This is a genomic window from Streptomyces regalis (assembly GCF_001509475.1).
GTDB lineage: Bacteria > Actinomycetota > Actinomycetes > Streptomycetales > Streptomycetaceae > Streptomyces > Streptomyces regalis.
In genome coordinates this window covers 1-52,115 of sequence record NZ_LLZG01000372.1, presented here as the reverse complement: position 1 = coordinate 52,115, position 52,115 = coordinate 1, and the positions used below count along the sequence as shown (strand labels likewise).

Genomic DNA, 52,115 nt, shown 5'->3' with positions numbered 1-52,115 from the left:
CCGCTCCCCCGGCCCCGCCCGCGCCTCCCGCCCCCGGCGCCGGAAAGATCAACCTCGACAAGGGCCGCGTCAGCCTCCAGAAGAACCAGACCGTCTCCCTGGTCAAGGGCGGCCGCCCGCTGCTCTCCCAGGTCAAGATGGGCCTCGGCTGGGAGCCGGCGTACCGGGGCAAGGACATCGACCTGGACGCCTCGGTCATCGCGTACGGCCCGCAGCGCAACCACATCGACAGCTGCTACTTCGGCAAGCTCCAGATCGTGCAGGGCGCGATCCGCCACTCCGGCGACAACCTCACGGGTGAGGGCGGCGGGGACGACGAGGTCATCACCGTCGACCTCGGGCGCCTCCCGCAAGAGGTCACCGGACTCGTCTTCACCGTCAACTCCTTCTCCGGCCAGAAGTTCACCGAGGTCGCCAAGGCCTACTGCCGACTGATTGACGCCGCCTCCGGCGAGGAACTCGTCCGCTTCGACCTCACCAACGCCGAGGCGCAGACGGGCGTGATGATGGCGAAGTTGATCAAGCAGTTCTCCGGCGAGTGGGAGATGACGGCCATGGGCGACTTCGTGAAGTCCCGCACGGTGAGGGGGATGGTGAAGCCGGCAGCCCAGGCACTGTAGACAGCCGTACGACGCCCAGGGCGCCCCTGGCCGCAGGGGGGCGCCCGGCGCGACTGCAAGCCGGGGTGGGGGTCCCCGGCCCCAGGCCCTCTGGCCCCGGTCACATCTTCGGGATGATGCTCATCAACGCACCTGCCCTCACAAGCGCCTAGTCGGCGTCGTGCAGGACGTTGAGGCTCGGTGTGCCGGGGGTGCCGAGGGGCAGGCCTGCGAACGTTCAGGCGCGGATCAGGCGGAGGCCCGCACCACCAGTTCGGGGATGATCCACGCGTCCGGGCCGCTCATCGGTTCCTCACCCGCTCGCAGCCGGGCCACCTGCTCCACGGCCAGCCGTCCCAGCCGCCGTTTGTCGATGTGCAGGGTGGTCAGGGCGGGCTCCACCAGCTCGCCCAGCGACAGTCCGTCGAAGCCGAGGACGGCCAGGTCGTCCGGCACCCGCCGGCCGCGGCGCCGGGCGGCGCGCATGGCGCCGACCGCCATCAGGTCGTTGAAGCCGAAGACGGCGGTGATCTCGGGCCGTGCGTCGAGCAGTCGCTCCATTCCGGCCTCGCCACCGGCCACACTGTGCTCGTCGCACAGCTCTGTCCAGCCCTCGTCGACCGGCAGGCCGTGCCGCCGGGCCTCCTCCAGGAAGGCCTGTCGGCGAGGGCCGGGGCCGTGCACCCCGTCGAGCATGCCGATCCTGCGGTGGCCGGCGGCCACCAGGTGTGCCATACCCCGTTCGAGACCGGCGGCGGCGTCGATGCCCACGGCCGCGAAACGGGTCTGCTGCGGGCCGCGCTCCAGCAGCACCAGCGGTACGCCCCCGAGGTGCCGGGCGAGCACGTCGTCCGGGCTCCTGAAGTAGCCGATGACCGCGTCCGCCTGGTGGGACAGCACATCGAGCGCCTCCCGCTCCCGGGCCTCGTCGATACGGGAGTCCCATACGACGACCTGCCAGCCGCGCTGCTCGGCAGCCTCCAGCACGCCGGCGGCCACCTCGGGGAAGAAGGGGTTCATCAGGTCCGGGATCACCAGCCCCGCCGTCACGGCGCCCTTCTGCACCATGCCGCGCGCGAACCGGCTCGGCCGGTAGTCCAGCAGCCGCGCCGCCTCCAGCACCCGTTCCTTCGTGGCCGGGTCGATCTCACCCTTGTCGTTGACCGCGCGGGAGACCGTCTGCCGTGACACTCCGGCCAGCTTCGCGACATCGTGGATCGTGGCCCGCCGGCGGGTGCCGTCAGGCCGCTCGACACTCGGCTCCCACTGCTGATCGTCCGCCCGCACGCTGTGCACTGTAGCGCTCCGCGGGAGTCCCGGGATTCGCCGTCGGGCGTCTGCGGCGCCGTCGTGGCTGGTCGCGCCCACGCGGTGGGGCCGCATATCGATACAGCCCCGCGCCCCTGGGGGATCGGCGCTTCGCGCCTGATCCCCTGCCCAGCCCGCTCAGAACAGCGCGCTGTACGCGTTCAGCGCCGGCTGCCCGCCGAGGTGGGCGTAGAGCACGGTCGACTCCCGCCCGATCTCCCCCCGCCGCACCAGATCGATCATCGCGGCCATCGACTTGCCCTCGTAGACGGGGTCCGTGACCATGCCCTCGGTCCGCGCCGCGAGCCGCATCGCGTCCAGCGTCGTCTCGTCCGGGATGCCGTACGTGCCCGCGTGGTACCGCTCGTCGAGCTCGACGTCGGCTTCCGTCAACTCGCGCTTGACGCCGATGAGTTGCCCGGTGCCGTGGGCGATCCGGGCGATCTGCGCCCGGGTGGCGCCGGGCTTGGCGGAGGCGTCGACACCGATGACGCGGCGCGGCCGGCCGCCCGCCTCCTCCAGGGCGGCGAAGCCGGCGACCATGCCGGCCTGGGTGGAGCCCGTCACCGAACACACCACCACGGTGTCGAAGAAGACACCCAACTCCCGCTCCTGATCGACGACTTCATGGGCCCACCCGGCGAACCCCAGCCCACCGAGCGGGTGGTCGGAAGCCCCGGCCGGAATGGCGTACGGCTTGCCGCCCGACTCCTCGACCTCCCTGAGCGCCTGCTCCCAGCTCTCCTTGAAGCCGATCCCGAACCCGGCCTTGATCAGCCGCACGTCGGCTCCGGCGAGCCGGCTGACGAGGATGTTGCCGACCTTGTCGTAGACGGAGTCGGGCCAGTCCACCCAACTCTCCTGCACCAGCACGCACTTGAGACCGGCACGGGCGGCGCAGGCGGCGACCTGGCGGGTGTGGTTGGACTGCACGCCGCCGATCGACACGAGGGTGTCGCAGCCCTGGGCGAGCGCGTCGGCGACCAGGTACTCCAGCTTGCGGGTCTTGTTGCCGCCGTACGCGATACCGGAGTTGCAGTCCTCGCGCTTGGCCCAGAGGGTGGCGCCGCCGAGGAATTCGGTCAGGCGCTGGAGGGGGTGCACGGGGGACGGGCCGAAGAGAAGGGGATAACGCTCGTACGAGGAAAGGGACATGGGGATCCTCCAGAGTGTTCCGGGATGCGGGGGCTGTCAGGGAATGTCGTCGGCGAGTTCCTCCAGGCCCCGCCAGATCTCCGCCGTGACACGGACCGCCTCGCCCGTGTCGCCGTGTGCGCAGGCGTCGATCAGCCGCTCGTGCAGCCCGGCCGAGCGGCAGTTGCCGCCCTCGCCGAAGCGGCGTCGCTCCAGTCGGCGGATGAGCGGGGTGTAGCGGGTGATGGTGGCGGCGGCCGCGCGGTTGCCGCTGACGCGCACCAGGACGTCGTGCAGTTCGTCGTCGGCGCGCAGGGCCGCGTCCACGTCACCGGAGTGCACGGCCGCGGCGAAGCGCTCGTTGGCCGTGCACATGATCTCCACGTCCGCGGCCATCAGCCGGGGCACGGCGACCCGCGTCACCAGTTCGTGCATGGCCCCGACCACGGCCGCGGCATCCCGTACGTCGGCGGCCACGACCGGCGTCACCCGCGTGTAGCTCTGCGGCTTGCTCTCCAGCAGCCCCTCGTCCACGAGCCGCGAGAAAGCCTCCCGCACCGGCCCCCGGGACAGCCCGAGCCGCTCGGCGAGATCGGCATCCCGCACCACCGCGCCGGGCTCGATCTCCCCGGCCACGATGGCGTCCCGGATCGCTTCGTACGCCCGGTCCCTGAGCAGGGTCCGGCCAACGGGTCGTATCGCCTCCACGAACTGAAATGTTAGATGTCAATCCTGGAGACGGACAAGGGTTAGGGAGACGCGGACATGAGAGTGGCCCGCACTCCCCACGCGGTGCGGGCCACTCTCGCCCAGGGCGGCGCAGGTTCAGGCAACCCAGGGCCAGTCGGCGTCACGAGCGGCTTCGAGCAAGGGCACCATCCGGAAGGCCGCGTCCGACAGGCCGCCAAAGGTGTGCCGGTTGCCCTTCCCCGACGGGCCGTGGCCCGCCCGGTACCCGGCGAGGTTCCAGGTGTACACCGGCACGTCGGCCGGGACCTGCTCGGTCGGGTCGCCGTGGTGGCTGGGCGCGTACTGCTCGTCGGTGACGATCAGCACCCGGTCGTGCTTCCGGTAGTGCCGGCGCACCGCCTCGGTGGTGTTCGTGCCACCGAGGTCACCGAAGCGCTCCAGCACCTTCAGCACCGACTCGCCGCGCCGGAAGGAGATCTCACGGCTGTCCGTGCCGAACTGGACGAGATCCGCGTCCGCCGCCCGCAGCGCGAGCGCCGTGCCGAAGATCGCCGCCGCGTCGGCCCGGTTGAGCTCCGAGCGGTCGGACAGCCGCGACCAGAACATCGAACCCGAACGGTCGACGAGCACCAGCGTGCGGCCGGGCAACGCGGGCACATTGGCCAGCGAGTGACCGAGCGCCTGCTCCAGCGGGTACGCCCAGCGCAGCGACGGCGCGTGCTGGTACGCGGCGAGGTACCGGAAGGGGAGCTGCCGCGAGCGCGCGACCTCCGCCGGGTCACTGATCCGGGCCGCGACCCTGGCGGCGACCTCGTCGGAGACACCGGCCTCGTCGAAGTTCCGCAGGTTGCGGACCAGCGCCATGGTGCCCATGGACGGAACGACGGCCTCCCAGGCCTCCTTGTCCATCGGCCCCTGCAGCCAGCCCGCGAGCGCCTCCCAAGTCATCCCGGCCGCCGCGAGCCGCTCGGCACCGCCGTCCGACGTGACCACCGCACGCCGCTCCGCCAACGGCAGCGCCATCAGCTCGCGGTGCGCGACCAGCGTCCGGTTGGACGCGGGCGGCACGGCGGTGTCCGGGTTGTGCCGGCGGTCGAGGGCGTACCGGAACAGCTCGCCCTGCCACGGCTTGCCCGGGTCCGGGGCCGCGTGCACCAGGTTGAGCACGTCACCGAAGCGGTAGCCCTTGGACGCGGTGTCGTACTTCAGCAGCGACTTGCCGCTGTAGAGACGCTGTACGGCGTCGGCGATGCCGCGCTTGACGGGCTTCGGGACGTTGCGCCCGTACGTCGCGGTCCAGTACGCGAGCAGTTCACCGGGCTCGTCGGGCCGCTGGAGTACGGAGGCGACGACCTGCCGGTTCGACGGACCGTCGGTCACCCCGGCATCCAGGCGCGCCTTGACGTACTCGGCGGCGCCCACGATCGAGGCCGTACGCAGGTTGCCCTCGCCGCGCAGCCAGCCGAGCAGGCCGGCAGTCCAGGTCGAGTCGGTGACGGCGAGTTCGCCGACGAGACGTGCGAACCGGTCGTCGCGGGCGGCGCCGGTCTCGTAGAAGGTCCGCTGAGTGACGAAGTTGGCGACTGCGAGCAGGAAGAGCTCGGAGCGTGCGTCACGCTCGCGGCCCCGGCCGCCCTCGTAGGTACGGAGCACCCGTCCCGTCGACGTCACCCGCGAGGTGGGCCGCGGCTTGGCAGCCCGGGTGTTGAAACGCGCCATGATGAATTCCCCCCGAATTCGTTCGTGTTTCGGAGGGAGGCGCAGCAAAAGGTGGATGCCCGAGATCAGGAGTCGGCGACGGACTTTAGCCTGGTGCTCTACCGAATTGAGCTACACCGACCCGAAGTCGATGACGGGACTCGAACCCGCAACCGCCAGATCCAATGAAGTAACCGTTGCCTGCGCACCGGGCACCCACCATGAGCTGCGCCTCCCGAGATCAAGTCGGCGGCGGCATCTGATTCTTTGAAGAGAAGAAGTAGCCGCTGCCATCGCACCGGGAGGTGCGTGACGTTGTGATCTCACTGTAGGAGGCGCAACTCGAACCGGGCGAGCGAATTAATTACCGCCGCTGCCGCTTCCAGGGCCCGCTGATGGCGAGCATGATTCCCGGCGACTGGATGTTGGCGTACAGGGTCCTGCCGTCGCACGAGAAGGTGACGCCGGCGAACTCGCTGTATTCCGGCTCCTCTTCGGTGCCGATGTTGAGTTCGTTGCGAGCGATGGGATAGGTACGGCCGCTGTCGGTGGCGCCGAACAGGTGCTGGATGCCCTCTCCGTCCTCGGCGAGGATCAGGCCGCCGTACGGGGAAACGGTGATGTTGTCGGGGCCGTCGAAGGCGCCAACCGCCGAGGAATCAGCGGGGTCGGGGTTGACGCCGAGGAGGACCTTGAGGGTGAGGGTGCGGCGCTTGGGGTCGTAGAACCAGACCTGACCGTCGTGCGCGGCGCCGGGGCTCTCGGCACGGGCGTAGGAGGAGACGATGTAGGCGCCGCCGTCGCCCCACCACATGCCCTCCAGCTTGCGCGCGCGGGTGATCTCGCCGTCGGCGAACTGCTTGCGTACGGGCGTGGTCTTCGCGTCGCGGTCGGGGACGTCCACCCAGTCGACGCCGTAGACCGTGCCGATCTTCGTGGCGCGGGAGAGGTCGTCGACGAACTTGCCGCCGGAGTCGAAGCACTTGGGCGCCTGGAGGACACCGGCGTCGTCGGCGAGCGTGCGGAACTTGCCGCGGCCGTACTCGAAGCCCTTCGGCGGGGTCCAGCGGAAGAAGAGGCCGTTGGGCGAGGCGGCGTCCTCGGTGAGGTAGGCGTGGCCGCGCTTGGGGTCGATGACGACGGCTTCGTGGTCGTAGCGGCCGAAGAACTTCAGCGGCTTGGGGTCGCGGTTGGCGCGCCGGTCGATGGGGTCGACCTCGAAGACGTAGCCGTGGTCCTTGGTCATGCCGTTGGTGCCGGCCTTGTCGGAGTTCTCCTCGCAGGTGAGCCAGGTGCCCCAAGGAGTGCGGCCGCCCGCGCAGTTGGTGGAGGTGCCGGCGATGCCGACCCATTCGGCGACCTGCCCGTCGGGACGGACCTCGACGACCGTGCAGCCGCCGGATGCGGCGGGGTCGTAGACGAGGCCCTCGGTGAGCGGGACCGGGTACTGCCACTTGGCGCGCGGGCCCTTCAGCTCGTGGTTGTTGACGAGGAGGGTGGTGCCGCGCGGCCCGTCGAAGGCGGCCGTGCCGTCGTGGTTGGAGGGGGTGAACTCACCCGACTCCAGCTTCGTCTTCCCGCTGTAGGTGATGACGCGGTACTTGAACCCGGCGGGCAGCGCGAGGATGCCCTTGGGGTCCGGGATCAGCGGCCCGTATCCGACACCACCACCATAGGCGTCCGCCGCCTCCTCGCTCGCGGCCTCGGCCTCCGTGGACGCGAGCGCGTTCGGCGCGGTACCGAGAACGCCGGCGCTGCCCGCCAGCGCGACCCCGGCCCCGGTGATCGCGGAATTTCTGGCGAAGTCCCTGCGGGTGAGCGACATGGTGTCTCCTGTGACAGTGGGTGTGCCGTGGGAGGTGGCGGACTCCGGGACGGCGCCACGGTCCCGCCCATGCCTGAACGCAGATTGAACACCAGGCGTCCTCAGCACACCCGCTTCCATGAATCAACGCCGGGCGCGGCAACGCACTTAGGAGCGCGGGACTGTACCGATTTGCGGCTCCGCCGCGTGGGCGCGCTCAGCCCCCACACACCCGCACCCGCATAACAAGCTCAGCCACCCTGCTGCGACCGAGCCTTGAACGCGGCCTTCCGCGCTTCCTTCGCGATCTTCTTGTCCGGATGCAACCGCCCCATAGCCTCCAGCACATCCGCCGTAGCCGGATGATCCACCCGCCAAGCCGCCGCAAAGAACCCACTGTGCTGTGCGGCCAACCCCTGCACCAGCGCCCGCAGCTCGTCGGAGTTCCCCTCGGCCGCCAGCTGCGCAGCAACCGTGTCGACGGTCAGCCAGAACACCAGCTCCTGGGACGGCGCGGGAACGTCGGAGAACCCCGCCTCGGTCAGCCAGACCCGGGCCAGCCCGCCCAGCTCCGGATCGTCGAGGACCTCCCGCAGCGCGGGCTCGGCCTCCGCGCCCACCAGGGACAGCGCCTGCTGGCAGCGCAGCCGCCGCAGCGGCGCCCCGGCGTCCAGCCCCCGTGCCGCAGCCAGCAACTCCCGTGCCGCGGCGAGGGATTCGCGCCGGGCCAGCCACTGCTCGGTCTCGGCCTGCGCGGCGCTCTGCGGGAACGTGGCCGTCCCGTCGAGCAGCGCGTCGGCGCCCTTGTCCGCGAGGTCTCCGACCGCGGGTGCCTCGAACCCGGCCTCCAGCAGGCGGGCCCGCAGCCCGTACAGTCCGAGCGGGGTCAGCCGCACCATGCCGTAGCGCGACACGTCGGTGTCGTCGACGGCGGCCGACGGCTCCTCGGCGGCGCTTTCGACGTCCGCCATCAGCGCCTCGTCCACCGGCTGGTACTCCACCAGGCCGACCGGCTCCAGCAGCCGGAACTGGTCGTCCAGGCGCATCATCGCGTCGGACACCTGCTCCAACACGTCGTTCGTGGGCTCGCCCATGTCGCTGGGCACGATCATCGACGCGGCGAGGGCCGGCAGCGGCACGGGCCCGTCGCCCGGCCCGTCCCCGCTGACCGTGAGCAGGTAGAGGTTGCCGAGCACCCCGTCGAGGAACTCGGCCTCGGCCTCGGGGTCCCAGTCCAGCGAGGAGAGGTCGACCGGGCCGCCCCCGTCCATGGCGTCGACCAGGTCGTCGAGGTCGGGCACGCTCGCATCCGCGAGCACCGTCTCCAGCGCCCCCGTCCACACGCCGAGTACGTCCTGCGGCGAACCGCCGGTCAGCAGGTCCAGTTCCGCGCCGGCGGCGACCGTGCCCTCCTCCTCGTCCACGACCTCGACCAGCCCGGTGTCGACGGCCACCCGCCAGGCCTCGTCGGCGTACGCGGTGGCGTCGTCCCCGCTCAGCCCCAGCAGTTCGGCGGCGGCCGGGAGTTGCTCGTCGACGAGCCCGCCGCCGGCGTCGACCCGGGTGTCGGGCCCGGCCCAGCGGGCCAGCCGCACGGCCCGGGAGAGCAACGGCGTGGACAGCGCGTCCCGCGCCAGCTCCGCTTCGGGATGCAGCCGCACGGGCGGCAGGGGGGAGCTGTCTGACATCGGCTGGTTCTCCTAGGGCGTTCTGCAGGGCCGTACGCATCACGGCTCAGCCGCTACACATCACGGCTCAACCGCTCAGCCTAGACGGATTTCCACCCATGCCGCCCGGTTCATCTCTCGGTCAGGATGCGTACATGGCCGAAACCTTGACAAGTGGCCTGACCAGGCAGGAGATTGACGCGCGTAGAAACCGGGCGGACATCTGTTCACTGTATTTTCTACGCGCGTCGCCGCCGCCCCACCGGTCGCGCCTGCACCCACCGTTCCACGCACCACCCTCGTCCCGGCGCTCATTCACGTCCCCGGAGGGATTCCGTTGCCGAGCAAGAAGTCCGCGCGTCTCGCCGCGCTCACCGTCGCCGCCGTCTGTTCCGCGGCCTCCACCGTTGTCCTGACCGCGCCCGCGCACGCGGACTCCGTGCGCATCCATGACATCCAGGGCAGCACGCGCATATCCGCGTACTCCGGCAAGGAGGTCACGGACGTGGCCGGAATTGTCACCGGCGTGCGCACCTACGGCTCCTCCAGAGGCTTCTGGATCCAGGACCCGCAGGCGGACGACAACCCGGCCACCAGCGAGGCCATATTCGTCTACACCAACTCCACGCCGAAGGGCGTCGCCGTCGGCGACGCGGTCACGGTGTCGGGCACGGTGCAGGAGTACGTCCCGGGCGGCGCCGCCACCGGCAACCAGTCGATCACCGAGATCACCAAGCCGACGTTCACCGTCGTCTCCAGCGGCAACGCCGTCCCGGCAGCCGTGGTCATCTCCGCCAAGTCCGTGCCGGACGCGTACGCCCCCGCCGGCGACACCGCCGCGAACGGCTCGGTCAACGGCCTGACGCTCAGGCCCTCGGCCTACGCCCTGGACTACTACGAGTCCCTGGAGCACATGAATGTCCGGGTCGCCGACGCGCGAGTGGTGACCGGCACCGACGCCTTCAACGAACTGTGGGTCACGGTGAAGCCACACGAGAACGCCAACCGGCGTGGCGGCACGGTCTACGGCTCCTACGAGTCCCAGAACACCGGCCGCCTGCAGATCCAGTCCCTTGGCGCGGCCGCCGACTTCCCGAAGGCGAACGTCGGCGACAAGCTCGCCGGCACCACCACCGGCCCGCTGGACTACACCCAGTTCGGCGGCTACACCCTCGTCGCGAGCGAACTCGGCACGCTCAAGAGCGGTGGCATCAAGCGGGAGACGACCCAGAAGCAGGGGCGCGGCGAGCTGGCGGTCGCGACGTACAACGTCGAGAACCTCGACCCCTCCGACGCCACCTTCGCCGAGCACGCCTCCGCGATCGTGAACAATCTCCAGTCGCCCGACATCGTGTCCCTGGAGGAGATCCAGGACAACAACGGCGCGAAGAACGACGGTACGGTCGCCGCCGACCAGACGATGCAGAAGCTGATCGACGCGATCGCCGCCGCGGGCGGCCCGACGTACGACTGGCGCTCCATCGACCCGGTGGACAAGGCCGATGGTGGCCAGCCGGGCGGCAACATCCGCCAGGTGTTCCTGTTCAACCCGGAGCGGGTCTCCTTCACGGACCGCGCGGGCGGCGACGCCACGACCGCCGTCGGCGTGACCGAGGCGAAGGGGAAGGCGGCGCTGACGGTCTCCCCCGGCCGCATCGACCCGGCGAACGCCGCCTGGACGAACAGCCGCAAGCCGCTGGCCGGCGAGTTCGTCTTCCGCGGCCGCACGGTCTTCGTGATCGCCAACCACTTCGGCTCCAAGGGCGGCGACCAGTCGCTGCACGCGCAGTACCAGCCGCCGACCCGTAGCTCGGAGACCCAGCGCCACCTCCAGGCGGCCGCCGTCAACGCCTTCGTCAAGGACATCCTGGCCGTCCAGAAGAACGCGGACGTCGTCACGCTCGGCGACATCAACGACTTCGAGTTCTCCGGCACCGCCAAGCTGCTGGAGGACGACGGCGCGCTGTGGTCGGCGATCAAGTCGCTGCCCAAGAGCGAGCGCTACTCGTACGTCTACCAGGGCAACGCCCAGACGCTGGACCAGATCCTGATCAGCCCGTCGATCCGGCGCTCCTGCGACTTCGAGTACGACAGCGTGCACGTCAACTCGGAGTTCAACGACCAGATCAGCGACCACGACCCGCAGGTGCTGCGGTTCCGCCCGTAGGGCCGGAGCCTCCGGTGGGTCTCAGGGCTGGCTGAACACTCCGTTCAGCCAGCCCTGCCAGGCGGCTTCGCACTCCTTGATGTCGGCGCCCGGCGTGAAGTCGTGCAGGGAGATGCCGACCGGGTAGCCCCAGTGGTTGCGCCCGAAGAAGCGGGTGAGGCCCCGGTCCGTGCGCAGCCCGATGAAGTACGGGTTGCGGAAGTCGACCACGGCCTCGAACTCGTCCGGCCCGTGGACCGTCACCCGAGTCCCGGCGGCCACGTCCTCCCCGACGCCGAGCACCCGCCCGACGGCGGCGAGGGCGTCGGCGTTCTTCGACGCCTCGGGCCCGTCGAACGTGGCGAAGGCGGCCGGCCGGGGCGCGAAGTGGACCAGGTACTCGCGCAGGGTGTGCAGGTAGAAGTCGGTGTGCTTGGCGGCACCGTCGTACTGGTTGTCCCAGTCGTCGACGAAGATCCCGCTGTGCACGTACCGCACCCAGGCGCGCCGGCCCTCGTCGCGCGGTTCGATGGTGTAGTCGAGCTGGTTGGCGGTCTGCTCGGCGATGCCCTCGACGTCCTCGACGCGGTTGGTGTAGCGGTGCGGCGGGTCCCAGGCGGTGACGGTGGACCCGAACGGCCCCCGGCCGCCGACCTTGGGCTCCGGCGGCTCCATCGGCCACAGATAGCCTCCGGTCCCGGTGGTGATCGCCTCCCACACCTCCTGAGGGGTGGCGTCGACCTCGAACTCGCGGGCGATCTCGAATTCCTTGGACATGGCGGGCTCCTGTACTCCTACTGCTCGATTTCCTGGGCGGGTTCCTGGGCGGGTTCCTGGGCGGGCTGGTCCTCGACCGCGGGATCGGCCGTGGGTTTGACCGTAGGGTGTACGGCGACCACGATCCGGTGATCCCGGCCGCCCTCGGCGTCGGGCGCGTCGTACTTGCGGATCAGCGCGCTCACCCCGGCCGTCAACTCCTGGATGAACGCGGCCCGTTCGGCGGCCGAGGCGAAACGGACCTCGCCGTCCAGCGCGTACGTCGCGAGCCGCTTGCGGGCCTTCGCCGCGCCGGTGATCAGCGAACCGACGTCCCGGACGAGCCGGGCGCCGAGGGCGAGCAGCCAGCGGGCGGAGAGCTGGTCCCGGAAGCGGTCCGGGTCCGGCTGCACGGAGGCGAGCGCGAGCGGCGAGATCACGTACGACGCGGCGGTCGCCTGCATCAGCCGCTCGGTGACGTTGCCCTTGCGCCGCTCACCGGCCAGCTCGACCAGGCCGTGCCGCTCCAGAGCCTTGAGGTGGTAGTTCACCTTCTGCCGGGGCAGCCCGACCTTCCCGGCCAGCATGGCGGCCGACGCGGGCCCGGCCGCCAGCTCGGCGAGCAGCCGGGCCCTTATGGGGTCCAGGGAGACGGCTGCGGCCTCGGGGTCCTCGATCACGGTGACGTCCAGCATGGGTCCACCGTCTCACCGAAAACTTTTTTTGTCCAGACAGGCCGAGTGTTCGGTGAGTTTTCGGCGCAGGACCGGACGGACGAACTTGGACGAAGACGGACTCGACGTCAGTCGGGCACGAGGCCGAGGACGTAGTCGTACCGGCTGACCGTGCTGCTCTTGAGTCCCGGCCAGGTCTGCACTCGGTGCCACAGCTCGTTCGCCGACCCGATGCCGTCGCCCGGGGCGGCGAGGGCCTCGATGTGGGCCCGGGCGCTCTCCCACTCGGCGTAGTTGAGGACGCGGGTGCCGTCGGTGCTGAGGTGGAAGTGGCCGGAGATGCCGCCGGGGTGGGGGTTCGGCTCGCTCTCCAGCGCCTCGAAGACGGCGTCGACCCAGGCGCGCTGCCGGTCGGGGTCGGGGCCCTCGAACTCGACGTCGACGATCACGATGCAGCCGGGGACGCGCGGGTCGCCGTCGCGGCGGGCGCTGCGGTAGTGCCGGTACCGGCCGAGCCACAGCCGCTCGATGCCCGGTACGGCGGTGTCGATCTCGTCGTTGCGCTCTTGCCGGTGGACCTTCACGAAGGACTCGTACGCCTGCTCGCTCGCCCATTGCGAGTAGTGGAGGAGGGTGGCGGCATCCTGGCCGGCGTAGACGTAGTAGCCGAGCAAGTCGTCCGCGGGCCAGGGGCGGCGCTCCCAGGTATCGGCGATCGCCTCGACGCTCTGCTTCTGCCGACGGGGGGTGCCCACCCGCCAGGTGCTGAAGAAGGGGGCGCCGATCTCGGGGCTGGTGAGGTCGGGGTGGGTGGCGGTGCGACGGGTCTTGGTCATGGAGACCCTCCTGGATGGGGTGGTCGATGCGTGCACCGATCACCTTTCGACCTCAACCGGACTTGAGGTCAAGTGGCCCATGGGGGGCGCGAGTTCGTGCGATCGCACAGCGCGGCGCGGCGCGGGCGTCTCCGCTCCGATGAGTTCCGGACAGGTCGGGAGTCTCTTCTGGTGACCGTCATAGACCGTCGTACGACACCGCCCGGCACGAGACACCACGGAGGACACCATGACGACCACCCCGGACGACCCGAACACCGCGCTGCCCGACCACCGCCCGCCCGTGGTCGACCTGGCCGCCTGGCAGACCGCCCGTGACGAGCTCCTGGTCCGCGAGAAGGCCCACACCCGCGAGGGCGATGCCATCGCCGCGGCCCGCCGCCGACTGCCGATGGTGGAGTGCGACGGCACGGTCGAGGTCGTCGGACCCGACGGCCCGGTCCCGTTCCTGGACCTGTTCCAGGGCCGCGACGAGCTCGTGGTCTACAAGCACATGTGGTACGACGGCGCGCCGCACCAGGGGCAGTGCGAGGGCTGCACCACCACGGCCTGGCACCTGAAGGACACCGTCTACCTCAACGCCCGCGGCGTGTCGTTCGCCATCCTCACCACGGGCCGTTGGGACGAGGTGGCCTCCTACGTCGAGTTCATGGGCTACACCCAGCCCTGGTACTCGGTGCGCGACGTGGACGCGCCGGTCGGCGGCGACATGGGCTACCTCACCTGCTTCCTGCGCGACGGCGACCGCGTGTTCCTCACCTACTCCACGACGGGCCGTGGCAATGAGCGGGTCAACGGTTCCCTCGGCCTGCTCGACATGACGCCCTACGGCCGCGGCGAGGCATGGGAGGACAACCCCAAGGGCTGGCCCGAGGGGCGCAACGCGTGCTGGTCCTGGCGCTCGGACGCGGACGGGAACGCCACGTGGGGGCCGACCAGTCGGCCCGTTCCCCAGTGGACCCGCCCCGGCGCGACCCCCGTGGAGACGCTCGGCCGGCAGGGCCACCACCACTGACTCCACCTGGCCCGCGGCGGAATCGCGTGGTCCGCGGCGGGATCGCCTGGCCGGGGCGATAATCGAACGCTCCGACCAGGCCTGGGGCCCGCTGACCCGGTTCAAAGACCTCTCTCAGTGATGCCCGCTGTGCCGCCGTCGCAGTATCTCGGCCGCGACCGCCGCTCCCACCACCGCCCCGGCGATCAGTACCGGCCGCGGGTGTCGCAGCCCGGTCTGAACGACGGTTCGGACGGGGCGCGGCAGGCCGTGCTCCACGGCGTGGCCCGCGTGCGTCGCCTTGTCGTGGACGGTGTGTCCGGCGTGGGTCGCCTTGTCCTGGACGGTGTGTCCCGCGTGGGTCGCCCGCTCCTGCGCCGCGTGCCCCGCGTGGGTCGCCCGGTCCTGCACGACATGCCCCGCTCGCGTCGCCCGGTCCTGCAGCACATGGCCCGCCTGGACCGCGCTGCTGCGCAGCTGCACGGTCATCGCCCCCGCCTTGTCCTTGAGGTCGGCGGCACGCGCCTGGGCCCGGCCCCTCACGTCCGTCTTGCCCGCCAACTCGGCCACGGTGTCGCCGAGTTCGCCGCGCGTCTGCTCGATCTGCCGCCGCAGCTCCTCGGGCCCCTTGGCCCCGCCGGCCCCCTTCGCGGCGCCCGCCTTCGCGGCCTCGCCACCCGTGCCCCCCGCTGCCTTGTCCGTCATCGGTGCGCCCTTCCCTTGATCTCCTCGACATCGGCCCTGACACTGCCGAGGGCCTCCTCCGGTGTGGGAGGGGCAGCGCGCCGCAGCTGGGCGCGGCCGGTCGCGGCAAGCAGACCCGCGACGGCGAACAGCACCGCCGTCACGATCAGTGCCGCGGCCCACACGGACAGCGTCAGCGAGAGCGCGGCAGTGGCCGTTGCCGCCAGGAACAGCAGGCCGGCGTACGCGAAAGCGCCCGCCGCACCCAGCAGCCCGCCGCCACGGCCGGCGCGCCGGCCCTTCTCAGCCAGTTCCTCCTTGGCGAGGGCGACTTCCTGCCGTACGAGGCGGGAGAGCTGTTCACTGGCCTGTCCGACGAGTTCGCCCACCGAGTGGTGCTCGTGCCGCACCCGCTCGGGGGCCATGGTCCCGGTCACCGTGTTCCGCCTCCTCTCGGTTCGGAACACCCGGGTACCCGTGCCGGCCCCCGCTATCCCTTCCGTCCGCCATCCGGTCCGCGCTCGCCCAGCCGGGCCAGCTGGGCCTGGAACCAGTCGAGGCGCGCCTGCAACAGCGCGGCCTCGGCGGCGAGTTCGGGCACACCGAGGTCCTCGGCGCCCCCGAGCTCGGCCACCGCCACGGCCGCCCCCTTCCCGGCCGCCACTCGCAGCCCCTCCCCGCCCAGCCGGGCGAACCCCGCGAGCGAGACGAACATACGGCCGCGCAGGCAGCCCGCGCAGGCAGGGGCGAGGGCTTTCCAGCCGGGGCGGCCCCAGCCGGCGTCGGCCAGGGCGGTGGCGACCGTACCGCAGGCGCACGGGCCGACCGTGGCGGTGCGCACCCGCTGACGGGCGTAACGGAAACCGCGCTCGAAGCGGATGTACCGGCCCAGCACGGTGATCTCGAGCAGTACGGCTGCCCGGTGCCCGGCCGTGCACAGCAGGGCCTCGGCGACCGTACGGTCGTGCACGCAGTGGAAGCCGCAGTCGCAGCGGCGGCTCGGCGCCCGGTGCCGCAGTCCGTAGACGCAGGACGCGTCGGCCACGACGCCGTACGGCAGCGCACCGCCGAGCGACACACCGGTGAAGGCGGCCCGGGTGCCGTCCTGGGACAGCATCGGGTGGGCGATCTTGTATCCGGTCGGCGGCTCCGTCGGGCGTTCCTCCGGAAGCCGCAGTCTCATCGGGCCGCCGGGACCTCTCCGGGCGCGGACGTCTCGACGTCCTTGATCTCGGCGATCCCGGTGATCTCTGCACCGAGTTCAACTTCCAGTTCGACTTCGAGTTCGCCGTCGTGGACCTGCGGCCGCTCTTCCGCAACGCCGGTGGCGAGTGCCTTGCCGAGCTTCATGACGCCTCCCATGACCAGGGGCCGTTGACCGTCCTGGCCATGGTGACCGATGACGGCCGACTTTGGACATAGGGCCTCCAACGGCCCGCGGCGCCCGCGAGAGCCCCAACACCTCAGCATCGCTTACCAATACTACGTAGAAGAATTAAGTGGAGCTACGCAATTGCCCGGCCGACACTACTCCCATGACGACTGCCGACACCTCCGCCCCTCCCTTCGGCCGCGCCCTGTGCGCCATGATCACGCCCTTCACCGAGTCGGGATCGCTCGACCTGGACGGCGCGCAGCGTCTCGCCGACCGGCTGGTGTCCGAGGGGTGCGAGGGGCTCGTGCTCTCCGGTACGACGGGCGAGTCGCCGACCACGACGGACGCCGAGAAGTCGGATCTGATCAGGGCCGTCCGGGAGGCGGTGGACGGCCGGGCGTCGATCGTCGCGGGTGTGGGCACCTTCGACACCCGGCACACCGTCGAGCTGTCCCTGGCGGCCGAGAAGGCGGGCGCCGACGGCCTGTTGGTGGTCGCGCCGTACTACAGCAAGCCCCCGCAGGACGCCGTCGAGGCGCACTTCCGCGAGGTCGCCGACGCCGCCGGACTGCCCCTCGCGCTGTACGACATCCCCGGCCGCACCGGCACCCGCATCGAGCCGGAGACGCTGATCCGCCTCGCCGAGCACCCCCGGGTCGTGGCGGTGAAGGACTGCTCCTACGACTTCCTCGGCGCCCAAAAGGTGCTGTCGCGGACCGAGTTGGCGTACTACGCGGGGTGCGACGAGCACAACCTCGCGCTGTACGCGGTGGGCGGTGCGGGCTATGTCAGCACGGTCGCCAATGTGATTCCCCGTCATCTCCGTTCGGTACTGGCCGCGTTCGACGCGGGAGACACGGCGGGCGCGGCCCGGCTCCAGCAACTCGCCACGCCGCTCATCGAGTTGATGATGTCGGCGGGCCTGCCCGGGTCGGTCACCGCCAAGGCCGTACTCAATGAGCTCGGCCTGCCCGCGGGCCCGGTCCGCGCACCGCTGCGGCCCGCCGGCCGGGAGGCGGTCGACGGGCTGCTGGGGGAGTACGAGCGGCTGGTGGCCGTCTGAGCGGAGGCGTCCGCGCGAGCACGGCCCCCCGGCCGGAATCAGCGCCTGGCGAAGACGGGCTCCCACTCCTGGCGCGTCATGTCCTCGGTCGGCTCGCGGACGCCGCTCAGGGGGACGACCTCGTCGCTGCCGATGGTGACCAGCACGAGCCGGGGCCGGTACACCTCCTTCAGGCTCGTCGTCCGTTCCCAGGCGATGAGCCGGTTGTCGTCGACCCAGGCGAGCAGCTCGGCCCCGCGCACCTTGGTGATCTCCTTGCCCGTGCGCGGATCACGGATCGAGGAGTACGACTTGCCGGGGGAGCCGGCGCCCTCCTTCGTCAGACCGAGGGCGGCGAGCGTGCCGTTCGGGGACAGCCGCGCGGGGACGTCCGACCGCAGGTTCTTCTCGTTCGCGGGCGCGGCGACCTTGTTGCCGTCGAGGTCGTAGAACTGCTGCATGCCGTCGTGGTCGCCGACAACCCGGGTGTACACCAGGTCACCGGGCCCGAGAGAACGCGAAGTCCTGGCGGAAGTTGATGCCCGCGGGCCCGGTCCGTGCACCGCTGCGGCCCGCCGGCCGAGAGGCGGTCGACGGGCTGCTGGGGGAGTACTACCGTCGGGGTCGGTCACCTTCTCCTTGAAGCACAGATCGGGGTCCTCGTCGTACGTCGTCGCGAGGAGTCTGCTCCCGTCGTTCGAGAACGCGAGCCCGCCGACCCCCTGCTCGACCGGGATCCACCGCTCGACCTCCCCCGTCGCGAGGTCGAGCAGGCCGATCCGGTGGGCGGGGAGGTTCCGCTCCAGTACGGCGGCGGTCTTCAGGCCGGGGGCGACGGCGACGAAGGACCAGCGGGAGTCCTCCTCGTACGTCCCGGTCTTCGGGTCGAGCAGCGAGTAGGTGCGCTCCGAGACGCCCCGCTTGTCGGACTGCGGCTGGAGCTCCGCGTGTAGTACGCGGCCAGCACCGCGTCCCCGGCCCGATCAGGTCGCGCGGCGGCGACTGGTCCGGGTGAGCGTGAATGCCGGCCCTGTCCAGGACGTTCGCGGGACGCACATCGCCCTTCCCGGAGTCCAGCAGGGGCACCGCCACCGCGATGCCCACGACGGCCGCGGTGGCCGCGGCGACGGAGGCGAGCCGGCGGGTGCGGCGGCGCCGGCGAACGGCCAGCACCCGGTCAGTGAGCCCAGGACGCGCCGTCGGCTCTTCGCCGGCCAGCTCCGGCGCGAGCGAGCGCAGCCGGGCGAGCGAGCGGTGGGCGGTGGACCGTACGGTGCCGACGGAGCAGCCGAGGATCCGGGCCACGTCGGCCTCGGGCAGATCCTCGAAGATGGGGGTCCCCCCGCTCGAGCGAAGCCGAGAGTGGGGGAACAGCACCAGTACGGTGCGCTGGCGTGCGGTCAGCCGGACCAGGGCGCCGCGCATCAGGAGGCGCAGCTCGGCGGCGGCCGACGTGTCCGGACCGGTCTGGGTCTCCGGCGGCTCGGCCCCCCTGTGACGCGCACGGGGCGCTGCCGCTATGCCGGCCCAGAGGAAGAAGTCCTGGAAGTTCTGAAGGTTCTGGAAAGGGGCCGGGGCCCGCCCCGCATCCCTGTGCGGTACGGACCCCGGCCCCACGCTGTGCCCGGTGCGCGATCAGCCCCACTTGTACCCGTCGCCGAAGAGCAGGAAGTGCTCCAGCACATCCTCCATCGGATCGTCCACCTGCCCGACGTTGATCAGCCCGATGCGGGGGCCGTTGTGCGAGCCCGTGTTGGTCTCGTCGGCATACGCGGTCCCGGCCGGCAACCAGCACACCGCCCCCGCGGCCAGCGTGCCGACCACCAGGCGGAGTACGGCCCTGGTCCACGCGTTCGTCTTCACTCGACCGGTCATCGGTCCTCATTTCGTCGGTTCGGCATGTGATCGGAAACTGCGTCCACCCGTTCATCTGCCTGGACCGCGAAGAGGTCACGTCGAGTAACCCGTACGAGAGCGCTGATCAGTTGTGGCCGATCAGTTGTGGCTGTGCAGGATCTCGTTCAGCCCACCCCAGACCGCGTTGTTCGGGCGGGCCTCGACGGTGCCGGTGACCGAGTTGCGGCGGAAGAGGATGTTGGAGGCGCCGGACAGCTCGCGGGCCTTGACGATCTGGCCGTCGGGCATGGTGACGCGGGTGCCGGCGGTGACGTAGAGGCCGGCTTCGACGACGCACTCGTCGCCGAGCGCGATGCCGACGCCCGCCTCGGCGCCGATCAGGCAGCGCTCGCCGATGGAGATGATGACGTTGCCGCCGCCGGACAGGGTGCCCATCGTGGAGGCGCCGCCGCCGATGTCGGAGCCGTCGCCGATCACGACGCCCGCGGAGATGCGGCCCTCGACCATCGACGTGCCGAGGGTGCCGGCGTTGAAGTTGACGAAGCCCTCGTGCATCACGGTGGTGCCCTCGGCGAGGTGGGCACCGAGCCGCACGCGGTCGGCGTCGGCGATGCGGACGCCCTTGGGCGCCACGTAGTCGGTCATCCGCGGGAACTTGTCGATCGAGGTCACCTGGAGGTGCAGGCCCTCGGCGCGGGCGTTCAGACGGACCTTCTCGACGTCGTCGACGGCGACCGGGCCGAGGGAGGTCCAGGCGACGTTGGCGAGGAAGCCGAACTGGCCCTCCAGGCTCAGGCCGTGCGGCTTGACCAGGCGGTGGGAGAGCAGGTGCAGGCGCAGGTAGACGTCGTGCGCGTCGATCGGCTTCTCGTCGAGCGAGGCGATGACCGTGCGGACCGCGACGACCTCGACGCCCCGGCGCGCATCCGGCCCGATCGCTGCGGTGGCGGCGCCGCCGAGCAGCTCCGCGGCACGCTCGGCGGACAGCCGCTCGCTGCCGGAGGGGCCGGGCTCAGCGAGGAGCTCGGGCGCGGGGAACCAGGTGTCGAGAACAGTGCCGTCAGCAGCGATCGTGGCAAGGCCGGCGGCCACGGCGCCGGTGGTGCGAGGAGCAGTCGTGTCGGTCATGAGGGCAACCTAACCGGCGGGGGGCCGCCCGGGCCAACCGACGGGTGGGGCGTCTCAGGGTGCGGGCCGCCCGCGGCCCCGGGAGCTCCGATCGCCTCAGGGAATCACGCGGCGCAGTACCTCGCGCGCGTACCCCTCGTCGTACGGCACCTCGGTGAGCAGCACCTGCAGACAGATCCCGTCCAGCAGCGCCACCAGCGCCCGCGCGGTGACCGCGTCCGTACGGCGGGACAGCCGGTCGGCGAGATCCTGCGCCCACTCGGCGGCGACCGGCCGCAGGGCGGGGCGGCGCAGGGCGGCGAGGTAGAGCTCGTACTCCAGCTCGACGCCGGTGCGGTCGCCCGCGAGCCACTCGCCCATCCAGGCGGCGAGTTCGGTGGCGAGGTCTGTTTCCGGGTCCTCCAGGCCGCCACGCGAGGCGATCACCTTGGCGAAGCCCTCGCTCGCCTGGCGCAGGGCGGCCACCATCAGGTCGTCCAGGGTCTTGAAGTGGTACGTCGTGGAGCCGAGCGGTACGTCGGCCTCGGCGGCGACGGTGCGGTGGCTCAGCCCCGCGATGCCCTCCTCCCCGACGACCCGGATCGCCGCGTCGATGATCCGCTGGCGTCGCTCGGGGTCGTAGCGCCTGGCCATCAGTGCGCCCCTCCCAGGTTCAGCACGACCACGCCGACGATGATCAGCGCGATCCCGGCGGCCTTCACGGCGGTCATCCCCTCCCCCAGGAAGGCGATCCCTATCGCGGCGATGGCCGCGGTGCCGACGCCGGCCCAGATCGCGTACGCCGTGCCCACGGAGACGGTCTTCAGGGTCTGGGCGAGCAACGCGAAGGAGACGACGTATCCGAGCGCGGTGAGCAGCGACGGCCACAGCCTGCTGAAGCCGTCGCTGTACTTCATGGCGGTCGTGGCGGTCACCTCGGCCGCGATGGCCCCGGCGAGCAGCAGGTATCCCATGTGTACGATCGTACACAACGTTGCGTACGGCCGTACACAAAGGTCGCTCCTGCCAAACGGCTGCTCCAACAGCACTGGTTCCACTAGTGTTTCAGCGTTCACATACCGGGCCTTCGCAGCCGCGGCTGTCGTTGCGTGACGCCGCTGGAGGATCAGCGCATGCCAGAAAACAAGTCCCGGCCGCCTCAGGACCAGCCTTGGGAGAACGGCTGGGCCCCGGACACCTCCCGGGCACCGGGGACGCGCCGCCTCTGGCTGGCGGGCATGATGGCGGTGGCGACGATCGCCGCGTGCGCCACGGCAATCGTGGTGACGGACAGGGCATCTGACGAGCAGTCACGCACCGCGTCGGCCGACGACAACACGACGTTCCCCGGCCTGATCTCCTACGCCACCCCGTCGCAGGCGACTCCCCCGGAGGGCAAGAGCGGCCTGTCGACAGTCGAGGCGACCACAAAGACACCCCGCCAACAGGACGCCGGCACGCCCAAGCCGGAGCCGAAGCCGGAGCCGTCCGAGTCGCCTTCTCGCGAGGCCGGTTCACCGGCCGCCCCCAAGCCCCCGGCCACCACGTGGCGGTCCGTCCGCTCGGTCAACTACCCCGACCGCTACTGGCACGCGAGCGGCGGCTACGTGAAGCTGGACCCGGTCGGTGGCTCGGAGAGCCGCGAGGACTCCACCTTCAAACAGGTCAAGGGCCTGGCCGACGGCTCCTGCTATTCCTTCGCCACGGCCGACGGCGCCTACCTCCGCCACCGCAACTTCGTCCTGCGCTCCGAACGCCACGACGGCTCCGCCCTGTTCGCGCAGGACGCCACCTTCTGCGCCCGCTCTGCGGCGTATTCGGGCGCGGTGATGCTGGAGTCGGTCAACTACCCCGGTCGTTTCCTGCGCCACCGGGATTTCCAGCTCCGCCTGGAACCGTACGAGCACAGCGGCCAGTACCTGGCGGACTCGGCGTTCCGGTTGGTGGCGGGGCTGGCCTGAGCCCGGAACGCGCGAGTGGCCCCCGGCGAAACCGCCGAGGGCCACTGCACAGTCGTATGGACGAACTCAGACGTTGAACCCCAGCGCCCGAAGCTGCTCGCGACCGTCGTCCGTGATCTTGTCCGGGCCCCACGGCGGCATCCACACCCAGTTGATGCGCAGCTCGCTGACGAGGCCGTCCGTGGCGGACTTGGCCTGGTCCTCGATGACGTCCGTCAGCGGACAGGCCGCCGAGGTCAGGGTCATGTCGAGCGTCGCGATGTTCGCGTCGTCGATGTGGATGCCGTAGATCAGGCCGAGGTTGACGACGTCGATACCCAGCTCGGGGTCGACGACGTCGTACAGCGCCTCACGGACCTCTTCCTCCGAGGCCGGCTTCATCTCAACGGTCTCGCTCATGCCGTCTTCCTTTCGGCGTCGGCTCCGCCCAGCACCTGGGCCGTCGCGTCCTTCCACGCCATCCAGCTCAGGAGGGCGCACTTGACCCGGGCGGGGTACTTGGAGACTCCGGCGAACGCGACCGCGTCCTCCAGGACCTCCTCCATCGCGTCGTCCGGTTCGATCCGGCCCTTGGACTGCATCAGCTCCAGGAAGGTCTCCTGGATCTTCTGGGCGTCCGCGAGGTCCTTGCCGACCAGCAGTTCGTTCAGTACGGACGCCGAGGCCTGGCTGATCGAGCAGCCCTGGCCCTCGTACGAGACGTCCTCGATCTTCGTGCCGTCGTACTTCACGCGGAGGGTGATCTCGTCGCCGCACGTCGGGTTCACATGGTGTACCTCTGCGTCGCCATCCCTCAGACCACGCCCGTGCGGGTTCTTGTAGTGGTCCAGGATGACTTCCTGGTACATCGAATCCAGCTTCATGCGATCGCTCTCGTCCCGTCAGCCGAAGAAGTTCCGTACGTGCTCCAGGCCGTCCACCAGAGCATCGATCTCGGTCGGCGTGGAGTACAGATAGAACGACGCTCGCGTGGTCGCAGGAATTCCGTAGCGGAGGCAGACCGGCCGCGCGCAGTGGTGGCCGACCCGGACCGCGATGCCCTGCTCGTCGAGGACCTGGCCCACGTCGTGCGGGTGGATGTCACCGAGCGTGAAGGAGATCGCGGCGCCGCGGTCCTCGGCCGTGGTGGGGCCGATGATCCGCAGGTCCGGGACCTCCGCCAGCCGCTTCACCGCGTACTCGGTGAGCGCGTGCTCATGGGCGAGGATCTTGTCCATGCCGATCGAGTTGAGGTAGTCGATCGCCGCGCCCAGGCCGATGGCCTGCGAGACCGGGGGCGTGCCCGCCTCGAACTTGTGCGGGGCGGGAGCGTACGTCGACGAGTGCATCGACACCGTCTCGATCATCTCGCCACCGCCGAGGAACGGGGGCAGGTCCTCCAGCAGCTCCTGGCGGCCCCACAGGACGCCGATGCCGGTCGGGCCGCACATCTTGTGGCCGGTGAAGGCCACGAAGTCGGCCTGGAGCGCCTGCACGTCCAGCGGCATATGAGGAGCCGCCTGCGAGGCGTCGATGCAGACCAGCGCGCCGACCTCCTGCGCGCGGCGCACTATCGCCTCGACCGGGTTGATCGTGCCCAGGATGTTCGACACCAGCACGAAGGAGACGATCTTCGTCTTCTCCGTGATGATCTCGTCGATGTTGGACAGGTCGAGGCGGCCGTCGTCGGTCAGGCCGAACCACTTCAGCTTCGCGCCCGTGCGCTGCGCGAGCAGCTGCCACGGCACGATGTTGGAGTGGTGCTCCATCTCGGTGATGACGATCTCGGTCTCGTGGTCCACCCGGTAGGGTTCATCGGCCCAGCCGAGCATGTTCGCCACGAGGTTGAGCGACTCTGAGGCGTTCTTGGTGAAGATCACCTCGTCGCGGCTCGGCGCGTTGATGAACTCCGCGACCTTGTCACGCGCGCCCTCGTACAGCGCCGTGGCCTCCTCGGCGAGGACGTGCACGCCACGGTGGACGTTGGCGTTGTGCTGCTCGTAGTACTCGGAGAGCACGTCGAGCACCTGGCGCGGCGTCTGCGAGGTCGCCGCGTTGTCCAGGTACACGAGCTTCTTGCCGTCGTGGACGACGCGGTCCAGGATCGGGAAATCCTTGCGCAGCGCCTCGGTGTCGAGGAGGCCCGGCAGCTGTGTCACTCGGATGCGCCACCCTTCGTGTACGCCTCGTAGCCCTCGTTCTCCAGCTTGTCGGCGAGCTCGGCGCCGCCGGACTCGACGATGCGACCGCCGGAGAAGACGTGGACGTGGTCGGGCTTGATGTAGCGCAGGATGCGCGTGTAGTGCGTGATCAGCAGGGTGCCGACCTCGCCGGTCTCACGGACGCGGTTGACGCCCTCGGAGACGATGCGGAGCGCGTCGACGTCCAGACCGGAGTCCGTCTCGTCGAGGATCGCGACCTTCGGCTTGAGCAGCTCCAGCTGGAGGATCTCGTGGCGCTTCTTCTCACCGCCGGAGAAGCCCTCGTTGACGTTGCGCTCGGCGAAGGACGAGTCCATGTTGAGGCGCTCCATGGCCTCCTTGACCTCCTTCACCCAGGTGCGCAGCTTGGGGGCCTCGCCGCGGATGGCGGTGGCGGAGGTACGGAGGAAGTTCGACACGGACACACCGGGAACCTCGACCGGGTACTGCATTGCCAGGAACAGGCCGGCGCGGGCGCGCTCGTCGACGGACATCTCCAGGACGTCCTCGCCGTCGAGGGTGACGGTGCCCGAAGTGATCGTGTACTTCGGGTGACCCGCGAGCGAGTAGGCGAGGGTCGACTTGCCCGAGCCGTTGGGGCCCATGATGGCGTGCGTCTCGCCCTGCTTCACGGTGAGGTCGACGCCCTTGAGGATCTCCTTCGTGGCGTTGTCGGCCTCGACGGTGACGTGCAGGTCTCGGATTTCAAGCGTTGCCATGGGTGCCTCAGGACTCCTGGGTGAGGGAGACGAGCACGTCGTCCCCTTCGATCTTTACGGGGTATACGGGGACGGGGCGCGTCGCGGGTAGGCCGGACGGCTTGCCGGTGCGGAGGTCGAAGCTGGAGCCGTGCAGCCAGCACTCGATCTGGCAGTCCTCCACCTCGCCCTCGGAGAGCGAGACGTTCGCGTGCGAGCAGATGTCGTGGATCGCGAAGACCTCGCCCTCGGTCTGCACGATGGACACCGGCGTGCCGTCGAGTTCCACCCGCTTCGGGGTGTCCTCCTCCAGCTCGCTCAGCGCACAGGCGCGTACGAAGGTGGTCATCAGACCGACGCCTCCAGCTCCTCGTCGATCTTCGCGAGGAGGCGCTCCTCGATGTCGTCGACACCGATCTGCTGGACGAGCTCGGCGAAGAAGCCGCGGACCACCAGGCGACGGGCCTCGTCGGCGGGGATGCCGCGGGCCATCAGGTAGAACAGCTGCTCGTCGTCGAAGCGGCCGGTCGCGGAGGCGTGGCCGGCGCCGACGATCTCGCCGGTCTCGATCTCCAGGTTCGGCACGGAGTCGACCCGGGCGCCGTCGGTCAGAACCAGGTTGCGGTTCATCTCGTACGTGTCCGTGCCCTCGGCCTTGGCCTCGATGAGGACGTCACCGATCCACACCGCGTGGGCGTTGTCGCCCTGGAGGGCGCCCTTGTAGACGACGTTGGACTTGCAGTGCGGGACGTTGTGGTCGACCAGAAGGCGGTGCTCCTGGTGCTGGCCGGCGTCCGTGAAGTACAGACCGAGCAGCTCGACCTCGCCGCCGGGGCCGGCGTACGAGACGCGCGGGTGCAGCCGTACGAGGTCGCCGCCGAAGGTCACCACGACCGACTTGAACGAGGCATCCCGGCCGATGAGGGCGTTGTGCTGGGCCACGTGCACGGCCTTGTCGTCCCAGTCCTGGACGGAGACGACGGTCAGCTTGGCGCCGTCGCCCAGGATGTAGTCGACGTTGGCGGCGAGCACCGCGTCACCGGTGTGGTCGATGACGACGACGGCTTCGGCGAAGGCTCCCAGCTCGACGACCTGGTGGCCGTAGCGGACCCCGCCCTCGCCGTGCACGGCGATGCGGATCGGCTCGGTGAGGACCGTCTCCTTGGGGACGGTGACCACGCCGGCCTTCTCGAACGCCGAGTACGCCTGGGCGGCGATGCGGTCCACCGGGGTGCCGGCCTTGCCGATCCGGGCGTCGTCACGGCCGACGGTCTCGACGGTGACGCCCTCGGGGGCCTGCACGTCGACCTTCACGCCGTCACCGGTCACGACGGCGGTGCCGTCGTGCAGCCCGCGCAGGCGCTCCAGCGGGGTGAACCGCCACTCCTCCTCGCGGCCGTGCGGGACCGGGAAGTCCGCGACGTCGAAGGACGGGGGCGCGCTCATGCGCGTGGCGACGGTCGACTCGGCGGCCACCGCGATCTGGCCCGCGGTGGTGGACCCCACGGGGATGTTCTGAGCCTCAGCCATGGCTGTCGGTCTGCTCTCTTTCCTACGTCAGATTTCGCTAGCTGTTGTCCGGAGGGCGGGCCTTAGCCGACCGCGCCTTCCATCTGCAGCTCGATCAGCCGGTTGAGCTCGAGGGCGTACTCCATGGGCAGCTCCTTCGCGATGGGCTCGACGAAGCCGCGCACGATCATCGCCATCGCCTCGAACTCGCTGAGGCCTCGGCTCATCAGGTAGAAGAGCTGGTCCTCGGAGACCTTGGAGACGGTCGCCTCGTGGCCCATGGACACGTCGTCCTCACGGACGTCCACGTAGGGGTACGTGTCGGAGCGGGAGATGGTGTCGACGAGCAGCGCGTCGCACAGCACGTTCGACTTGGAGCCGTGGGCGCCCTCGCCGATCTCGACGAGACCGCGGTAGGACGTACGACCACCACCACGCGCCACGGACTTCGACACGATGTTGGAGGAGGTGTTCGGCGCCATGTGGACCATCTTGGAGCCGGCGTCCTGGTGCTGCCCCTCGCCCGCGAAGGCGATGGACAGGGTCTCGCCCTTGGCGTGCTCGCCCATCAGGTAGACGGCCGGGTACTTCATCGTCACCTTGGAGCCGATGTTGCCGTCGATCCACTCCATGGTCGCGCCCTCGTAGGCGACGGCGCGCTTGGTGACCAGGTTGTAGACGTTGTTCGACCAGTTCTGGATGGTCGTGTAGCGGCAGCGGGCGTTCTTCTTGACGATGATCTCGACGACCGCGGAGTGCAGCGAGTCCGACTTGTAGATCGGGGCCGTGCAGCCCTCGACGTAGTGCACGTAGGCACCCTCGTCGACGATGATCAGGGTCCGCTCGAACTGGCCCATGTTCTCCGTGTTGATGCGGAAGTAGGCCTGGAGCGGGATCTCGACGTGCACGCCCGGCGGCACGTAGATGAAGGAGCCACCCGACCACACGGCGGTGTTCAGGGAGGCGAACTTGTTGTCACCGACCGGGATGACGGTGCCGAAGTACTCCTTGAAGAGCTCCGGGTGCTCCTTCAGCGCGGTGTCGGTGTCGAGGAAGATGACGCCCTGCTCCTCCAGGTCCTCGCGGATCTGGTGGTAGACGACCTCGGACTCGTACTGGGCCGCGACACCGGCGACGAGGCGCTGCTTCTCCGCCTCGGGGATGCCGAGCTTGTCGTACGTGTTCTTGATGTCCTCGGGCAGGTCCTCCCAGGACTCCGCCTGCTTCTCCGTGGAACGTACGAAGTACTTGATGTTGTCGAAGTCGATACCGGAAAGATCCGAGCCCCAGTTCGGCATGGGCTTCTTGTCGAAGAGACGCAGGCCCTTGAGACGAAGCTTGGTCATCCACTCCGGCTCGGACTTCTTCGCGGAGATGTCCTTGACGACATCGTCGCTCAGACCGCGCTTCGCAGAGGCGCCGGCTTCGTCGGAGTCGGCCCAGCCGTATTCGTACTTGCCCAGACCCTCGAGCTCAGGGTGGGCAGTCTCCGTGGGGAGAGTCATGCGGGGTTCCTCCCGGCCGTGCTTGCAGGTGCGTTATGGGTGGTGTGGGAAATCTTTGGGATGAACGTCGTGCAGACGCCGTCGCCGTGCGCGATGGTCGCCAGTCGCTGGACGTGCGTTCCGAGCAGTTCGGCGAAGATCTCCGTCTCCGCCTCGCACAGCTGCGGGAACTGCTCCGCGACGTGGGCGACCGGGCAGTGGTGCTGGCACAGCTGCTCGCCTTTTTGCGGGAGGGGTGCGCTGCGCGCCGTAGCAGCGTACCCGTCGGCGCTCAGGGCCTTGGCCAGGGCTTCGGTGCGCTCGTCAGGGCTGACGGCCTCGATCGCCTTGCGGTACGCGCTCGCCTGGGCGGCGATCCGGGCCCGGGCGAAGGCGGCGACCGCCTCGCTCCCGCCCTCGCGCTCGGCGATCCACTTCAGGGCGTCCGCGGCGAGCTTGTCGTACGACTGGTCGAAGGCGTCGCGACCGCAGTCGGTGAGCGCGAAGACCTTGGCGGGACGGCCACGCGTGCGCGTGCCGTACACCCGCTGCTCCCTGGCCTCCACGACGTCGTCCGCGACGAGCGCGTCCAGATGCCTGCGTACGGCGGCCTGGGTGAGCCCCAGCCGGCCGGCCAGCTCGGCGACGGTCGACGGCCCGTGGTCCAGGATGGATCGCGCGACCCGGTTGCGCGTGGAGCGCTCCCCGGTCGCGAACTCCTCCTGGGAGGTCCCCATGGGGGTCTCCCGAGCCTCGCCGACGTTTTTCACAACGCCATTGTTGCGTAATTCCTCAGGACCGGGCAAGCCGCGTCCGGGCCACCCGACGGTGCCCTGCGTCACTTAGGCATACCTAATCTGACCTGCGGAAATGATCATTGATCGATCAAACGGGGTCCAATTCAGTGGCGCCGCCGAGCCCCCTTCCGGGACACTCCGAACCATGTCGACACCCCCTCCGACCGGCCCACTTGTCACCCGGGCCACCCTCGCCGCACAACTGCGCGAGCTCGGCGTCCGAAGCGGTGAAACGCTTCTCGTGCACTCCTCCCTCAGCTCCCTCGGCTGGGTCTGCGGAGGATCGGTCACGGCCGTCCAGGGACTCCTCGACGCGCTCGGCCCGGACGGCACTTTGGTGGTCCCGACCCAGTCCGGCGATCTCTCCGATCCGGCGGCGTGGCGCAATCCGCTGGTGCCCGAGGAGTGGTGGGAGACGATCCGGTCCACGATGCCGGTCTACGACCCCCGCGTCACGCCCACGCTCGGGATGGGCGTGATCCCGGAGACCGTACGGACGTGGCCGGGCGCCCTGCGCAGTGCGCATCCCCACAGCTCGTTCGCCGCCGTCGGCCCGCGCGCCGAGGAGGTGACCGCCGGACATGCAGCCGACTGCAGCCTGGGCGAGCGCAGCCCGCTGGCCCGGCTCGAGGAGCTCCACGCGCGCGTGCTGATGCTGGGCGCGGGCTGGGACACCTGCACCAGCTTCCACCTGGCCGAATACCGGATCCCGGCACCGCTCGTGAAGCTGGGCCGCCCGGGACCGGCCGGCTGGGAGGTGGTCACCGAGGTGTCGATCACCTCGGACCGTTTCGACGAGCTGGGGCACGACTTCGAGCGGGACCGTCCCGTCGTGCGCGGAAAGGTCGGCGCGGCCGACGCACGGCTGTTCCCCGTGGCCGACGCGGTGGCGTACGCGGTGCGGTGGCTGGAGATACACCGGCCCCGCGCGGAGGAGATGTGAACCCGGCCGTATGGGGGACGAGCCACGTACCTAGACTCTGGAGCCATGCGAACTGAGCCCGTGGTCCAGGTCCAGGCCCTGGTGAAGCGGTACGGCACCAAGACCGCGGTGAACGGCCTCGACCTGGTGGCCGAGGCGGGCGTGACCGCCGTCCTCGGGCCCAACGGTGCGGGCAAGACGACGACGGTCGAGACCTGCGAGGGGTACCGGAAGCCGGACTCCGGCACGGTGCGCGTCCTGGGCCTCGACCCCGTGAGACAGTCCGGCGAGCTGCGGCCCCGTATCGGCGTGATGCTGCAGTCCGACGGCGTGTACTCGGGCGCGCGGGCGGACGAGATGCTGCGGCATGTGGCGAAGCTGCACGCGCACCCCCTGGACGTCGACGCCCTCATCGAGCGGCTCGGTCTCGGCAGCTGCGGCCGGACCACGTACCGCCGTCTCTCCGGCGGTCAGCAGCAGCGGCTGGCGCTCGCCATGGCCGTGGTCGGCCGCCCGGAGCTGGTGTTCCTGGACGAGCCGACCGCCGGGCTCGACCCGCAGGCGCGCCGGGCCACCTGGGACCTGGTCCGGGACCTGCGCTCCGACGGCGTCTCGGTGATCCTCACCACCCACTACATGGACGAGGCCGAGCAGCTCGCCGACGACGTCGCGATCATCGACGCGGGCCGGGTCATCGCCCAGGGCTCCCCGGAGGAGCTGTGCCGCGGCGGCGCCGAGAACACCCTCCGCTTCTCCGGCCGCCCCGGCCTGGACGTGGGGTCCCTGCTGAAGGCCCTGCCCGCCGACTGCACGGCCGCGGAGCTGACGCCGGGTTCGTACCGGGTCGTCGGCAAGGTCGACCCCCAGCTGCTCGCGACGGTGACGTCGTGGTGTGCGCAGCACGGGGTGATGCCGGAGAAGATCTCGGTCGAGCGGCACACCCTCGAAGACGTGTTCTTGGAACTCACCGGCAAGGAGCTGCGCTCATGATTCCGGCCCAGACAGAGATCGGCCGGGGGTCCGGGCCGCGGCGCAGCCGCAATCAGGCGCAGCGTCCCCCGGGAAAACACAGCTTGGAGCTCACCGGCAAGGAGCTGCGCTCGTGACGACCACCGGCACCTACACCCCCAAGCCGGGCGCGGCTCCCCTCCCCCGCATGATCGCGACCCAGGCGGCGCTCGAGACGAAGATGCTGCTGCGCAACGGCGAGCAGCTGCTCCTGACCGTCGTGATCCCCACCCTCCTGTTGGCCCTGTTCAGCTCGGTGGACATCGTCGACACCGGCGCCGGCGAGGCCGTCGACTTCCTCACCCCCGGCATCCTCGCCCTCGCCGTGATGTCGACGGCGTTCACGGGGCAGGCGATCGCCACGGGCTTCGAGCGCCGGTACGGCGTCCTGAAGCGGCTGGCCTCCTCCCCGCTGCCCCGCTGGGCCCTGATGACGGCGAAGACGGCGTCGGTGCTGGTCACCGAGGTCCTGCAGATTCTCCTGCTGACGGTGATCGCCTTCGCGCTGGGCTGGTCGCCGCACGGCAACCCGGCAGCCGTCGTCCTCCTGCTGATCCTGGGGACGGCCGCCTTCTCGGGTCTGGGCCTGCTGATGGCCGGCACCCTCAAGGCCGAGGCCACCCTGGCCGCCGCCAACCTGGTCTTCCTGCTCCTGCTCGTCGGCGGCGGGGTCATCGTGCCGCTGGACAAGTTCCCGCCCGGCGCGCAGGACGTCCTCGGACTGCTGCCGATCTCGGCCCTGTCGGACGGGCTGCGCGACGTGCTCCAGCACGGGGCCGGGATGCCCTGGGCCGACCTGGGGATTCTGGGCGTGTGGGCGGTCGTCGGGCTGACGGCCGCGGGGAAGTTCTTCCGCTGGGAGTAGGTTCTTCTGCCGGGAGCAGGTCGGGGGCAGGCCTCCCGGGGACCCTCGTGAAAGCGTGCACAAGCGGCCGCCTACGATAGGGCGCGTGCCAAACGTGACCCGCGCCGACGCCGTAGCGGCCGTGCGCAACCCGCTCGCCTTCATCGCCGCACGCTGGACCCCGACACCGAGGACGGTCCAGCGGGCAGCTCTCGCCGCGCTCGTGATGTCGGTGCTCATCGTGGTCACCGGCGGTGCGGTACGCCTCACCGGTTCGGGGCTCGGCTGCCCGACCTGGCCCAAGTGCACCGACGACTCGCTCACCGCCACCAGCGAGATGGGCCTGCACGGTGCCATCGAGTTCGGCAACCGCATGCTGACGTACGTGCTGTGCGCCGCGGTCGGCTGGGCGATCATCGCCGCGCGCTCCGAGAAGCCGTACCGGCGCGGCCTGACCCGGCTGGGCTGGGCGCAGTTCTGGATCGTGATGAGCAACGCCGTGCTCGGCGGCATCGTCGTCCTGGTCGGGCTCAACCCCTACACGGTCGCGGCGCACTTCGTGGCGACGTCCGCCCTCATCGCGGTCGCCACGGCGATGTGGCAGCGCACCCGGGAGGGCGATGCGGCGCCGCGTCCCCTGGTCGGCAAGGCGGTGCAGCAGCTGGTGTGGGTTCTGGTCGGGGCCTCGGTGCTGCTGATCCTGGTCGGCACGGTGGTCACCGGCGCGGGTCCGCACGCGGGTGACTCCAGCGAGGTCGAGCGGATGCCGCTGGACTGGGAGAACGTCACCAAGCTGCACGCCGTGCTGGCCTGGATCGTGGTCACGCTGACGTTCGCCCTGTGGTTCGTCCTCAAGGCCGTCGACGCCCCGAAGGGGCCCCTCAACCGCACCCGCGACCTCTTCCTGATCCTCCTCGGCCAGGGCGTCATCGGCTACGTCCAGTACTTCACGGACCTGCCTGAGCTCCTGGTCGGCCTGCACATGTTCGGCTCGGCCGTGACGTGGATCGCCGTGCTGCGCGTGCTGCTGTCACTTCGGGAACGGCCCGAGGCGGAACTGCCCGACCTGCCCGTTCAGTCGTACGAGGCCACGAGCGCGTCGATCGCCGGCCCCAGGTAGTCCCGGGTCAGCCCGGCCCTGCGCGCCGCCCACTCCTCGGTCGGCGGCGCGGCATCGTCGTAGCGGCGGCTGCGGATGTCCTCGACGACCTCCACGGGCGCCCCGAGGCCGGGCAGCAGGTCCAGGGCCTCCCGCTTGGAGATCAGGCGGCCGTCGCGCAGGGTGACGCCTGCCCGGGCGAAGGTGATCAGCCCCAGGCCGACCCAGACGTCCCGCGTCCACAAGGGAGCGTTGTCGACGGCCGGCCGCCAGAAGTCCCGCTGGTCGCGTACGACGAAGTCGCCGAGCTCCCGGTCCGAAACCGGCGGCAGCAGGGCGGCGGGCGCCTGCCCGTACAGCACTCGTCCGAAGGCGTGCAGCTCGCGCCGGGTCACCGGGGTCACCGTCCGTGTGAACAGTTCCTCGTGCGCCCAGGTGAGATGGCGCCGCCCGGGGTCACCCGCCGACTCGGGCGTCAGGTACGTGCAGTGCAGCTGCGCGGCGAGCGGCTCGGTCCGCAGCCGGGCGTGGAGCTTCGCCAGCCGCCAGACGGTGCGGGGCGTGAGCGGGCCGTCCAGTACGGCGATCAGGTCCAGGTCGCTGCGACCCTCCTGGTAGTCGCCCCCGGCGAGCGAGCCGTGCGCCCAGACGGCGAGGGGAGCGAGCGGATTCAGCTCCGTGAGAAAGCGGTCGAGTAAGGCGTCCGTCGGCATCCGCCCAGTCTGTACGGCTCACTCCAGCCTGTACACCCGGCGCGCGTTCCCGGCCGCCACCATGCCCGCCACCCGTTGGGCGTCCGCCAGCGACCAGGCCCCCTCGGCCACCCAGCCGCCGAGCACCCGGCCGAGTGCCTCGCGGAAGAGACGGGCCCCCACCACATGCAGTTCGGGCAGGCCCTGGGCCCCGCTGGAGAAGAGGATCTTGCCGAAGGGGGCCAGCTCCAGGATCTCGGCGAGGATCGTGGCCGCGCGGGCGCCGGTGCGGATGAGGGCGGCGCCCGAGTCGGCGTACACGTGCGGGAAGACGCCGGCCAGGTGGGCGGCGTGGCGGTGGTACGGGTAGCCGTGCAGCAGGACCAGGTCGGTGCCGAGGCCGGCCGTCGCGCGGACGAAGTCCGTCAGCAGGACGGGGTCCGTGCGGTCGATGCGCAGGCCCGGCTCCCCCAGCCCCGCGTGCAGCTGGAGCGGCAGTCCGGACGCCACGGCGATCCACAGCAGGTGCCGGAGCAGCACCGGGTCGCTCAGCTCGCCGCCGACGGTGCGTGCCGCCAGCCAGCGCCCCGCCGCGCCCCGTACCTCCCCCGGCCCCGGCGGCTCGGGCGCGAGGGCCAGGCCGTGCCGTACGCCCGCCACGGACGTGAAGGCCACCGCGTGCACGGCCGCGCCGTGCACCGACTCGGCGAGGTTGGCGAGGAACGACTCGACGGTGCCCGAAGTGTCGGCGACCTGTTCGGCGAGGAGTTCGAGGCGCACGATCTCGCGGGCCTCGGCGGACGCGGCCGACGCCATCTCCGGGGGGCCGGTGAGATCGCCGGGCAGACCCGTGTCGATCAGATACGTCGTGATGCCGCTGCCGCGCAGCAGGCGCCGACCCGCCTCCAGTACGCCGAGTTCACGGCGCCTGGCGAGATAGCGGGCGGGCCGGCAGTGCGGTTCCAGGCCGAGCAGTGGGGGGCACCAGCGGCGTACGGCGAAACCGGTCTGCGTGTCGAAGAGCGTGGTGCCGGGAGCCGGTGGGCCCTCGGTGCGGGCCAGCTGGGCCTCGAAGGTGCCGAGGCCCAGTTCCGTGCGCAGTACGCCGTGGCAGTACTGGTCCACGAGGGACGGCGTTTCGATCATCCGGGCTCCCCGTGGGCTGGACCGTGTGCTCCTCACAGGTCCTAACGGGTGAACCGGGCATCAGGTGTTGGCGTCACACACCCCATGCGAAACACCGACAGGTCTCAGCCGTTGCTCGGTCCGCCGACCTGGATGCCCGCCATGCGGCTCCACTCGTACGGGCCGGTCTTCACCTTCGCCGCGAACTCGCCGTCGAAGGACTCGTGGGCCGTGACGCCGGACTTCTCGACCGCCTTCTCGGCGATCTCGTACGACGGTGCCACCAGGTCGCCCCAGCCGCCGTCCTCACCGACGAGGACGATGCGGGCGCCGCGCTGTCCGATGTACGCGACCTGGGCCTCGGCGCCGCCGTGGGACTTCGCGAAGGTGCTGATCTGCTTGGCCAGCTTGGCCACCTTGTCTGCCATGACCAGGATGCTACCGACGGGTAGATCGAATGGCGACGGGCGGGGTGAGTGACCCGTGCCTCAGAGCGCCTACCTCAGGAACGGGTCCACCGCGACGGCCACGAACAGCAGCGACACGTAGGTGATCGACCAGTGGAACAGGCGCATCTCCTTCAGCTTCGCGCCCGTCACCTCCGCCTTGGCGCGGTTCTGCAGCGCGTGCGCCTCCCACAGCCACCAGCAGCCCGCGCCCAGCGCGACCGCGGTGTAGAGCCAGCCCGTGTAGCCGAGCGGCGTGAGCAGCAGCGAGACCGCCACCATCACCCAGCTGTAGATGACGATCTGCTTGGCGACGACCTTGTTGGAAGCCATGACCGGAAGCATCGGCACGCCCACGCGCGCGTAGTCGTCCTTCACCTTCATGGACAGCGGCCAGTAGTGCGGCGGCGTCCAGAAGAAGATCACCAGGAAGAGGATGACCGGCGCCCAGGTGAGGGAGTTCGTGACGGCCGTCCAGCCGATCAGCACCGGCATGCAGCCCGCGATGCCGCCCCACACGATGTTCTGCGACGTACGGCGCTTGAGGATCATCGTGTAGACGACGACATAGAAGAGGAGTGCGCCGAGGGAGAGCCAGGCGCTCAGCCAGTTGACGGTCAGGCCGAACAGCAGCGTCGAGACGACCGCCAGCGTGATGCCGAAGGCCAGGCACTCGCGCGGGCTCACCATCCCGGTGACCAGCGGGCGCTGCGAGGTGCGGTCCATGAGCGCGTCGATGTCACGGTCGATGTACATGTTCAGCGCGTTGGCGCCGCCGGCCGAGAGGAAGCCGCCGATGCAGGTGAGGAGCACCAGACCGAGGTCGGGCACACCCTGCTCGGCGAGGAACATCACCGGCACGGTGGTGATCAGCAGCAGCTCGATGATCCGCGGCTTGGTCAGCGCCACGAACGCCTTGACCCGGGCCCCGATCGGCCGCCGGCTCGGGCTCTGGCTCGTCCCGATAATCCCCGCTGGACGGGATTCAACGGCCGTCACGCACACCCCTGACAGAGATATCCCAGCAAGCCTCCCCGTGTGAAGTCCCGGTAAAGGCTCGCGCGTACCACGCCACTGTAGACGTTGCCCAGACCCGGACATTCGCGGGGGTCGGGTCGTGTTGAGGAGCACCGTCGGAAGAGCTCGCCACCACTCTGTTGAGCACTCGGACGAGCGGCTGCGTATTCAGTTGCCGAATGCGATCCAGCCCAGCGGGGAGGCGGATCCCCGAGAGTCCCGGCAGTCTGGAATGACTCGAAAAGACGCACGTACTTACGGGGGTAGGCTCGACCACGGCCGGGGCGCCCCGTGCACCGGCATTCGACATGCGTGACATGTGGAGAGGAGCCCTGACCCAGGGTGAGCACCAAGCCGACCACCACAGACCTCGAGTGGACCGAGTTGGACCAGCGGGCCGTCGACACCGCCCGCGTCCTGGCCGCCGATGCCGTACAGAAGGTCGGCAACGGCCATCCGGGTACGGCGATGAGCCTGGCGCCTGCCGCCTACACCCTCTTCCAGAAGGTGATGCGGCACGACCCGGCCGACCCGGAGTGGGTCGCGCGCGACCGCTTCGTGCTGTCCGCCGGACACTCGTCCCTGACCCTCTACACCCAGCTGTACCTGGCCGGCTTCGGCCTGGAGCTGGACGACCTGAAGGCGTTCCGGACGTGGGGTTCGAAGACCCCCGGTCACCCGGAGTACGGGCACACCAAGGGTGTCGAGACGACGACCGGCCCGCTCGGCCAGGGTGTCGCCAACGCCGTCGGCATGGCCATGGCCGCCCGCTACGAGCGTGGTCTGTTCGACCCGGAGGCCCCCGAGGGCAGCTCCCCCTTCGACCACTTCGTCTACGTCATCGCCGGTGACGGCTGCCTCCAGGAGGGCATCTCCGCCGAGGCGTCCTCGCTGGCCGGCCACCAGAAGCTCGGCAACCTCGTCCTGCTGTGGGACGACAACCACATCTCGATCGAGGGCGACACCGAGACGGCCGTCTCCGAGGACGTCTGCAAGCGCTACGAGGCGTACGGCTGGCACGTGCAGCGCGTCGAGCCGCAGGAGAGCGGCGACCTCGACCCGGCCGCCATCCACGACGCCATCCAGAAGGCCAAGGCGGTCACGGACAAGCCGTCCTTCATCGCGATGCGCTCGATCATCGCCTGGCCTGCCCCGAACGCGCAGAACACCGAGGCCGCCCACGGCTCGGCGCTCGGCGACGACGAGGTCGCGGCCACCAAGCGCGTCCTCGGCTTCGACCCGGAGCAGAGCTTCGAGGTCTCCGACGAGGTCATCGTCCACACCCGCCAGGCCCTCGACCGCGGTCGCCAGGCGAAGGCGGAGTGGGAGAAGCAGCTCCAGGAGTGGCGCAACAGCAACCCGGAGCGCGCCGCCGAGTTCGACCGCGTCAGCAAGGGCGAGCTGCCCACGGGCTGGGAGGAGAAGCTTCCGGTCTTCGAGCCCGGCAAGGGCGTCGCGACGCGTGCCGCGTCCGGCAAGGTCCTCCAGGCGCTGGGTGCCGTCATCCCCGAGCTGTGGGGTGGCTCGGCCGACCTGGCCGGCTCCAACAACACGACGATCGACAAGGACAGTTCGTTCCTGCCTGCGGACAACCCGCTGCCGGAGGCGAACCCGTACGGCCGCACGATCCACTTCGGCATCCGCGAGCACGCCATGGCCGCGGAGATGAACGGCATCGCGCTGCACGGCAACACCCGTATCTACGGCGGCACCTTCCTCGTCTTCTCCGACTACATGCGCAACGCCGTGCGCCTGTCGGCGCTGATGCACCTGCCGGTGACGTACGTGTGGACCCACGACTCCATCGGTCTGGGTGAGGACGGCCCGACCCACCAGCCCATCGAGCACCTCGCCTCGCTGCGCGCCATCCCGGGCCTCAATGTCGTCCGCCCGGCCGACGCCAACGAGACCGCGGTCGCCTGGCGCGAGATCCTCAAGCGCTACACGAAGGTCTTCGGCAAGGGCGCCCCGCACGGTCTGGCGCTGACCCGTCAGGGCGTGCCGACGTACGAGCCCAACGAGGACGCGGCCAAGGGCGGTTACGTCCTGTTCGAGGCCTCCACCGGGACGCCCGAGGTGGTCCTCATCGCCACCGGTTCCGAGGTGCACGTCGCCGTCGAGGCGCGCGAGCAGCTGGAGGCCGACGGTGTGCCGACGCGGGTCGTGTCCATGCCGTCCGTGGAGTGGTTCGAGGAGCAGGACCAGGGGTACCGGGACAGCGTCCTGCCGCCGTCGGTGAAGGCGCGCGTCGCGGTCGAGGCCGGGATCGGTCTGACCTGGCAGAAGTACGTCGGGGACGCCGGCCGCATCGTTTCCCTGGAGCACTTCGGTGCTTCCGCCGACGGCAAGGTCCTCTTCCGCGAGTTCGGCTTCACTGCCGAGAACGTGGCCGCCAAGGCCCGGGAATCCCTCGCCGCTGCCCAGCGCTGACGCTCATATACGACACGTAGGAGATGTAATTCCATGACAGACGCACTCAAGCGCCTCTCCGAGGAAGGCGTCGCGATCTGGCTGGACGACCTGTCGCGCCAGCGGATCACGTCCGGCAACCTCGCCGAGCTGATCGACCAGCAGCACGTCGTGGGCGTCACCACCAACCCGACGATCTTCCAGAAGGCGATCTCTTCCGGGGACGGTTACGAGCAGCAGCTCGCGGACCTCGCCGCCCGCAAGGTCACCGTCGAAGAGGCCGTTCGCATGATCACGACGGCGGACGTCCGTGACGCCGCCGACATCCTGCGCCCGGTCTTCGACGCCACCGGCGGCCAGGACGGCCGGGTGTCGATCGAGGTCGACCCGCGTCTGGCGCACAACACCAAGGCGACGGTCGCCGAGGCCAAGCAGCTGGCCTGGCTGGTCGACCGGCCCAACACCCTCATCAAGATCCCGGCCACCAAGGCGGGCCTGCCGGCCATCACCGAGGTGATCGGCAACGGCATCAGCGTCAACGTCACGCTGATCTTCTCCCTCGAGCGCTACCGCGAGGTCATGGACGCGTACCTCGCCGGCCTGGAGAAGGCCAAGGCCAAGGGCCTGGACCTGTCGCTGATCCACTCCGTGGCGTCCTTCTTCGTGTCGCGCGTGGACACCGAGATCGACAAGCGGCTCGACGCGCTGGGCACCGACGAGGCCAAGGCCGCGCGCGGCAAGGCCGCCGTCGCCAACGCCCGACTCGCCTACCAGGCGTACGAAGAGGTCTTCTCGACCGACCGCTGGAGCGCGCTGGAGAACGCGGGCGCCAACAAGCAGCGTCCGCTGTGGGCGTCCACCGGCGTCAAGGACCCGGCGTACAAGGCGACCCTGTACGTCGACGACCTGGTCGCGCCGAACACGGTCAACACCATGCCGGAGGCCACCCTTCAGGCCACCGAGGAGAGCGGCTCGATCACCGGCAACACCGTCGCCGGCACCTACGCGCAGGCCCGCGCGGAGCTGGACGCCGTCGAGAAGCTCGGGATCTCGTACGACGACGTGGTCCAGGTGCTGGAGGACGAGGGCGTCGAGAAGTTCGAGGCGTCCTGGAACGACCTGCTGAAGTCGACCGAGGCGGTACTCGAGCGCCTCGCCCCCTCGGAGGGCTGATCCCTTGCCACCCTTTACCGTCACTGAAGCGAATCCGCTTCGTGACGCCGCCGACCGACGGCTCCCGCGTATCGCGGGGCCGTCGGGCCTGGTGATCTTCGGCGTTACGGGCGATTTGTCACGTAAAAAGCTGATGCCCGCCGTGTACGACCTCGCCAACCGGGGTCTGCTGCCGCCAGGCTTCTCGCTGGTCGGCTTCGCCCGCCGCGAGTGGGCCCACGAGGACTTCGCACAGGAGGTCCACGACGCGGTCAAGGAGCACGCCCGGACCCCCTTCCGTGAGGAGGTCTGGCATCAGCTCATCCAGGGCATGCGCTTCGTGCAGGGCACCTTCGACGACGACGATGCCTTCGAGCGGCTGCGCGGCACCATCGAGGAGCTGGACAAGGCGCAGGGCACGGGCGGCAACTTCGCCTTCTACCTGTCGGTGCCGCCGCGCTCCTTCCCCGTGGTCATCCAGCAGCTCAAGAAGCACGGCCTGGCCGACCAGACGGGCGGCTCCTGGCGCCGCGCGGTCATCGAGAAGCCCTTCGGCCACGACCTGAACTCCGCCGAGCAGCTCAACAAGGTCGTCCACGAGGTCTTCGCCCCGGACCAGGTCTTCCGCATCGACCACTACCTGGGCAAGGAGACCGTCCAGAACATCCTGGCGCTGCGCTTCGCCAACACGATGTTCGAGCCGATCTGGAACCGGTCCTTCGTGGACCACGTGCAGATCACGATGGCCGAGGACATCGGTATCGGCGGCCGGGCGGGTTATTACGACGGGATCGGCGCGGCGCGCGACGTCATCCAGAACCACCTCCTCCAACTCATGGCGCTGACCGCCATGGAGGAGCCCGCCTCCTTCGACGCGGACGCGCTCGCGGCGGAGAAGACCAAGGTGCTCGGTGCCGTACGGCTGCCGAAGGACCTGGGCCGGGACACCGTGTTCGCGCAGTACGCGGCCGGCTGGCAGGGCGGCGAGAAGGCGGTCGGGTACCTCCAGGAGGAGGGCACCGACCCCAGGTCGAAGACCGACACGTACGCCGCCATCAAGCTGGGGATCGACAACCGCCGCTGGGCGGGCGTCCCCTTCTATCTGCGCACCGGCAAGCGACTCGGACGCCGTGTCACCGAGATCGCGGTCGTCTTCCAGCGGGCTCCGCACTCCCCCTTCGACACGACGGCCACCGAGGAACTGGGCCAGAACGCGATCGTGATCCGCGTCCAGCCGGACGAGGGCGTCACGGTCCGCTTCGGCTCGAAGGTGCCCGGCACCTCGATGGAGATCCGGGACGTGTCGATGGACTTCGCGTACGGCGAGTCCTTCACCGAGTCCTCGCCCGAGGCGTACGAGCGCCTGATCCTCGACGTCCTCCTGGGCGACTCGAACCTCTTCCCGCGCACCGAGGAGGTCGAGCTGTCCTGGAAGATCCTCGACCCGATCGAGGAGTACTGGGACCAGCACGGCAGGCCCGCCCAGTACCCGTCCGGTACCTGGGGTCCCGTCGAGGCGGACGAAATGCTGAAGCGAGACGGACGGAGCTGGCGCCGGCCATGAAGATAGACCTCACGGACACCACGGCCAGCAAGGTCAACAAGGCACTGGTGCAGGGCCGCCGCGCCATCGGCACGCCCGCCGTCGGCATGGTGCTCACGCTGGTCATCGTCACGGACGAGGAGAACGCGTACGACGCCCTGAGGGCCGCCAACGACGCCTCGCACGAGCACCCCTCGCGCACGCTGGTGGTCATCAAGCGCGTCTCGCGCTCGCCCCGCGACCGGACGCAGTCCCGGCTGGACGCCGAGGTGCGGGTGGGCGCCGACGCGGGCAGCGGAGAGACGGTGGTGCTGCGGCTGTACGGCGAGGTGTCCGACCACGCGCAGTCCGTCGTCCTTCCGCTGCTGCTGCCGGACGCGCCGGTGGTGGTGTGGTGGCCGGTGAACGCACCGCTCGACCCGGCGAACGACCCACTGGGCGCGCTGGCCCAGCGCCGGGTGACCGACACCTACGCCTCGGAGCAGCCGGTGCGGGAGCTGTCGGCGCGGGCGGACACCTACACACCGGGCGACACGGATCTCTCCTGGACCCGTATCACGCCGTGGCGTTCGATGCTGGCGGCGGCTCTGGACCAGGTGGTCTGCGAGGTGAAGGCCGTCGAGGTGGAGGGCGAGGAGTTCAACCCGAGCTGTGAGCTGCTGGCGATGTGGCTCGCGGACCGGCTGGACGTGCCCGTGAAACGGTCGCTGTCGTCGGGCCCCGGTCTGACGGCGGTCCGGATGGACACCGACTGCGGCCCGATCGTGCTGGACCGTGCGGACGGCTCCCTGGCGACCCTCTCCATCCAGGGCCAGCCGGACCGTGCGGTGGCGCTGAAGCGGCGGGAGACGGCCGAGCTGATCGCGGAGGAGCTGCGGCGGCTCGACCCGGACGACACGTACGCCTCGGTGTTGCGGTTCGGGGTGGAGCGGCTGAACTCGGTGCCGGCTTCGGCGGTTCGGGGCGCGGAGGCCGCCGAGGCGGCGGTGGCCAAGGCTGTGCAGGCCGTGGCCCTGGCGGAGGCTGCCGTGGCCAAGGCGGAGGTGCCGCCGGCCAAAGGAGCATCTCCGGCCAAAGGAGAAGCGGCCGAGACTCCCGGCGAAGCCGATGCGCAGGAAGCCGCGGCGCAGGAACCGATGAAGAAGGCGGCGGCGAACTCGTGAGCACTCCGCAGCTGGTCGTGCACCACGACAAGGAGCTGATGGCGCAGGCCGCGGCGGCCCGGCTGATCACGAAGATCGTGGACGCGCAGGCCTCCCGGGGCTCGGCGTCCGTGGTCCTCACCGGCGGCCGCAACGGCAACGGCCTGCTGGCCGCCCTCGCGGCCGCCCCCGCCCGGGACGCCATCGACTGGCCCCGGCTGGACCTGTGGTGGGGCGACGAACGCTTCCTCCCCGAGGGCGACCCGGAGCGCAACGTCACGCAGGCCCGCGAGGCTCTGCTGGACGCGGTGCCCCTGGATCCGAAGCGCGTGCATGCCATGCCCGCCTCGGACGGCCCGTTCGGCACGGACGTGGAGGCGGCGGCCGCCTCGTACGCGGAGGAACTGGCGAGGGCGGCGGGCCCCGAGAACCACGGCGCGGTCCCCACCTTCGACGTCCTGATGCTGGGCGTGGGCCCCGACACCCACGTCGCCTCCCTGTTCCCTGAACTCCCCGCGGTACGGGAGACGGAGCGCACGGTCGTCGGCGTCCACGGCGCTCCGAAGCCCCCGCCGACCCGGGTGACCCTCACGCTGCCGGCGATCCGGGCGGCACGTGAGGTGTGGCTGCTGGCGGCGGGTGAGGACAAGGCGCAGGCTGCGGCGATCGCGCTGTCCGGTGCCGGGGAGATCCAGGCACCGGCGGCCGGTGCGTACGGGCGCGCCAGGACGCTCTGGCTGCTGGACTCGGCAGCGGCGTCGCAACTGCCGCGGTCGCTGTATCCGCCTGCGTCTGCGTGAACGCGCTCGGGCCCTCGCTTCCCAGTGAAGTGAGGGCCCGAAGCACATGCGCTGCCGGCCTGCGTCACTTCACCGAACCGGCCATCACCCCCTGCACGAAGTGCCGCTGGAACGCGAAGAACACGACCACCGGCACCACCAGCGACACGAACGCCCCCGGCGCCAGCACATCGATGTTGCTGCCGAACTGCCGTATCTGTGACTGGAGTTCAACCGTCAGCGGCTGCGACGCACTGTCGGCGAACAGCAACGCCACCAGCATGTCGTTCCACACCCACAGGAACTGGAAGATGGCCAGCGAGGCGATCGCCGGACGCCCCACCGGAAGCACCAGCCGCGTGAAGATCCGCCACTCGCTCCCACCGTCCATCCGCGCCGCCTCCAGCATCTCCTTCGGCATCTCCGCGAAGTAGTTCCGCAGCAGGAACACCGCGAACGGCAGCCCGTACGCCACGTGGAAGAGGACGACGCCGGGAATCGTGCCGAACAGCCCCAGCTGGCCGAAGAGTTTGGCGACCGGGAGAAGTCCGATCTGCACGGGCACGACGAGCAGCGCCACCACGACGAGGAAGATCGCCTCGCGCCCGGGGAAGTCCAGCCACGCGAAGGCGTACCCGGCGAGTGCCGCGAGGACGACCACCAGCAGGGTCGCCGGCACCGAGATCAGCACGGTGTTCCAGAAGGCCTGGGTGATCCCGGCGTTCCCCAGCATCGCCGAGTAGTTGTCGAAGGACAGCTGGCCGGGACTGGTGAACACCGTCCACCAGCCGCCCTCGGCCGTTTCCTCGGCGGACCGCAGGGACGACAGGAACAACCCGGCGAGCGGTGTCAGCCACACCAGCCCGACCACCACGAGAAGCGCCTGGACGACCCCGTTACCCAGCCCGCGCCTGACCGCGTTCATCGCTGACTCCCTCGGAAACGGCGGACGTTGAAGACCATGGCCGGGATGACCAGCAGCAGAAGCAGGACGCCGAGCGCGCTGCCGAGCCCCTGGTTGTTGCCGCCGCCGAACGACACCAGCCACATCTGCGTCGCGAGCACGGTCGCGTCCTCCTGCACCGGCCCGGGCGCGATGATGTAGACGAGGTCGAAGACCTTCATCACGTTGATCACGAGGGTCACGAAGACCACCGTCAGCACCGGCGCCAGCAGCGGCACCGTGATCCGCCGGAAGATCTGCCACTCGTTCGCGCCGTCCATCCGCGCCGCCTCCAGCGCGTCCCGCGGGAGGGTCGAGAGGCCCGCGCCGATCAGGACCATCGCGAACCCGGTCCAGATCCACAGGTACGCCCCGATGATCGCCGGCGTGACGAGGGTCGGCCCGAGCCAGGAGATGCCCTCGTAGGGAGCGGCGAAGTTCGAGGCCGGCAGTTTCACCGTGTACGAGCCCTCGTCCAGCCCCTCGAAGCGGAAGGAGCCGTCGGACGCCGTGGTCGTCGAGGCGACCGCCTTCCCGGCCTGCACCGCCTCGACCTTCATCTCCGGCAGCCCGTTCTCCCGCCGGTCGACCTTGCCCTGCTGCCCTCCCCCACCGGGCGTGAAGTCGAGGTACACGACGCCGCGCAGCTCCCCGGGGCTCGCCTTCTGCCCCGCTGCCGCATACGCCGACTCGGTACCCCCGGGCAGGTCGTCGGGCAGCACACCGACGAGGCCCAGCGTCACCGCGTCACCCGGCGAGACGCTCGCGTTCGTGCGGTACGAGCCGTCGGTGCCCTTCGTCAGCCCCTGCCCGTCGCGCGCCCGGGCCGTCGGATAGGTCGAGGTGCCCTGGAAGGCGTCGTGCATGGACACGGCGGCGGCGTTCAGCACGCCCTTGTCCGGGTCCTCGTCGTACGCGAGCCGGAAGATGATGCCGGCGGCGAGGAAGGACACGGCCATCGGCATGAACAGCAGCAGCTTGAACGCGGTCGCCCAGCGGACCTTCTCCACCAGCACGGCCAGGATCAGGCCGAGGCCCGTGAGCAGGGCCGGGGCCACGACGACCCAGATCGTGGTGTTGCGGATGGCCTTGATGGTGGCCGGGTCGCGGAACATCTCGGCGTAGTTCTCGCCGCCCACGAAACGGGTGCCGGAGGCGTCGAAGAAGCTGCGTCCGACGGAGAAGAGGACCGGGTAGACGACCAGGGCACCCAGCAGGAGCAGTGCGGGGAAGACGAAGAGCAGGGCGATGATCCGTCCGCGCCGCCGGGTGCGCCGGTTGCGTGCCTTGCCGGCGCCCGCGGAGGGCGTCCGGCTCGGCTCTTTCACGAGTGTTGCGGTCATGACCGGTCAGCCCTGGCCCTGGTAAGCCTTGGCCGCCGCGGCCTCCAGCTTCGCCGCGGTCGCCGTCGGGTCCGACGGGTCGCGCAGGAAGTCCTGCAGGAGCTTCCACTCGCCCGCGCCCTTGGTGCCGCCGAAGGCAGCCGGCGCCTGGTCGGACATGTCGAAGCGGACCGAATCGCCGGCCGCGACAAGGGACTTGGCGGTCGCGCGGGTGACGTCGTCGCCGTACGACGCGAGGTCGACGTTCTTGTTCGGGGACAGGAAGCCGCCCGCCTCCGCCCACACCGCCGCGGCCTCCGGCGTCGCCAGGTAGTCCAGCAGGGCCATGCCGGCCTTCTGGTTCTTGCCGTCCTTCAGCACGACGGCCGCGTCACCGCCACTGACCACCGGCGCCTTGCCGGCGCCGACCGCCGGGAACGGGAAGAAGTTCGCGTCCTTGCCGATCGCCTTCCCGAACTGGTCCTTGGCGACGCCTGCGACGAAGTCACCCTCGTAGACCATGCCCGCCTCGGGCTTGGGCCCGAACACCTTCTCCACCGAGCCAGGGAAGTCGGTGTTGAGGGCCCCCTTCTGACCGCCCGCGATCAGCTGCTTGTCCTTGAACAGCTTGCCGAGGGTGGAGAGCGCCTCGACCACGGAGTCGTCGGTCCACTTCAGCTTGTGCGCGGCGAGGGCGTCGTACTTCTCGGGTCCGGCCTGGGAGAGGTAGACGTTCTCGAACCAGTCGGTCAGCGTCCAGCCGTCCTGCCCGGCGACCGAGAAGGCGGCGAGCCCGGAGTCGGAGACGGTGTGGCCGGCCTTGAGCAGGTCGTCGTACGACTTCGGCGGCTCGACACCCGCCTGGGCGAGGGCGTCGGGGCTGTACCAGACGGTCGACTTGTGGGCTGCCTTGAAGTAGAGGCCGTAGAGGGTGCCGTCGACGCTGCCGTAGTCCTTCCACACGGGTGCGAAGTTGGTGTCCACGGACTCCTGGGTGGTCTTGGACAGCGGCTTGAGCCAGTCGTTCTTCGCGAACTGCTGGAGCACGCCGACCTGCGGGACCATCACCACGTCGGGGGCGTTGCCGCCCTCGATCTTGCTGCCGACGACGGTGGAGACGTTGTCCCCGGTGGAGACGAACTGGGTCTTGGCGCCGGTCTTCTCGGTGAACGCGTCCAGCACCTTCTGGAAGTTCTTCTGCTCGGTGCCGGACCAGACACCGGCCACGGTGACCGTCTGGCCGCTGAGCGCCTTGTCACCGCCGCCCGCGGAGACGGGCCCGCCGCCGCAGGCGGTCGCGCCGAGTGCCAGGACGAGGGCGGTGCAGCCGGTGAGCAGGGTCGTACGTCGTCGCATCATCATTGATGTCCCTTCGAGGGGTGGGGAACTGACGGAGGATCAGGAGGCGCCGAAGAGGAGGATCGGAACGTCAGGGCTCGGTCCCGTCGCTCATCCACCAGGCCGCCGTGGAGCCGGGCAGCACCCCGGCCGGGCAGGGGCCGCTCGACAGCAGCGGGGTGCCGGAGACCGGCGCGGGCGTGGGCGCCGTACCGAAGTTGACGGCGCAGACGAGGCCGTCGCCGCGGACGAAGGCCAGGACACCGGGCGGGCTGTCCAGCCAGCGCAGCGTGCCCTCACCCAACTGGGGCAGGGCGTCCCGCAGTTGGAGGCCGTCGCGGTACAGGTGCCAGAAGGAGCGGGTGTCGGCGAGGGCGCGGTCGGTGGCGTACTCGGCGAAGTACTCCGGCTGGGGCAGCCAGGGCCGGGCGCTCTCGGCGCCGGAGGTGAAGCCGAAGGGGGATGCCTGTCCCGACCACGGCAGCGGCACCCGGCAGCCGTCACGGATTCGGGCCCGGCTGCCGGTGCGGTGGAAGATCGGGTCGGTGAGCACGTCGTCGGGCAGGTCGACGACCTCGGGCAGGCCCAGCTCCTCGCCCTGGTAGATGTACGCGGCTCCGGGCAGCGCCAGCATCAGCAGCGCGGCGGCGCGGGCGCGGGCGGCACCCAGGGGCTGCGTCGGAAGTGGCGCCGTCCGCCCGAAGGGCGGGCCGGGCGGCGGCGTGGGGGTACCTCCCGCCCGAGCCGGGCGAAGCTCGGTTCGAGGGTGGGGGAGCGTGCTCTCGGCGTGCCGGGCGGAAGCCCTCGTACTGGACGTACTCGGGCTTTCGCCCGGTGCGGCGAAGGGGGTCCCCCCGTCCGAGCCGTGCGAAGCCGGTTCGAGGATGGGGGCGCGTGCCAGGCGTCGCCCGGCAGGCGCCACTTCCGACGCAGCCCCTGGGCCGCTTCCTTCGGTCGCGGGTTCGCCGTAGCGGGTGACGGTGCGGACCTGGTCGTGGTTGTTGAGGACCCAGGTGACCGTCGAGCCCGTGCCGGCTATGTCCTGCATGGCCTCGGAGATGACCTTGCGGAAGGCGTCGGCCTCCCAGGGGGCGCCGAGCAGGTCGAAGAAGAAGGCCTGGTGGAGCTCGTCGGGGCGGACGTACTGGGCGTGTTCGCGCGCGGTCGGGACGGACACCTCGCCGACGAGGAGCCGCTCGCGGCCGTCGCGGGCGGTGTACTCCTCGCATATGGAACGCCACTGGCGCCACACCTGGTGCACCTCGGGCTGGTTCCAGGCGAGGGGGTTGACCGAGTCGCGGGTGCGGGCGTCGGCCTCCGGGTCGTCCGAGTCGGGCAGCTCGGGGTGCTTGTAGAGGCCGGCGGCGACATCGATACGGAAGCCGTCGATGCCCCGGTCCAGCCAGAAGCGGAGGATGCGGTCGAACTCGGCGCCGATCTCGGGGTTGCGCCAGTTCCAGTCGGGCTGCTCGGGCGCGAACATGTGCAGGTACCACTGGCCGGGCCGCCCGTCCGCCTCGGACACCCGGCTCCAGGCCGGGCCGCCGAACATGGAGTGCCAGTTGTTGGGCGGCTCGGCCCCGTCGGCTCCGCGGCCGTCGGCGAAGTGGAAGCGGGCACGGGCCGCGCTGCCGGGTTCGGCGGCCAGCGCCTCCTCGAACCACGGGTGCTCGCTGGAGCAGTGGTTCGGGACGATGTCGAGCAGCACCTTGACGCCGAGCCGCCGGGCCGCCGTGACCAGCAGATCGAACTCGGCGAGGTCGCCGAAGAGCGGGTCGACGTCGCAGTAGTCGGCGACGTCGTAGCCGTGGTCGTGCTGCGGCGAGGGATAGAAGGGGCTCAGCCAGATCCCGTCCACCCCGAGCTTCTTCAGATACGGCAGCCCGGCCCGGACGCCGGCGAGATCGCCCACGCCGTCACCGGTGCTGTCGAGGAAGCTGCGGACGTAGACCTGGTAGATCACCGCGTCACGCCACCATTGGTACTTACTCAGCATGCATGCATGTTAGGTATCTGTTTCAGGAGGGTGTCAATGAACTGAACGCAAGCTACCGAACAGTCAGCCCTTTATATCCGCTTATTTCAGCCCAGAGAGCCCACAGAAGAGACCTCGGCGTTACTTAACAAGTAACTAGCGGGAGGAGATGGCGGCGAGCTCTCTCGCCAGTCGCCGCACAGCTGCCGCAGGCGTCTCGCGCCCGGTCAGCGCGTCGTGCACGACCGCCTGCACCACCAGGCTCACCTGGTCGTAGCGCGGGCTCTTGGGGCGCGGCGCGGCCGTGAGCACGCTCTCGCGCAGGGTCGGCAGATACGGGAACTCCCGCACCAGCTCGGGATCCTCATACAGGTCGGCCCGTACGGGCGGCAGCGCGCCACGGGTGAGGACCTGGCGCTGGACGCGCTCGCTGGTCAGGTACGCGATCAGACGGGCGGCCGAGTCAGGGTGCCGGGCGTGCGCGCTGACGGCGAGGTTGGAGCCGCCCAGGACGCTCGTCCCCGGCCCGTCCGGACCCGGCAGCGGCACGGCGCCGATCTTCCCGGCGACCGGCGAGCCCTTGGCCGAGGCGCCGACATAGGCGTACGGCCAGTTACGGAGGAAGAGCAGGCGTCCGTCCTGGAAGGCCTGCTTGGACTCCTCCTCCTTGTACGTCAGCGCCCGTTTCGGGATCCAGCCCTCGCGTACGCCACGGGCGAGGAAGCCGATGCCTTCGCGGGCGGCCGTCGAGTTCACCGTGACGCGCTCGCCCTCGTCGCCGAGGATCGAGCCGCCCGCCGAGTAGACGGCCTCGGCGGCATTGACGGTGAGGCCCTCGTACGGCAGGAACTGGCCCGCGTAGCCGTCGAGGCCGTACTTCGGCGCGACGGTCTTCGCGGCCCGTTCCAGTTCGGACCAGGTGCGCGGTGGGTCCAGGCCCTCCTTGGCGAGGATGTCCTTGCGGTAGAGGAGCAGGCCGGCGTTGGTGACGTACGGGACCGCGTACAACTGCCCGTCGTAGGTTGCCGTGTCCACGACCGGTGGCAGGAAGGTGTCCAGCGGGAAGCGCTCGCGCGCCTGCGGGCGGATCCAGCCCTGCGCCGCGAACTCCGAGGTCCAGCTGACGTCGATGTTGAGGATGTCGAAGCGGCTGCGGTCGCCGGCGCGCAGGTCGGTGGTCATCTGCGCGTGTGTCTCGTCGGCGGAGTCGGGCAGCTCGACGAGGGTGACCTTCTCGCCGGGGTGGGTGCGGTTCCAGCCGTCCAGGACGGAGCCGAGATAGCCGGTGAGGTCACCGGCGGTGGCGAGGGTCAGGGGTCCCCGGCCGCCCGCGGTGCCCTCGTCGGCACGGGCGCCGGCGGCCACGTAGCCGGTCAGGATCACAACGAGGACGAGAAGGCCCCTACCGGCGGCGTGGATCCACCGCATAGGTTCCTCCCTGTACACCTGGCACCGGGCACCTTCGCCCGGGGACAGAGGCCATGTATACCTGTTAGGTATGCGCGATACTAGGCCTCGCAGCACAATAACCAGGATGCGAGGAGGAGAGCACGAGTGCGGCTGCCCCTCCTGGCCCTGCTGGCGCGCGGCCCGGCGCACGGTTACGAGCTGAAGCAGGACCTTGAGCAGATGCTGGGCTCCGCGTACCCTCAGCCGAATGTCGGCCAGGTCTATGTGACCCTCGGCCGCCTCGAGAAGTCGGGACTGATCGAGGGCGAGGACGTCGAGCAGTCGAGCCGGCCCAACAAAAAGGTCTACCACCTCACCGACGCCGGGCGTGAGGCGCTGCGCGCCTGGTTCGAGGAGCCCGAGGACGAGCCTCGGGTACGGGACGAGTTCTTCATGAAGCTGGCCCTCGCCCCGCAGACCGGTCTCGCCGACCAGATCGCCCTCATCAACAAACAACGGCGCCAGTATCTGAACACCATGCGTCAACTGTCGAAGCTGGCCGCCGCCGAAGACCGGGACAACCGCATAGCCCATCTGCTGATCGAGGGCGCGATGCTGCATCTGCAGGCCGACCTCGACTGGCTGGAGCGGTGCCAGGAAGAGCTGGAGGAGCTGGAGTGAGCGACGATTCCACTCCTGCGCTGCGCGCGGACACTTCTGCGCCGCGCACCGAAAGCCCCGCACCGCACACCGAGGGACCTGCGCCGGGCACCGAGAGTCCCCGGCTGACGCCCGCCGAGAGTCCCCTGCTGCGCGCCGAGGGCCTGGTCAAGACGCATCACGGCGAGGGCGCTCCGGCGCATGCCGTGCGGGGGGTGGATCTTGCCGTCCGGCAGGGCGAGTTCGTGGCCGTCACCGGTCCGTCCGGTGCCGGTAAGTCGACCTTGCTGCATCTGCTCGGCGGACTGCAGCGGCCGGACAGCGGCAGCATCTGGCTGGACGGCGAGTGCGCCGACGCGTGGAGCGAGGCCCGCTGGGCGGTGGAGCGCAGGAAGCGCCTCGGGATCGTCTTCCAGTTCTTCAACCTGGTCTCCGACCTGTCCGTCGCCGACAACGTCGAGCTGCCCGCGCTGCTGGCCGGCGTACCGCCGAAGCGGGCCCGCACCGAGCGGGCGGAGCTGCTGGGCGAGCTGGGCCTGGCGGGCAAGGAGCGGAGCATGCCGGGCGAACTGTCCGGCGGTGAACAACAGCGCGTCGCACTGGCCCGGGCCCTGGTCAACCGTCCCCCGCTGCTCCTTGCCGACGAACCCGCCGGCAGCCTGGACAGCAAGGGCACCCGCGAGGTCATGCGGCTGCTGTCCCGCTTCCACCAGCGCGGCCAGACGATCGTGCTGGTCACGCATGACGCCAGGCTGGCGAGCGCAGCGGACCGCGTGATCAGCTTCTTCGACGGCCGCATCGCCGACGACGCCGAACTGGACAGCGGCACACCGCCGCGCCGGGCGGGGATATCGGGCGTGCTGGAACTCAAGGACTGAAATGCGCCTGCCCGACCACCACCGGCCACCGAGCCGCTTGAACACACGCGAGTCCTGGAGAGGGACCGGGGCGCGGGAGCCCCTGCCCACGGCCGCCGGTCTTCGACGTGCGACTGGGGCACGGGAGCCGTTGACCACGGCGACCGGTCTTCGCCTCGCGGCCGGGGCACGGGCGCTCACGTCCACGGCAGTCGCTCCTCAGCGCCCGGCCGGGCCACGAGCGCCTATATCCACACCGGCCGAGCGACGGCACCGCGGGGCGCGGGAGCACTTGAGCACGGCCGTCGGTTGTCGGCGTGCGCCCGAGGGGCGGGAGCACTTGACCACGGCAGTCGGCCTTCAGCGCCCGGCCGGGACACGGGCACCCATGTCCACGCCGACCGAGCGACAGCGGCGAGCCGGGGCTCGGAAGCCACTGCCCACGGCAATCGG

Annotated in this window: 50 protein-coding genes and 2 pseudogenes; 16 read left to right on the top strand and 36 right to left on the bottom strand. The window is 70.3% G+C overall.

The window, feature by feature from the left end:
• Positions 1-620 (top strand): TerD family protein (locus ADL12_RS35800; RefSeq protein ID WP_208614682.1); only part of this gene is annotated, 620 nt, incomplete at its 5' end.
• Positions 621-848: 228 nt separating this feature from the next.
• Here ADL12_RS35800 and ADL12_RS35795 read toward each other — a convergent pair.
• From ADL12_RS35795 to ADL12_RS35770, 6 genes are all read right to left on the bottom strand, one after another.
• A complete protein-coding gene (locus ADL12_RS35795; RefSeq protein ID WP_107120109.1) occupies positions 849-1,886 on the bottom strand; it encodes a LacI family DNA-binding transcriptional regulator in 1,038 nt (345 codons plus the stop codon).
• Between the two features lie 159 nt (positions 1,887-2,045).
• Positions 2,046-3,062 (bottom strand): 1-aminocyclopropane-1-carboxylate deaminase, encoded by a 1,017-nt coding sequence (locus tag ADL12_RS35790; protein ID WP_062710351.1) that lies wholly within the window; start codon positions 3,060-3,062, stop codon positions 2,046-2,048.
• Positions 3,063-3,098: 36 nt separating this feature from the next.
• The gene (locus ADL12_RS35785; protein WP_062710348.1) at positions 3,099-3,749 is read right to left on the bottom strand and encodes a GntR family transcriptional regulator; all 651 of its coding nucleotides are present in this window, start codon (positions 3,747-3,749) and stop codon (positions 3,099-3,101) included.
• A gap of 117 nt (positions 3,750-3,866) precedes the next feature.
• On the bottom strand, positions 3,867-5,450 hold the full coding sequence (locus ADL12_RS35780; RefSeq protein ID WP_062710345.1) for a TROVE domain-containing protein: 1,584 nt from the start codon (positions 5,448-5,450) through the stop codon (positions 3,867-3,869).
• A gap of 343 nt (positions 5,451-5,793) precedes the next feature.
• Positions 5,794-7,254, bottom strand: coding sequence for an alkaline phosphatase PhoX (locus ADL12_RS35775; RefSeq protein ID WP_062710342.1), 1,461 nt, complete (start codon positions 7,252-7,254; stop codon positions 5,794-5,796).
• A 230-nt stretch (positions 7,255-7,484) separates the two neighbouring features.
• Complete coding sequence (locus ADL12_RS35770; RefSeq protein ID WP_062710339.1) at positions 7,485-8,921, bottom strand: hypothetical protein; 1,437 nt, start codon at positions 8,919-8,921, stop codon at positions 7,485-7,487.
• A gap of 316 nt (positions 8,922-9,237) precedes the next feature.
• Between ADL12_RS35770 and ADL12_RS35765 the strand changes: the two genes are divergently transcribed.
• Positions 9,238-11,067 (top strand): endonuclease/exonuclease/phosphatase family protein, encoded by a 1,830-nt coding sequence (locus ADL12_RS35765; protein WP_062710336.1) that lies wholly within the window; start codon positions 9,238-9,240, stop codon positions 11,065-11,067.
• Between the two features lie 21 nt (positions 11,068-11,088).
• Here the strand turns inward: ADL12_RS35765 and ADL12_RS35760 are convergent, their stop codons facing one another.
• From ADL12_RS35760 to ADL12_RS35750, 3 genes are all read right to left on the bottom strand, one after another.
• Positions 11,089-11,823, bottom strand: coding sequence for an SRPBCC family protein (locus ADL12_RS35760; RefSeq protein WP_062710334.1), 735 nt, complete (start codon positions 11,821-11,823; stop codon positions 11,089-11,091).
• A 17-nt stretch (positions 11,824-11,840) separates the two neighbouring features.
• Positions 11,841-12,497: an ArsR/SmtB family transcription factor gene (locus tag ADL12_RS35755; RefSeq protein ID WP_062710329.1), complete on the bottom strand. Its 657-nt coding sequence runs from the start codon at positions 12,495-12,497 to the stop codon at positions 11,841-11,843.
• Positions 12,498-12,604: 107 nt separating this feature from the next.
• A complete protein-coding gene (locus tag ADL12_RS35750; RefSeq protein WP_062710325.1) occupies positions 12,605-13,312 on the bottom strand; it encodes an antibiotic biosynthesis monooxygenase in 708 nt (235 codons plus the stop codon).
• A gap of 229 nt (positions 13,313-13,541) precedes the next feature.
• Between ADL12_RS35750 and ADL12_RS35745 the strand changes: the two genes are divergently transcribed.
• Positions 13,542-14,327, top strand: coding sequence for a DUF899 domain-containing protein (locus ADL12_RS35745; protein ID WP_062710322.1), 786 nt, complete (start codon positions 13,542-13,544; stop codon positions 14,325-14,327).
• 114 nt (positions 14,328-14,441) lie between these two features.
• On the opposite strand, the gene ADL12_RS35740 is transcribed toward ADL12_RS35745, so the two are convergent.
• The 4 genes from ADL12_RS35740 to ADL12_RS35725 are packed head-to-tail and all read right to left on the bottom strand — an operon-like array spanning position 14,442 to position 16,340.
• A complete protein-coding gene (locus ADL12_RS35740; protein WP_062710318.1) occupies positions 14,442-15,011 on the bottom strand; it encodes a DUF3618 domain-containing protein in 570 nt (189 codons plus the stop codon).
• Entirely contained in the window at positions 15,008-15,427 is a 420-nt protein-coding gene (locus ADL12_RS35735; protein WP_062710313.1) for a phage holin family protein, read from the bottom strand. Before ADL12_RS35735 ends, ADL12_RS35740 begins: the two co-directional genes overlap by 4 nt.
• A 53-nt stretch (positions 15,428-15,480) precedes the next feature.
• The gene (locus tag ADL12_RS35730; protein WP_062710310.1) at positions 15,481-16,173 is read right to left on the bottom strand and encodes a hypothetical protein; all 693 of its coding nucleotides are present in this window, start codon (positions 16,171-16,173) and stop codon (positions 15,481-15,483) included.
• Positions 16,170-16,340, bottom strand: coding sequence for a hypothetical protein (locus ADL12_RS35725; protein ID WP_159053385.1), 171 nt, complete (start codon positions 16,338-16,340; stop codon positions 16,170-16,172). The genes ADL12_RS35730 and ADL12_RS35725 overlap by 4 nt, the downstream gene beginning before the upstream one ends.
• 185 nt (positions 16,341-16,525) lie before the next feature.
• Between ADL12_RS35725 and dapA the strand changes: the two genes are divergently transcribed.
• The gene (gene dapA, locus ADL12_RS35720; protein WP_062710304.1) at positions 16,526-17,428 is read left to right on the top strand and encodes a 4-hydroxy-tetrahydrodipicolinate synthase; all 903 of its coding nucleotides are present in this window, start codon (positions 16,526-16,528) and stop codon (positions 17,426-17,428) included.
• A 38-nt stretch (positions 17,429-17,466) separates the two neighbouring features.
• On the opposite strand, the pseudogene ADL12_RS58640 reads toward dapA, so the two are convergent.
• The 6 genes and pseudogenes from ADL12_RS58640 to ADL12_RS35695 form a co-directional block, all read right to left on the bottom strand.
• A pseudogene (locus ADL12_RS58640) lies at positions 17,467-18,625 on the bottom strand (YncE family protein).
• Positions 18,608-18,895 (bottom strand): annotated as a pseudogene (locus ADL12_RS55740) (sigma factor-like helix-turn-helix DNA-binding protein); the annotation flags it as partial. The pseudogenes ADL12_RS55740 and ADL12_RS58640, both read right to left, overlap by 18 nt.
• Positions 18,896-19,042: 147 nt before the next feature.
• Positions 19,043-19,282 carry a hypothetical protein gene (locus ADL12_RS35710; protein ID WP_062710301.1) on the bottom strand — a complete coding sequence of 80 codons (240 nt, stop codon included), beginning with the start codon at positions 19,280-19,282 and terminating at the stop codon, positions 19,043-19,045.
• A gap of 120 nt (positions 19,283-19,402) precedes the next feature.
• Positions 19,403-20,392, bottom strand: a complete 990-nt coding sequence (dapD, locus tag ADL12_RS35705) for a 2,3,4,5-tetrahydropyridine-2,6-dicarboxylate N-succinyltransferase (protein ID WP_062710298.1) — start codon at positions 20,390-20,392, stop codon at positions 19,403-19,405.
• A gap of 96 nt (positions 20,393-20,488) precedes the next feature.
• Positions 20,489-21,025 carry a TetR/AcrR family transcriptional regulator gene (locus tag ADL12_RS35700; RefSeq protein ID WP_062710295.1) on the bottom strand — a complete coding sequence of 179 codons (537 nt, stop codon included), beginning with the start codon at positions 21,023-21,025 and terminating at the stop codon, positions 20,489-20,491.
• Positions 21,025-21,345, bottom strand: a complete 321-nt coding sequence (locus ADL12_RS35695; protein WP_062710291.1) for a DMT family transporter — start codon at positions 21,343-21,345, stop codon at positions 21,025-21,027. Before ADL12_RS35695 ends, ADL12_RS35700 begins: the two co-directional genes overlap by 1 nt.
• Before the next feature lie 159 nt (positions 21,346-21,504).
• Here ADL12_RS35695 and ADL12_RS35690 point away from each other — a divergent pair, with 159 nt between their 5' ends.
• Positions 21,505-22,332: an AbfB domain-containing protein gene (locus ADL12_RS35690; RefSeq protein WP_062710288.1), complete on the top strand. Its 828-nt coding sequence runs from the start codon at positions 21,505-21,507 to the stop codon at positions 22,330-22,332.
• A 66-nt stretch (positions 22,333-22,398) separates the two neighbouring features.
• Here ADL12_RS35690 and ADL12_RS35685 read toward each other — a convergent pair whose 3' ends face one another.
• The 8 genes from ADL12_RS35685 to ADL12_RS35650 form a co-directional block, all read right to left on the bottom strand.
• Entirely contained in the window at positions 22,399-22,731 is a 333-nt protein-coding gene (locus ADL12_RS35685) for a metal-sulfur cluster assembly factor (protein WP_028809645.1), read from the bottom strand.
• Positions 22,728-23,195, bottom strand: a complete 468-nt coding sequence (gene sufU, locus ADL12_RS35680; protein WP_062710285.1) for a Fe-S cluster assembly sulfur transfer protein SufU — start codon at positions 23,193-23,195, stop codon at positions 22,728-22,730. Before sufU ends, ADL12_RS35685 begins: the two co-directional genes overlap by 4 nt.
• A gap of 18 nt (positions 23,196-23,213) precedes the next feature.
• Positions 23,214-24,470, bottom strand: a complete 1,257-nt coding sequence (locus tag ADL12_RS35675) for a cysteine desulfurase (protein WP_062710282.1) — start codon at positions 24,468-24,470, stop codon at positions 23,214-23,216.
• Entirely contained in the window at positions 24,467-25,231 is a 765-nt protein-coding gene (gene sufC, locus ADL12_RS35670; RefSeq protein ID WP_062710279.1) for a Fe-S cluster assembly ATPase SufC, read from the bottom strand. Before sufC ends, ADL12_RS35675 begins: the two co-directional genes overlap by 4 nt.
• 7 nt (positions 25,232-25,238) lie before the next feature.
• Positions 25,239-25,559, bottom strand: coding sequence for a non-heme iron oxygenase ferredoxin subunit (locus tag ADL12_RS35665; protein WP_062710276.1), 321 nt, complete (start codon positions 25,557-25,559; stop codon positions 25,239-25,241).
• Positions 25,559-26,740: a Fe-S cluster assembly protein SufD gene (gene sufD, locus ADL12_RS35660; RefSeq protein ID WP_062710273.1), complete on the bottom strand. Its 1,182-nt coding sequence runs from the start codon at positions 26,738-26,740 to the stop codon at positions 25,559-25,561. The genes ADL12_RS35665 and sufD overlap by 1 nt, the downstream gene beginning before the upstream one ends.
• 62 nt (positions 26,741-26,802) lie before the next feature.
• Positions 26,803-28,224, bottom strand: a complete 1,422-nt coding sequence (sufB, locus tag ADL12_RS35655) for a Fe-S cluster assembly protein SufB (protein WP_062710270.1) — start codon at positions 28,222-28,224, stop codon at positions 26,803-26,805.
• Positions 28,221-28,973, bottom strand: a complete 753-nt coding sequence (locus ADL12_RS35650) for a helix-turn-helix transcriptional regulator (protein ID WP_062710267.1) — start codon at positions 28,971-28,973, stop codon at positions 28,221-28,223. Before ADL12_RS35650 ends, sufB begins: the two co-directional genes overlap by 4 nt.
• 172 nt (positions 28,974-29,145) lie before the next feature.
• Between ADL12_RS35650 and ADL12_RS35645 the strand changes: the two genes are divergently transcribed.
• The 4 genes from ADL12_RS35645 to ADL12_RS35630 all read left to right on the top strand — a co-directional run bounded on the left by ADL12_RS35645 (position 29,146) and on the right by ADL12_RS35630 (position 32,894).
• On the top strand, positions 29,146-29,943 hold the full coding sequence (locus ADL12_RS35645) for an AAC(3) family N-acetyltransferase (protein WP_062710264.1): 798 nt from the start codon (positions 29,146-29,148) through the stop codon (positions 29,941-29,943).
• A gap of 45 nt (positions 29,944-29,988) precedes the next feature.
• A complete protein-coding gene (locus tag ADL12_RS35640) occupies positions 29,989-30,912 on the top strand; it encodes an ABC transporter ATP-binding protein (RefSeq protein WP_062710261.1) in 924 nt (307 codons plus the stop codon).
• A 166-nt stretch (positions 30,913-31,078) separates the two neighbouring features.
• The gene (locus tag ADL12_RS35635; protein ID WP_244188163.1) at positions 31,079-31,795 is read left to right on the top strand and encodes an ABC transporter permease; all 717 of its coding nucleotides are present in this window, start codon (positions 31,079-31,081) and stop codon (positions 31,793-31,795) included.
• Between the two features lie 85 nt (positions 31,796-31,880).
• On the top strand, positions 31,881-32,894 hold the full coding sequence (locus ADL12_RS35630; protein WP_062710255.1) for a COX15/CtaA family protein: 1,014 nt from the start codon (positions 31,881-31,883) through the stop codon (positions 32,892-32,894).
• On the opposite strand, the gene ADL12_RS35625 is transcribed toward ADL12_RS35630, so the two are convergent.
• The 4 genes from ADL12_RS35625 to ADL12_RS35610 form a co-directional block, all read right to left on the bottom strand.
• Positions 32,849-33,586 carry a nucleotidyltransferase domain-containing protein gene (locus ADL12_RS35625; protein WP_062710252.1) on the bottom strand — a complete coding sequence of 246 codons (738 nt, stop codon included), beginning with the start codon at positions 33,584-33,586 and terminating at the stop codon, positions 32,849-32,851. The genes ADL12_RS35630 and ADL12_RS35625 overlap by 46 nt on opposite strands.
• 18 nt (positions 33,587-33,604) lie before the next feature.
• The gene (locus ADL12_RS35620; RefSeq protein WP_062710249.1) at positions 33,605-34,711 is read right to left on the bottom strand and encodes an amidohydrolase family protein; all 1,107 of its coding nucleotides are present in this window, start codon (positions 34,709-34,711) and stop codon (positions 33,605-33,607) included.
• 104 nt (positions 34,712-34,815) lie between these two features.
• Positions 34,816-35,118, bottom strand: a complete 303-nt coding sequence (locus ADL12_RS35615) for a hypothetical protein (RefSeq protein ID WP_062710248.1) — start codon at positions 35,116-35,118, stop codon at positions 34,816-34,818.
• A 69-nt stretch (positions 35,119-35,187) separates the two neighbouring features.
• Positions 35,188-36,141 carry a heme o synthase gene (locus tag ADL12_RS35610; RefSeq protein ID WP_062710245.1) on the bottom strand — a complete coding sequence of 318 codons (954 nt, stop codon included), beginning with the start codon at positions 36,139-36,141 and terminating at the stop codon, positions 35,188-35,190.
• 354 nt (positions 36,142-36,495) lie between these two features.
• Here ADL12_RS35610 and tkt point away from each other — a divergent pair, with 354 nt between their 5' ends.
• From tkt to pgl, 5 genes are read left to right on the top strand one after another with little or no spacing between them, the layout of a single operon-like run.
• Complete coding sequence (tkt, locus tag ADL12_RS35605) at positions 36,496-38,583, top strand: transketolase (RefSeq protein WP_062710242.1); 2,088 nt, start codon at positions 36,496-36,498, stop codon at positions 38,581-38,583.
• Positions 38,584-38,616: 33 nt separating this feature from the next.
• Positions 38,617-39,735 carry a transaldolase gene (gene tal / locus ADL12_RS35600; RefSeq protein ID WP_062710239.1) on the top strand — a complete coding sequence of 373 codons (1,119 nt, stop codon included), beginning with the start codon at positions 38,617-38,619 and terminating at the stop codon, positions 39,733-39,735.
• A gap of 4 nt (positions 39,736-39,739) precedes the next feature.
• Positions 39,740-41,278 (top strand): glucose-6-phosphate dehydrogenase, encoded by a 1,539-nt coding sequence (gene zwf, locus ADL12_RS35595; RefSeq protein ID WP_062710237.1) that lies wholly within the window; start codon positions 39,740-39,742, stop codon positions 41,276-41,278.
• Positions 41,275-42,420, top strand: a complete 1,146-nt coding sequence (gene opcA / locus ADL12_RS35590) for a glucose-6-phosphate dehydrogenase assembly protein OpcA (protein ID WP_062710234.1) — start codon at positions 41,275-41,277, stop codon at positions 42,418-42,420. The genes zwf and opcA overlap by 4 nt, the downstream gene beginning before the upstream one ends.
• The gene (pgl, locus tag ADL12_RS35585) at positions 42,417-43,199 is read left to right on the top strand and encodes a 6-phosphogluconolactonase (protein WP_062710231.1); all 783 of its coding nucleotides are present in this window, start codon (positions 42,417-42,419) and stop codon (positions 43,197-43,199) included. The genes opcA and pgl overlap by 4 nt, the downstream gene beginning before the upstream one ends.
• A gap of 64 nt (positions 43,200-43,263) precedes the next feature.
• Here pgl and ADL12_RS35580 read toward each other — a convergent pair whose 3' ends face one another.
• The 5 genes from ADL12_RS35580 to ADL12_RS35555 form a co-directional block, all read right to left on the bottom strand.
• Positions 43,264-44,103 carry a carbohydrate ABC transporter permease gene (locus ADL12_RS35580; RefSeq protein WP_062710228.1) on the bottom strand — a complete coding sequence of 280 codons (840 nt, stop codon included), beginning with the start codon at positions 44,101-44,103 and terminating at the stop codon, positions 43,264-43,266.
• Positions 44,100-45,464, bottom strand: coding sequence for an ABC transporter permease (locus ADL12_RS35575; protein ID WP_062710225.1), 1,365 nt, complete (start codon positions 45,462-45,464; stop codon positions 44,100-44,102). The genes ADL12_RS35580 and ADL12_RS35575 overlap by 4 nt, the downstream gene beginning before the upstream one ends.
• A gap of 6 nt (positions 45,465-45,470) precedes the next feature.
• Entirely contained in the window at positions 45,471-46,802 is a 1,332-nt protein-coding gene (locus tag ADL12_RS35570) for an ABC transporter substrate-binding protein (protein WP_062710359.1), read from the bottom strand.
• 70 nt (positions 46,803-46,872) lie between these two features.
• Positions 46,873-48,777: a glycoside hydrolase family 13 protein gene (locus tag ADL12_RS57075; RefSeq protein ID WP_244188161.1), complete on the bottom strand. Its 1,905-nt coding sequence runs from the start codon at positions 48,775-48,777 to the stop codon at positions 46,873-46,875.
• Positions 48,778-48,912: 135 nt separating this feature from the next.
• Complete coding sequence (locus tag ADL12_RS35555) at positions 48,913-50,184, bottom strand: ABC transporter substrate-binding protein (protein ID WP_062710222.1); 1,272 nt, start codon at positions 50,182-50,184, stop codon at positions 48,913-48,915.
• Positions 50,185-50,310: 126 nt separating this feature from the next.
• Here ADL12_RS35555 and ADL12_RS35550 point away from each other — a divergent pair, with 126 nt between their 5' ends.
• On the top strand, positions 50,311-50,826 hold the full coding sequence (locus ADL12_RS35550; protein ID WP_062710219.1) for a PadR family transcriptional regulator: 516 nt from the start codon (positions 50,311-50,313) through the stop codon (positions 50,824-50,826).
• Between the two features lie 104 nt (positions 50,827-50,930).
• Positions 50,931-51,683, top strand: coding sequence for an ABC transporter ATP-binding protein (locus tag ADL12_RS35545; protein WP_062710357.1), 753 nt, complete (start codon positions 50,931-50,933; stop codon positions 51,681-51,683).
• Positions 51,684-52,115 lie beyond the last annotated feature (432 nt).

Bases quoted from the DNA above. Each gene is read 5' to 3' on its own strand.
- ADL12_RS35790 (WP_062710351.1), bottom strand. From the start codon at position 3,062: ATGTCCCTTTCCTCGTACGAGCGTTATCCCCTTCTCTTCGGCCCGTCC.
- ADL12_RS35780 (WP_062710345.1), bottom strand. From the start codon at position 5,450: ATGGCGCGTTTCAACACCCGGGCTGCCAAGCCGCGGCCCACCTCGCGG.
- ADL12_RS35775 (WP_062710342.1), bottom strand. From the start codon at position 7,254: ATGTCGCTCACCCGCAGGGACTTCGCCAGAAATTCCGCGATCACCGGG.
- ADL12_RS35770 (WP_062710339.1), bottom strand. From the start codon at position 8,921: ATGTCAGACAGCTCCCCCCTGCCGCCCGTGCGGCTGCATCCCGAAGCG.
- ADL12_RS35760 (WP_062710334.1), bottom strand. From the start codon at position 11,823: ATGTCCAAGGAATTCGAGATCGCCCGCGAGTTCGAGGTCGACGCCACC.
- ADL12_RS35755 (WP_062710329.1), bottom strand. From the start codon at position 12,497: ATGCTGGACGTCACCGTGATCGAGGACCCCGAGGCCGCAGCCGTCTCC.
- ADL12_RS35750 (WP_062710325.1), bottom strand. From the start codon at position 13,312: ATGACCAAGACCCGTCGCACCGCCACCCACCCCGACCTCACCAGCCCC.
- ADL12_RS35745 (WP_062710322.1), top strand. From the start codon at position 13,542: ATGACGACCACCCCGGACGACCCGAACACCGCGCTGCCCGACCACCGC.
- ADL12_RS35740 (WP_062710318.1), bottom strand. From the start codon at position 15,011: ATGACGGACAAGGCAGCGGGGGGCACGGGTGGCGAGGCCGCGAAGGCG.
- ADL12_RS35730 (WP_062710310.1), bottom strand. From the start codon at position 16,173: ATGAGACTGCGGCTTCCGGAGGAACGCCCGACGGAGCCGCCGACCGGA.
- ADL12_RS35725 (WP_159053385.1), bottom strand. From the start codon at position 16,340: ATGAAGCTCGGCAAGGCACTCGCCACCGGCGTTGCGGAAGAGCGGCCG.
- dapA (WP_062710304.1), top strand. From the start codon at position 16,526: ATGACGACTGCCGACACCTCCGCCCCTCCCTTCGGCCGCGCCCTGTGC.
- ADL12_RS35710 (WP_062710301.1), bottom strand. From the start codon at position 19,282: ATGACCGGTCGAGTGAAGACGAACGCGTGGACCAGGGCCGTACTCCGC.
- dapD (WP_062710298.1), bottom strand. From the start codon at position 20,392: ATGACCGACACGACTGCTCCTCGCACCACCGGCGCCGTGGCCGCCGGC.
- ADL12_RS35700 (WP_062710295.1), bottom strand. From the start codon at position 21,025: ATGGCCAGGCGCTACGACCCCGAGCGACGCCAGCGGATCATCGACGCG.
- ADL12_RS35695 (WP_062710291.1), bottom strand. From the start codon at position 21,345: ATGGGATACCTGCTGCTCGCCGGGGCCATCGCGGCCGAGGTGACCGCC.
- ADL12_RS35690 (WP_062710288.1), top strand. From the start codon at position 21,505: ATGCCAGAAAACAAGTCCCGGCCGCCTCAGGACCAGCCTTGGGAGAAC.
- ADL12_RS35685 (WP_028809645.1), bottom strand. From the start codon at position 22,731: ATGAGCGAGACCGTTGAGATGAAGCCGGCCTCGGAGGAAGAGGTCCGT.
- sufU (WP_062710285.1), bottom strand. From the start codon at position 23,195: ATGAAGCTGGATTCGATGTACCAGGAAGTCATCCTGGACCACTACAAG.
- sufC (WP_062710279.1), bottom strand. From the start codon at position 25,231: ATGGCAACGCTTGAAATCCGAGACCTGCACGTCACCGTCGAGGCCGAC.
- ADL12_RS35665 (WP_062710276.1), bottom strand. From the start codon at position 25,559: ATGACCACCTTCGTACGCGCCTGTGCGCTGAGCGAGCTGGAGGAGGAC.
- sufD (WP_062710273.1), bottom strand. From the start codon at position 26,740: ATGGCTGAGGCTCAGAACATCCCCGTGGGGTCCACCACCGCGGGCCAG.
- sufB (WP_062710270.1), bottom strand. From the start codon at position 28,224: ATGACTCTCCCCACGGAGACTGCCCACCCTGAGCTCGAGGGTCTGGGC.
- ADL12_RS35645 (WP_062710264.1), top strand. From the start codon at position 29,146: ATGTCGACACCCCCTCCGACCGGCCCACTTGTCACCCGGGCCACCCTC.
- ADL12_RS35640 (WP_062710261.1), top strand. From the start codon at position 29,989: ATGCGAACTGAGCCCGTGGTCCAGGTCCAGGCCCTGGTGAAGCGGTAC.
- ADL12_RS35635 (WP_244188163.1), top strand. From the start codon at position 31,079: ATGATCGCGACCCAGGCGGCGCTCGAGACGAAGATGCTGCTGCGCAAC.
- ADL12_RS35625 (WP_062710252.1), bottom strand. From the start codon at position 33,586: ATGCCGACGGACGCCTTACTCGACCGCTTTCTCACGGAGCTGAATCCG.
- ADL12_RS35620 (WP_062710249.1), bottom strand. From the start codon at position 34,711: ATGATCGAAACGCCGTCCCTCGTGGACCAGTACTGCCACGGCGTACTG.
- ADL12_RS35615 (WP_062710248.1), bottom strand. From the start codon at position 35,118: ATGGCAGACAAGGTGGCCAAGCTGGCCAAGCAGATCAGCACCTTCGCG.
- tal (WP_062710239.1), top strand. From the start codon at position 38,617: ATGACAGACGCACTCAAGCGCCTCTCCGAGGAAGGCGTCGCGATCTGG.
- opcA (WP_062710234.1), top strand. From the start codon at position 41,275: ATGAAGATAGACCTCACGGACACCACGGCCAGCAAGGTCAACAAGGCA.
- ADL12_RS35580 (WP_062710228.1), bottom strand. From the start codon at position 44,103: ATGAACGCGGTCAGGCGCGGGCTGGGTAACGGGGTCGTCCAGGCGCTT.
- ADL12_RS35575 (WP_062710225.1), bottom strand. From the start codon at position 45,464: ATGACCGCAACACTCGTGAAAGAGCCGAGCCGGACGCCCTCCGCGGGC.
- ADL12_RS35570 (WP_062710359.1), bottom strand. From the start codon at position 46,802: ATGATGCGACGACGTACGACCCTGCTCACCGGCTGCACCGCCCTCGTC.
- ADL12_RS57075 (WP_244188161.1), bottom strand. From the start codon at position 48,777: ATGCTGAGTAAGTACCAATGGTGGCGTGACGCGGTGATCTACCAGGTC.
- ADL12_RS35555 (WP_062710222.1), bottom strand. From the start codon at position 50,184: ATGCGGTGGATCCACGCCGCCGGTAGGGGCCTTCTCGTCCTCGTTGTG.